This window comes from Corynebacterium sp. KPL3927, assembly GCF_040225835.1.
Lineage (GTDB): Bacteria > Actinomycetota > Actinomycetes > Mycobacteriales > Mycobacteriaceae > Corynebacterium.
The window spans coordinates 1-56,064 of sequence record NZ_JBEHGD010000003.1; the positions used below are offsets into that span (position 1 = coordinate 1).

Annotated in this window: 55 protein-coding genes and 2 pseudogenes (1 of these 57 only partly in view); 34 read left to right on the top strand and 23 right to left on the bottom strand. The window is 58.3% G+C overall.

Annotated elements, in window-relative coordinates; translation table 11 throughout:
• Positions 1-78 precede the first annotated feature (78 nt).
• The gene (locus ABRP86_RS02375; RefSeq protein WP_349862287.1) at positions 79-1,569 is read left to right on the top strand and encodes an HNH endonuclease family protein; all 1,491 of its coding nucleotides are present in this window, start codon (positions 79-81) and stop codon (positions 1,567-1,569) included.
• 93 nt (positions 1,570-1,662) lie between these two features.
• Here ABRP86_RS02375 and uriH read toward each other — a convergent pair whose 3' ends face one another.
• On the bottom strand, positions 1,663-2,604 hold the full coding sequence (uriH, locus tag ABRP86_RS02380) for a uridine-preferring nucleoside hydrolase UriH (protein ID WP_023025499.1): 942 nt from the start codon (positions 2,602-2,604) through the stop codon (positions 1,663-1,665).
• A gap of 152 nt (positions 2,605-2,756) precedes the next feature.
• Between uriH and ABRP86_RS02385 the strand changes: the two genes are divergently transcribed.
• Both ABRP86_RS02385 and ABRP86_RS02390 read left to right on the top strand, forming a co-directional pair.
• Entirely contained in the window at positions 2,757-3,959 is a 1,203-nt protein-coding gene (locus tag ABRP86_RS02385) for an amidase (protein ID WP_349862289.1), read from the top strand.
• Between the two features lie 250 nt (positions 3,960-4,209).
• On the top strand, positions 4,210-4,431 hold the full coding sequence (locus tag ABRP86_RS02390) for a hypothetical protein (RefSeq protein WP_349862291.1): 222 nt from the start codon (positions 4,210-4,212) through the stop codon (positions 4,429-4,431).
• A gap of 28 nt (positions 4,432-4,459) precedes the next feature.
• Here ABRP86_RS02390 and ABRP86_RS02395 read toward each other — a convergent pair whose 3' ends face one another.
• The gene (locus tag ABRP86_RS02395) at positions 4,460-4,969 is read right to left on the bottom strand and encodes a 2'-5' RNA ligase family protein (protein WP_349862293.1); all 510 of its coding nucleotides are present in this window, start codon (positions 4,967-4,969) and stop codon (positions 4,460-4,462) included.
• A gap of 359 nt (positions 4,970-5,328) precedes the next feature.
• Between ABRP86_RS02395 and ABRP86_RS02400 the strand changes: the two genes are divergently transcribed.
• The 4 genes from ABRP86_RS02400 to ABRP86_RS02415 all read left to right on the top strand — a co-directional run bounded on the left by ABRP86_RS02400 (position 5,329) and on the right by ABRP86_RS02415 (position 11,560).
• Positions 5,329-7,275 carry a fructose-specific PTS transporter subunit EIIC gene (locus ABRP86_RS02400; protein ID WP_349862295.1) on the top strand — a complete coding sequence of 649 codons (1,947 nt, stop codon included), beginning with the start codon at positions 5,329-5,331 and terminating at the stop codon, positions 7,273-7,275.
• A 145-nt stretch (positions 7,276-7,420) separates the two neighbouring features.
• Positions 7,421-8,182 (top strand): LamB/YcsF family protein, encoded by a 762-nt coding sequence (locus ABRP86_RS02405; protein ID WP_349862297.1) that lies wholly within the window; start codon positions 7,421-7,423, stop codon positions 8,180-8,182.
• On the top strand, positions 8,182-9,783 hold the full coding sequence (locus ABRP86_RS02410) for a 5-oxoprolinase subunit B/C family protein (RefSeq protein WP_349862299.1): 1,602 nt from the start codon (positions 8,182-8,184) through the stop codon (positions 9,781-9,783). Before ABRP86_RS02405 ends, ABRP86_RS02410 begins: the two co-directional genes overlap by 1 nt.
• Complete coding sequence (locus tag ABRP86_RS02415) at positions 9,773-11,560, top strand: acetyl/propionyl/methylcrotonyl-CoA carboxylase subunit alpha (protein WP_349862301.1); 1,788 nt, start codon at positions 9,773-9,775, stop codon at positions 11,558-11,560. The genes ABRP86_RS02410 and ABRP86_RS02415 overlap by 11 nt, the downstream gene beginning before the upstream one ends.
• A 10-nt stretch (positions 11,561-11,570) precedes the next feature.
• Here the strand turns inward: ABRP86_RS02415 and ABRP86_RS02420 are convergent, their stop codons facing one another.
• Together ABRP86_RS02420 and ABRP86_RS02425 are read right to left on the bottom strand one after the other, a co-directional pair.
• The gene (locus ABRP86_RS02420; protein ID WP_349862303.1) at positions 11,571-11,771 is read right to left on the bottom strand and encodes a DUF8462 domain-containing protein; all 201 of its coding nucleotides are present in this window, start codon (positions 11,769-11,771) and stop codon (positions 11,571-11,573) included.
• Complete coding sequence (locus ABRP86_RS02425) at positions 11,752-12,666, bottom strand: ATP-binding protein (protein ID WP_349862304.1); 915 nt, start codon at positions 12,664-12,666, stop codon at positions 11,752-11,754. The genes ABRP86_RS02420 and ABRP86_RS02425 overlap by 20 nt, the downstream gene beginning before the upstream one ends.
• Before the next feature lie 116 nt (positions 12,667-12,782).
• Here ABRP86_RS02425 and ABRP86_RS02430 point away from each other — a divergent pair, with 116 nt between their 5' ends.
• Positions 12,783-13,400, top strand: coding sequence for a GntR family transcriptional regulator (locus tag ABRP86_RS02430; protein WP_349862306.1), 618 nt, complete (start codon positions 12,783-12,785; stop codon positions 13,398-13,400).
• A gap of 20 nt (positions 13,401-13,420) precedes the next feature.
• On the opposite strand, the gene ABRP86_RS02435 is transcribed toward ABRP86_RS02430, so the two are convergent.
• From ABRP86_RS02435 to ABRP86_RS02445, 3 genes are all read right to left on the bottom strand, one after another.
• Entirely contained in the window at positions 13,421-14,200 is a 780-nt protein-coding gene (locus ABRP86_RS02435; RefSeq protein WP_349862307.1) for a putative hydro-lyase, read from the bottom strand.
• Positions 14,191-15,354: an NRAMP family divalent metal transporter gene (locus ABRP86_RS02440; protein WP_349862422.1), complete on the bottom strand. Its 1,164-nt coding sequence runs from the start codon at positions 15,352-15,354 to the stop codon at positions 14,191-14,193. Before ABRP86_RS02440 ends, ABRP86_RS02435 begins: the two co-directional genes overlap by 10 nt.
• Before the next feature lie 196 nt (positions 15,355-15,550).
• The gene (locus ABRP86_RS02445) at positions 15,551-16,501 is read right to left on the bottom strand and encodes a DUF559 domain-containing protein (protein ID WP_349852062.1); all 951 of its coding nucleotides are present in this window, start codon (positions 16,499-16,501) and stop codon (positions 15,551-15,553) included.
• A gap of 412 nt (positions 16,502-16,913) precedes the next feature.
• Here ABRP86_RS02445 and ABRP86_RS02450 point away from each other — a divergent pair, with 412 nt between their 5' ends.
• Positions 16,914-17,966, top strand: coding sequence for a ribonuclease HI (locus ABRP86_RS02450; RefSeq protein WP_349852064.1), 1,053 nt, complete (start codon positions 16,914-16,916; stop codon positions 17,964-17,966).
• Positions 17,967-17,986: 20 nt separating this feature from the next.
• Here ABRP86_RS02450 and galK read toward each other — a convergent pair whose 3' ends face one another.
• The 6 genes from galK to ABRP86_RS02480 all read right to left on the bottom strand — a co-directional run bounded on the left by galK (position 17,987) and on the right by ABRP86_RS02480 (position 23,857).
• Positions 17,987-19,213 carry a galactokinase gene (gene galK / locus ABRP86_RS02455; RefSeq protein WP_349862309.1) on the bottom strand — a complete coding sequence of 409 codons (1,227 nt, stop codon included), beginning with the start codon at positions 19,211-19,213 and terminating at the stop codon, positions 17,987-17,989.
• Positions 19,206-20,300: a galactose-1-phosphate uridylyltransferase gene (galT, locus tag ABRP86_RS02460; RefSeq protein ID WP_349852068.1), complete on the bottom strand. Its 1,095-nt coding sequence runs from the start codon at positions 20,298-20,300 to the stop codon at positions 19,206-19,208. The genes galK and galT overlap by 8 nt, the downstream gene beginning before the upstream one ends.
• Positions 20,300-20,542: a cell wall anchor protein gene (locus tag ABRP86_RS02465; RefSeq protein WP_349852070.1), complete on the bottom strand. Its 243-nt coding sequence runs from the start codon at positions 20,540-20,542 to the stop codon at positions 20,300-20,302. The genes galT and ABRP86_RS02465 overlap by 1 nt, the downstream gene beginning before the upstream one ends.
• Positions 20,543-20,552: 10 nt before the next feature.
• A complete protein-coding gene (locus ABRP86_RS02470) occupies positions 20,553-22,202 on the bottom strand; it encodes a sodium:solute symporter family protein (protein ID WP_349852072.1) in 1,650 nt (549 codons plus the stop codon).
• A 19-nt stretch (positions 22,203-22,221) separates the two neighbouring features.
• A complete protein-coding gene (locus tag ABRP86_RS02475; protein ID WP_349862310.1) occupies positions 22,222-23,121 on the bottom strand; it encodes an aldose 1-epimerase family protein in 900 nt (299 codons plus the stop codon).
• 280 nt (positions 23,122-23,401) lie between these two features.
• Positions 23,402-23,857, bottom strand: coding sequence for a YdcF family protein (locus ABRP86_RS02480; protein ID WP_349852076.1), 456 nt, complete (start codon positions 23,855-23,857; stop codon positions 23,402-23,404).
• 121 nt (positions 23,858-23,978) lie between these two features.
• Here ABRP86_RS02480 and ABRP86_RS02485 point away from each other — a divergent pair, with 121 nt between their 5' ends.
• Genes ABRP86_RS02485 through ABRP86_RS02505 form a run of 5 tightly spaced genes read left to right on the top strand, consistent with a single transcriptional unit; the run spans position 23,979 to position 29,287 of the window.
• A complete protein-coding gene (locus ABRP86_RS02485; RefSeq protein WP_349852078.1) occupies positions 23,979-24,968 on the top strand; it encodes a LacI family DNA-binding transcriptional regulator in 990 nt (329 codons plus the stop codon).
• Positions 24,965-26,515 carry a sugar ABC transporter ATP-binding protein gene (locus ABRP86_RS02490; protein ID WP_349862313.1) on the top strand — a complete coding sequence of 517 codons (1,551 nt, stop codon included), beginning with the start codon at positions 24,965-24,967 and terminating at the stop codon, positions 26,513-26,515. The genes ABRP86_RS02485 and ABRP86_RS02490 overlap by 4 nt, the downstream gene beginning before the upstream one ends.
• A 9-nt stretch (positions 26,516-26,524) precedes the next feature.
• On the top strand, positions 26,525-27,466 hold the full coding sequence (locus tag ABRP86_RS02495) for an ABC transporter permease (RefSeq protein ID WP_023016865.1): 942 nt from the start codon (positions 26,525-26,527) through the stop codon (positions 27,464-27,466).
• Between the two features lie 10 nt (positions 27,467-27,476).
• Positions 27,477-28,391, top strand: coding sequence for a substrate-binding domain-containing protein (locus tag ABRP86_RS02500; RefSeq protein WP_349862315.1), 915 nt, complete (start codon positions 27,477-27,479; stop codon positions 28,389-28,391).
• Complete coding sequence (locus tag ABRP86_RS02505; protein ID WP_349852084.1) at positions 28,388-29,287, top strand: ribokinase; 900 nt, start codon at positions 28,388-28,390, stop codon at positions 29,285-29,287. The genes ABRP86_RS02500 and ABRP86_RS02505 overlap by 4 nt, the downstream gene beginning before the upstream one ends.
• 15 nt (positions 29,288-29,302) lie before the next feature.
• On the opposite strand, the gene ABRP86_RS02510 is transcribed toward ABRP86_RS02505, so the two are convergent.
• The 3 genes from ABRP86_RS02510 to ABRP86_RS02520 form a co-directional block, all read right to left on the bottom strand.
• Positions 29,303-29,857, bottom strand: a complete 555-nt coding sequence (locus ABRP86_RS02510; RefSeq protein WP_349852086.1) for an endonuclease domain-containing protein — start codon at positions 29,855-29,857, stop codon at positions 29,303-29,305.
• 520 nt (positions 29,858-30,377) lie between these two features.
• Positions 30,378-30,878, bottom strand: a complete 501-nt coding sequence (gene purE / locus ABRP86_RS02515) for a 5-(carboxyamino)imidazole ribonucleotide mutase (protein WP_349852088.1) — start codon at positions 30,876-30,878, stop codon at positions 30,378-30,380.
• Between the two features lie 20 nt (positions 30,879-30,898).
• Entirely contained in the window at positions 30,899-32,107 is a 1,209-nt protein-coding gene (locus ABRP86_RS02520; RefSeq protein WP_349862317.1) for a 5-(carboxyamino)imidazole ribonucleotide synthase, read from the bottom strand.
• Between ABRP86_RS02520 and budA the strand changes: the two genes are divergently transcribed.
• On the top strand, positions 32,093-32,824 hold the full coding sequence (gene budA, locus ABRP86_RS02525; RefSeq protein ID WP_349852092.1) for an acetolactate decarboxylase: 732 nt from the start codon (positions 32,093-32,095) through the stop codon (positions 32,822-32,824). The two genes, ABRP86_RS02520 and budA, sit on opposite strands and share 15 nt — an antisense overlap.
• Here budA and ABRP86_RS02530 read toward each other — a convergent pair.
• A complete protein-coding gene (locus ABRP86_RS02530) occupies positions 32,802-33,242 on the bottom strand; it encodes a YdbT family protein (protein ID WP_349852094.1) in 441 nt (146 codons plus the stop codon). The genes budA and ABRP86_RS02530 overlap by 23 nt on opposite strands.
• Positions 33,243-33,306: 64 nt before the next feature.
• Positions 33,307-34,176, bottom strand: coding sequence for a biotin--[acetyl-CoA-carboxylase] ligase (locus tag ABRP86_RS02535; protein ID WP_349852096.1), 870 nt, complete (start codon positions 34,174-34,176; stop codon positions 33,307-33,309).
• Between the two features lie 43 nt (positions 34,177-34,219).
• Here ABRP86_RS02535 and ABRP86_RS02540 point away from each other — a divergent pair, with 43 nt between their 5' ends.
• From ABRP86_RS02540 to ABRP86_RS02565, 6 genes are all read left to right on the top strand, one after another.
• Positions 34,220-35,212: an ABC transporter ATP-binding protein gene (locus tag ABRP86_RS02540; protein ID WP_349852098.1), complete on the top strand. Its 993-nt coding sequence runs from the start codon at positions 34,220-34,222 to the stop codon at positions 35,210-35,212.
• 101 nt (positions 35,213-35,313) lie between these two features.
• Positions 35,314-36,576, top strand: a complete 1,263-nt coding sequence (locus tag ABRP86_RS02545) for an ABC transporter substrate-binding protein (RefSeq protein ID WP_349852100.1) — start codon at positions 35,314-35,316, stop codon at positions 36,574-36,576.
• A 195-nt stretch (positions 36,577-36,771) separates the two neighbouring features.
• A complete protein-coding gene (locus ABRP86_RS02550) occupies positions 36,772-37,779 on the top strand; it encodes a carbohydrate ABC transporter permease (RefSeq protein ID WP_502879759.1) in 1,008 nt (335 codons plus the stop codon).
• Positions 37,779-38,600, top strand: coding sequence for a carbohydrate ABC transporter permease (locus tag ABRP86_RS02555; protein ID WP_023016855.1), 822 nt, complete (start codon positions 37,779-37,781; stop codon positions 38,598-38,600). The genes ABRP86_RS02550 and ABRP86_RS02555 overlap by 1 nt, the downstream gene beginning before the upstream one ends.
• Positions 38,600-38,785: a hypothetical protein gene (locus tag ABRP86_RS02560; protein ID WP_349862318.1), complete on the top strand. Its 186-nt coding sequence runs from the start codon at positions 38,600-38,602 to the stop codon at positions 38,783-38,785. The genes ABRP86_RS02555 and ABRP86_RS02560 overlap by 1 nt, the downstream gene beginning before the upstream one ends.
• Complete coding sequence (locus ABRP86_RS02565) at positions 38,782-40,287, top strand: alpha-amylase family protein (protein ID WP_349862320.1); 1,506 nt, start codon at positions 38,782-38,784, stop codon at positions 40,285-40,287. The genes ABRP86_RS02560 and ABRP86_RS02565 overlap by 4 nt, the downstream gene beginning before the upstream one ends.
• A gap of 268 nt (positions 40,288-40,555) precedes the next feature.
• Here ABRP86_RS02565 and ABRP86_RS02570 read toward each other — a convergent pair whose 3' ends face one another.
• The 3 genes from ABRP86_RS02570 to ABRP86_RS02580 are packed head-to-tail and all read right to left on the bottom strand — an operon-like array spanning position 40,556 to position 43,001.
• On the bottom strand, positions 40,556-41,134 hold the full coding sequence (locus tag ABRP86_RS02570; RefSeq protein WP_349852104.1) for a hypothetical protein: 579 nt from the start codon (positions 41,132-41,134) through the stop codon (positions 40,556-40,558).
• 3 nt (positions 41,135-41,137) lie between these two features.
• Positions 41,138-41,710 (bottom strand): hypothetical protein, encoded by a 573-nt coding sequence (locus ABRP86_RS02575; protein ID WP_023025440.1) that lies wholly within the window; start codon positions 41,708-41,710, stop codon positions 41,138-41,140.
• Positions 41,711-41,732: 22 nt separating this feature from the next.
• Positions 41,733-43,001: a hypothetical protein gene (locus tag ABRP86_RS02580; protein ID WP_349862322.1), complete on the bottom strand. Its 1,269-nt coding sequence runs from the start codon at positions 42,999-43,001 to the stop codon at positions 41,733-41,735.
• 338 nt (positions 43,002-43,339) lie between these two features.
• Here ABRP86_RS02580 and ABRP86_RS02585 point away from each other — a divergent pair, with 338 nt between their 5' ends.
• From ABRP86_RS02585 to ABRP86_RS11595, 7 genes and pseudogenes are all read left to right on the top strand, one after another.
• Positions 43,340-44,800, top strand: a complete 1,461-nt coding sequence (locus tag ABRP86_RS02585) for an acyl-CoA carboxylase subunit beta (RefSeq protein WP_349852110.1) — start codon at positions 43,340-43,342, stop codon at positions 44,798-44,800.
• A gap of 6 nt (positions 44,801-44,806) precedes the next feature.
• Positions 44,807-45,016, top strand: a complete 210-nt coding sequence (locus ABRP86_RS02590; protein WP_284628984.1) for an acyl-CoA carboxylase subunit epsilon — start codon at positions 44,807-44,809, stop codon at positions 45,014-45,016.
• Positions 45,016-45,603 carry a Maf family protein gene (locus tag ABRP86_RS02595; RefSeq protein ID WP_349852114.1) on the top strand — a complete coding sequence of 196 codons (588 nt, stop codon included), beginning with the start codon at positions 45,016-45,018 and terminating at the stop codon, positions 45,601-45,603. The genes ABRP86_RS02590 and ABRP86_RS02595 overlap by 1 nt, the downstream gene beginning before the upstream one ends.
• 30 nt (positions 45,604-45,633) lie before the next feature.
• Positions 45,634-46,050 (top strand): DUF3151 domain-containing protein, encoded by a 417-nt coding sequence (locus tag ABRP86_RS02600; RefSeq protein ID WP_349852116.1) that lies wholly within the window; start codon positions 45,634-45,636, stop codon positions 46,048-46,050.
• Positions 46,051-46,052: 2 nt separating this feature from the next.
• Positions 46,053-46,781, top strand: a complete 729-nt coding sequence (locus ABRP86_RS02605; RefSeq protein WP_349852118.1) for an LppP/LprE family lipoprotein — start codon at positions 46,053-46,055, stop codon at positions 46,779-46,781.
• 283 nt (positions 46,782-47,064) lie between these two features.
• Positions 47,065-47,186: pseudogene (locus ABRP86_RS11590) on the top strand (transposase-like zinc-binding domain-containing protein); the annotation flags it as partial.
• Positions 47,187-47,223: 37 nt separating this feature from the next.
• A pseudogene (locus ABRP86_RS11595) lies at positions 47,224-47,359 on the top strand (IS1249 family transposase); the annotation flags it as partial.
• An 81-nt stretch (positions 47,360-47,440) separates the two neighbouring features.
• Here the strand turns inward: ABRP86_RS11595 and ABRP86_RS02610 are convergent.
• Positions 47,441-48,352, bottom strand: coding sequence for a DUF4282 domain-containing protein (locus tag ABRP86_RS02610; RefSeq protein ID WP_349852120.1), 912 nt, complete (start codon positions 48,350-48,352; stop codon positions 47,441-47,443).
• Positions 48,353-48,627: 275 nt separating this feature from the next.
• On the opposite strand from ABRP86_RS02610, the gene ABRP86_RS02615 reads away from it, so the two are divergent.
• The 6 genes from ABRP86_RS02615 to ABRP86_RS02640 all read left to right on the top strand — a co-directional run bounded on the left by ABRP86_RS02615 (position 48,628) and on the right by ABRP86_RS02640 (position 55,120).
• Positions 48,628-49,491 carry a sulfurtransferase gene (locus ABRP86_RS02615; RefSeq protein ID WP_349852122.1) on the top strand — a complete coding sequence of 288 codons (864 nt, stop codon included), beginning with the start codon at positions 48,628-48,630 and terminating at the stop codon, positions 49,489-49,491.
• Positions 49,492-49,641: 150 nt separating this feature from the next.
• Positions 49,642-51,402, top strand: coding sequence for an ATP-binding protein (locus tag ABRP86_RS02620; RefSeq protein ID WP_349862324.1), 1,761 nt, complete (start codon positions 49,642-49,644; stop codon positions 51,400-51,402).
• Positions 51,403-51,424: 22 nt separating this feature from the next.
• Positions 51,425-51,883: a hypothetical protein gene (locus ABRP86_RS02625; RefSeq protein WP_349862326.1), complete on the top strand. Its 459-nt coding sequence runs from the start codon at positions 51,425-51,427 to the stop codon at positions 51,881-51,883.
• 252 nt (positions 51,884-52,135) lie between these two features.
• Positions 52,136-53,548: an ATP-binding cassette domain-containing protein gene (locus ABRP86_RS02630; protein ID WP_502880296.1), complete on the top strand. Its 1,413-nt coding sequence runs from the start codon at positions 52,136-52,138 to the stop codon at positions 53,546-53,548.
• Between the two features lie 82 nt (positions 53,549-53,630).
• Positions 53,631-53,999 carry a GntR family transcriptional regulator gene (locus ABRP86_RS02635; RefSeq protein ID WP_349862328.1) on the top strand — a complete coding sequence of 123 codons (369 nt, stop codon included), beginning with the start codon at positions 53,631-53,633 and terminating at the stop codon, positions 53,997-53,999.
• Complete coding sequence (locus ABRP86_RS02640) at positions 53,996-55,120, top strand: DUF1648 domain-containing protein (RefSeq protein WP_349862330.1); 1,125 nt, start codon at positions 53,996-53,998, stop codon at positions 55,118-55,120. The genes ABRP86_RS02635 and ABRP86_RS02640 overlap by 4 nt, the downstream gene beginning before the upstream one ends.
• Here the strand turns inward: ABRP86_RS02640 and ABRP86_RS02645 are convergent.
• Positions 55,117-56,064, bottom strand: partial view of a thymidine phosphorylase gene (locus ABRP86_RS02645; RefSeq protein ID WP_349862332.1) — the 3' portion only. The gene runs 339 nt beyond the window's last position; 948 of the gene's 1,287 nt are visible here — the last part of the coding sequence; its start codon lies beyond the right edge, outside the window; its stop codon occupies positions 55,117-55,119. The two genes, ABRP86_RS02640 and ABRP86_RS02645, sit on opposite strands and share 4 nt — an antisense overlap.

The following is a 56,064-nucleotide window of genomic DNA, read 5'->3' on the forward strand; positions in this document are numbered from 1 at the left end:
GACTCACAATGAACATCCTCTCTTACGGACACAAGATCCGCACTAATCGGGTGTCCACTAAACGAGGGTAACCTCAGCATGAATGAATTTATGGGCGCTGTGGTTCTACCGTTTCTCATGCCGCTTCTTCGCGACGTCCATGAATCCAAGACGACGCCTGATGACTTCCTCGAAGTATTGGTCACCATCGAGTCATATATTGTCCGCCGGTTTGTTGCAGGCATTCCCACCAACTCACTCAATAAAATCTTCGCGACTATGTATGCGGAGGTCAGCAAGCTTCACTCTGATGGCACCGCATTTGCACCAATCGTCATCTACCAACTCAATAGGCGTTCAGGCAGCGGTCGTTTCCCCACCGATGCTGAGTTCAAGGAAGCCTTTGCCACCAAGGACTTCTACAATATTCGGGCATACTGGCGGCAGTACCTTTTCGATTGCCTCGAAAATGGTGATTCAAATGATATTCGTGACGTCTCCACTGCACTGGCTGAAAATAGGATTTCTATCGAGCACATCATGCCCCAGACCCTTACGGATGCTTGGCACCAGGAGCTCGGTGACAGGGCCGAAGAAATCCACGAGTCATGGTTAAACCGAATTGGCAATCTCACGGTCACCGGCTACAACTCTTCCTACTCAAACTCTCCGTTTACGGCCAAGAAAACCATGGAAAACGGTTTCGACAGCTCGCCGTATCGCCTCAATGAGCTCCTACGGGAATCCGATCGCTGGTCCTTACCTCAGATTGAAAAGAGAACCGAGGACCTTACCGATAAAGCATTAGCCTTCTGGAAAGCTAAGCCAACCAGCTTCGTCCCACCAGAAGCAGTGCTCCCAAAGGAACCGATGGGTGAAAGCGAAGAATTCAGTAGACGAAAAATTAGCGGGTTTGAATTCGGCGACTTTAGAAAGACCACTAAGTCATGGGCTGACATGGTCGAGGCGGTTTTGAAGTATTTACTTCACGAACACCGGACCGAAATTCTTTCTTTCGCAGAAACTTCAAAATTCCTTCGCTCTGAAAAGCCTGCGGCCGAACAAGCTCGGTCCTTTCGGAAGATTGATGAAGGCCTCTATGTTCAGGTTGGAAACAACACTTCTGCCAAAATCTGGTTCCTTCGCAGTCTTTTCGAATATCTCGACTTAGATCCTGAAGATCTTGTATTCACCTTCCCTGTATCTAAAACAGATCGGACAGACGAGGCAGGTGACCAAGATAGCAGCGACACTTCAGGCAAATATGCAGAGCTCACTAAGTTCTATGATCAACTGGTTGAAGCACAAGAGCTAAAGGGTACGCCCCAGAATACCGAGTCGCTTCGCAGTGAGTTCGTTAAGGACTTTGAATACTTTAGTGTCACGGACCCCCAAGCATTATTTGGCGGTAAAGAGATCACGGAATTCATTTCGTCCACCGCGATCTCTGAGATGAGCGACGACCAAGTCCTAGCTGTACTCACTCAGCACATCAAAGTGTCTCAAATGCTTGGTGGAAGTTATCTCCACCAGGAAATAATTAACGGCTCAATCGCAAAACTCGTTCACCGGTTGAGTGAGCTTTCATAGAGCCGCACGAGGATTTTTACAGAGCACCATACAGCCGCCTTATGCCCTGAAATTAGCAATACAAGGGATATAACGCGGCTAAGTGGCTCACTTTTAAGCTAAGTTCTTCAACGCGTCAGTAACCAACCGCCAGAATCCCGCATGGTCCAGCTTGGTAGCGACCTGGGTATGGCAGGTGTCATCGGCGTGTTCACGCAGGTCAGTCACGGTCATGCCGGTGGTAAGTGCGCCGGCGAGCTCGACGTGGACGGGCGCCTTGCGCGTTTGCACGACGCTCGGATCGATAAGGTAAGCCACCGTGCACGGATCGTGAACCGGGGGATCCGTAAAGCCTTGGTTTTGCTGATACGCCTCGCGGAAGAAACCGAAGAGGCCGACAACAAAGTCCGATATGGGTGTATTCAAGGCCTTAATTTCGGCTTCGACCTCAGCGGTGGCCAATGCCTGGTGGGTCAGATCTAATCCCACCATCGTGACTGGCCACGGCTCTTCGAAGACGATATGCGCTGCCTCGGGATCGATCTTGATATTGAATTCGGCGACTGGGGACCAATTGCCTTCGTGATAGCCACCGCCCATAAGCACTACCTCTTTGACGCGCTCTACGATGCGTGGTTCTTTGCGCGCGGCCATAGCGATATTGGTCAACGGACCCGTTGGGACCAAGGTAATGGTGCCGGGTTCGTGGGCCATGATGGTGTCGATGATGAAGTCGATGGCGTGGGCATCGGCAAGCGCGGTGCTAGGCTCCGGAAGCTCAACGCCTCTAACGTCCATGCCGGTGGAACCGTGGATCGACTCGGCAACTTCGATGGGACGCACGAGCGGGCGATCGCAGCCGGCGTGGACCGGAATCTCTGGGTGTCCGGCGATCTCCTTGACCACCAGGGCATTGCGGGCGACCTTGTCCAAGGTCTGGTTGCCGCCGACGGTGGTAATGCCCAGCAGATCGATGTTGGGGTTGCCCATGGCCAGGAGCAAAGCCACCGCGTCATCGTGGCCGGGATCGCAGTCCAGAATAATTTTTCGCGTCATGTCTCGAGCCTACTTTTGGTCACTGAAGACCGCCACGGTTTCATGGTGTAGCGCAGCTTCAATTCCTCCGAGCTCACCAGCTGTACCCTTGGAAAGCAGCAACGCACCCCTGCAAACCGTATAACCGCCATGGAAAGGAACTCGCCCCCGCCATGCCTTCAATTTCTGACCGCTTGACCCAGGCACAGCAAGAATTTAACGCGGTGATTTCCACGATCCCATTTGATGAAGACGCCGTGGATACCGCGCCTACGCTGCGCGGATTACCCATTGCCTTTAAAGACGTCGTGGATATCGCCGGGGCACCTACGACCTGTGGCACCAACGTCGATATGGGGCCGGTCCCGACGCAGAATGCCACGGTGGCACAGCGGCTAATAGATGCTGGCGCGATTCCCGTTGCCAAGGCCAATCTCCAGGAGTTTTCCTATGGCATCTTGGGCGATGCCTCCGCATATGGCCGCGTGATCAATCCGCGCGATCCGCAGGTCTGCGGCGGTGGTTCTAGTTCTGGGTCGGCGGCCCTGGTTGCGTGCGGAGCACTCGATCTCACGGTGGGTTCTGATAGCGCCGGTTCCGTACGGGTCCCGGCCGCCAGTCAGGGTGTTCTTGGATTCAAGCCCACCACCGGCGCGATCCCGCTCGATGGCGTCTTCCCCTTCGCGCCGAGCTTCGATTGCATCGGATTCTTCGCCAGCTCCATCGAGCTCATCGAGCAAGCCCTGCTAGCCACGGTGGATAAGGTACCGGCTCCGGCCGAGAACGTGGCCACCATCGATGTCTCTGCAGTGAAGACCAAAGGTGAGCGCTTTGCTGGTCTGCTGTCTGCGCTGCAGGATTCCACCTTCGCAGCCGTGGAGGACCTCGATTACTCCCAGCTCGAATCCACCATCGCTACCACCGCGAAGCTCTACGCGCCGATGCGCCTCAAGGAGGCCTATGACGTCCACCAGCCCTACCTTGACCAGCGGGAAAAGTACCAGGATGTCATCTTGGAGCGCGTCCTCGGCGGGCAGGATATTACTCAGGCAGACCACGACGCTGCAGCACAGCAGGTAGAAGAACTGCGCACGGAAGCACTCACGCTTTTCGATGCCTCCCCCATCATCCTCACCCCCACCCTCGACGCCGGCCCCATCAAGTGGGACGACATCGCTGCAGAGAAAACTGCGGATTCCGCTGCCAGCCTGCGCCGCTGGACCGAGCCTTTCAATGTATTGGGTTGGCCGGCGATCACTATCCCCCTGCGAGCGAGGGACACCACGGGAGTGGGTGATGCGGTGCAGGTCATCGGCAAGCCGGGCCAGGATCTCACCGTCTTGCGCGTCGCTCGCGAAATTCAGGCACTGCTTTAAGCACACCGCAATTCTGCGCGTCTCTGCCTGCTGACGGCGTTGGTAAGGTGAAGGCTATGAATACTCCAGCACAGCTTGTCGCGCGGTTGCGCGCTGAGGCCGATGACGGCTCCTTGGAGTCATTCTGCTTGGATACCGGCATTGACCTGCTGGTTCTTTTGGCAGCGCGCACGTAGATGCCGCCAATGCAAATGATGTTGACCTTGCCTATTCGGTCGATTTCTCGCGCGCGAAAGCTGAGCGTCCCAACGTGCTCGACGTTGCCACGGCGTTTTACGCCCGCTATGGCGACGGCATTGATCTCATGTGCCTGGATACCGCAGACACGGTGTCGCAGCATGAAGCTCTGCAAAAGTGCGAGCTCTTGGTCGATCCGTCCAATTCCAAGTATGGAACGCTGCAAATGATGGCGGCACGGGAGTACATCAATACGGCGTATCGCCGCGAGTTCGAGCTCAGGAGCTTAATGTGACGGTCTTGCAAGCTTTATTTCACGCTGGCTAGCCTCCCGCTAGCACCGTCTTTTCTTGCGTGCGCGGGCGCCAATACGCCGCTTCTACTGCGTTAAGTTCCTTGAAGTGCGAGGACGTCAGCTCATCCATCGCGGTTAAATAACCGCCCACGTCCTCGCGCGGTAAGCGCAGGCCCATCGTCAGATGCGGCGTCCAGCGCGGACCGCGGCCTTCGGAATTGGCGGCGCTAATCTTCCGCGCTGCCATTTCGAGTTCATCGCTAGTCTCTAATAACCAGGCCACGGTTCGTTTCCGCTTCGTGCCGAAGATGACGTTTCCCACGCGCCGAAACGTCGCCGGAATAACCGCCGGTAAAAGCTCCGCGGCAAGGTCAACAACGTGGGGCTCCATCTCCGGTGCGAAGGTCACCGTAATATGCGGGCGCTGGTTTTGCACGGGGAATCCGCGCTCGGCCAGACCGGCAAAAATCTCCCGAATCTGCTCTTCCTGCTTTTCCGGCAGGTAGAGCAGGATATTATCCGGCGATGCTGTACTCACAATGCGGCTTTCTTCGTTTCAAGTGAGCACGATTCATTCGTGCTCCCCAAGTGCGGGCGGTTTCGGGTCTGGTTCTGTTTCTAGTTCTAGCTCTGGTTCTAGGGTACCGCCGGTCAACGCTTGTGCGATCTCCGCGATGCTATAGGTCCTTTGCACAGTTTGAGCAAACTCGCCCCTCAAAAATCGCATCGGGCCTTCAATTGACGCAGAGGAGGTTGCGCATAGGACCCTGCACAGAAGAGATTGCACATCGGGCACCGGGGCTTTAGACCCCGCGCATAGACTCCGGACAGCGGATTCTGCGCAAAGAACCTTCCAATTTCCTTGTGCTCGTTTACACGGGTGCCTTTAATAAGAGTATGAGCACATCAGATTCTTCGCCTTTTATTCTCGCCATCACGGCGTGCCCAACGGGTATCGCCCATACTTATATGGCCGCCGAGAACTTAGAGGCAGCCGCCGAAAAGCTGGGCTACCGCATCAAGATTGAAACGCACGGTTCCATCGGCGTGGAGGGCAGCTTTAGCGCACAAGACATCGAGGAAGCCGATGCCATTGTTATCGGTGCCGATACCGTCATTGCAAAGGACCGATTCCACGGCAAGCGCTTGGTGGCCACCGGCGTAGACGAGGCCATCAAACACCCCGAGCAGCTGTTGACCAAGTCCTTGGAGGCGGCAGAGTGGAAGGGGGAGGATAAGGGAGCATCGGAAAGCGAGGCGGAGGACGCCGCGGAAGATGCGGGGCTGCGCGGTATTGGGCAGACCATGTACAAGGCGCTGATGAATGGTGTTTCCCACATGATTCCCTTCGTGGTTACCGGCGGATTGCTCATCGCCGTGGCGCTGTCCTTGGGCGGCACGCCCACGCCGGAGGGGCTGTCGATTCCTGAAGATAGCTTCTGGAATACGCTCAATGAGCTCGGCGGCCTGGCATTTTCGCTGATGGTGCCGGTCTTGTCTGGTTACATTGCCGTTGGCATCGCGGATAGGCCAGGGTTGGCACCGGGCCTTATTACCGGGCTCATCGCCACAACCGGCTCGCTGTACGGGTCCGAGGCCGGAGCCGGATTCTTGGGCGGTATCGTCACCGGTATTCTCTCCGGCTACGTGGCACTTGCGATCAAGAAGATTCCGGTGCACAAATTCATCGCGCCGATTTGGCCGATTATCGTCATCCCGATTTTCACCACGCTGATAGTGGGCCTAGCCTTCATCTATTTCATCGGCGCGCCGATTGCCAGCGCTTTCGAGGCCATGACCGAATACCTCGGCGGGCTGCAGGGATCGTCGGCGATTGTGCTGGGACTTATCATCGGTGCGATGATCGCCTTCGATATGGGCGGGCCCTTCAATAAGACTGCCTTCCTGTTTGGCGGCGGCATGATCGCCGCGGGAAATGCAGCCCCGATGGGTATGGCCGCCGCCGCGATTGCGGTTCCGCCGCTCGCCGTGGGCGTGGTTACCCTCCTGCGCCGCGGTTGGTTCAATAAGGCGGAAAAGGACTCCGGAATCGCCGCTCTATTTATGGGTTTTTTCGGCATCACCGAAGGCGCCATTCCCCTGGCGGCGGCGCGTCCGCTGCAGGTCATCCCGGCCAACGTCGTCGGTGGTGCTGTGGCCGGTGCGATGGCGGGCGCGTTCGGCGTCCAAGATCATGTCATGCACGGCGGCCCTATCGTCGCCGTCCTCGGCGCGGTGGATCAGGTGGCGTGGTTCTTCGTGTCCATGCTCTGCGGAGTTGCCGTGTGTGCCGCGCTCATGCTCCTGCTCATTCGCCTGACGCAACGCTCCCCGGAATCGGACGAGGCCACGGCGGAGTCCACCGCGCTCCCGCTTCTCGATGCCTCCACCATCAGCCTCGATAAACCGCTCGGTTCCGATCCAAAGGACGTCATCAAGTCGCTCATTTCCCTCGCCGCCGCCGATGGCCGCATTAACGACGCCGCCGCGGTTGCCGATGCCGCCCTTGCCCGCGAGGCCCAACACTCCACCGGCGTGGGCCACGGCGTGGCCATCCCGCACGCTCGCTCCGCTGGCGTTTCCGCACCAACTCTGGCCTTCGCCCGGCTTCCCGAGGGCGGTGTCACCTGGGGAAGCCGCGAAGAGCCCACGACCTTAGCGTTTCTCATCGCCGTTCCCGATGACGCCGGAAAGCAGCACTTAAAGCTACTGTCCACCCTCGCCCGCGCCATCATGAGGGAAGATTTTCGCACCCAGCTGCACGCGGCCAGCTCCCGCGAAGAGGCAAAAGGGATCATCTCCTCTGTCCTCCAGGTCGAACCGCAAGCCGCCGTGGAGTCTTAGTCCTCTGCCCTGCCCTCGGCCGCCCCTGAGAAGAGCTGTTCCACCGACACCACTCCGCCCAAAAAGTAACCGCCTTCACAAATGGCAGTGGCCCGGGTTACACTTGGAACCACACTCATTGTTCAACAATTAAGGATGGTGTTGAATGGCTTCGCTCCACATTGATCTCAACGCGGACTTGGGTGAAACCACCGCCGGCAACCCGGTAGCCGATGATGCCGCGATGCTGGAGATGGTCTCCTCCGCCAATGTCGCCACCGGCTTCCACGCCGGTGATCCGCACTCCATTGCGCAGACCCTTAAATCCGCGGCGTGTGCGGGAGTAACGGTCGGAGCACACGTGGGTTATAACGATCCGGCCGGTTTTGGCCGCCGCTTCATCGACTACAACGCAGCGGAGCTCGCGGACGAGGTCACCTACCAAATCGGTGCGCTCGATGCGCTGGCGCGCGCCAATGGCACGCGGGTGTCTTATGTGAAGCCGCACGGCGCGATGTACAACACCATCGTCAAGGACGAGGCACAGGCCAAGGGTGTCATCGCGGGCATTAAGGCCTTCGGTGACCTACCCGTAATGCTGCTGCCGGGCGGCCGCGCGGTCAATATTGCAGAATCGCAAGGCCTCACCGTCATCCGCGAGGCCTTCGCGGATCGCAACTACAACCCCGATGGCACGCTGGTCTCCCGCAAGCAGGACAATGCGGTATTGGGGGATGAAGGGGATGTCGTCAAGCGCGTGCTCGAAGTCGCCCAAACCGGCTCCATTACCGCCATCGACGGCACCACGCTCGATGTCGATGCCCAATCCGTGTGCACCCACGGTGATTCACCGGGCTCCGTGAAATTGCTGCGCGGTGTGGTCGAGCGCCTCAGCGCGGAAGGAATCGATATTCGGAGCTTTATCTAATGCCGCATATTCACTTCGTTGGCACCCGCGCCCTGCTCATTGATTTAGACGGGCTCGAGCAGGTCATGGCGTGGCACGCGGCGCTGTCCGCTAAACCGCTCAAGAACCAGGTGGATTGCATTGCCGCCGCCACCACGTTGCTCATTACCTTTGAGGCGCCGAATTCCGCGCGCGCGGCCGCAGAGTTTCTGACGGACTTCTCCCCTGCCGCCGCTACCGCGAAAGAGGCGCGCACGGTAGACATCGACGTGCTTTACGATGGCGAAGACGTCGACGCCGCCGCCGAGCTCCTCGGCATGTCGCGCGAGGCCTTGATTGACTGGCATACCTCTACCGAATGGACCGCCGCCTTTGGTGGCTTTGCCCCCGGCTTTACTTACTGCGCGCCTTCCGATCCGGCCCAAGCCAAGGCCGTGCCACGCCGCTCCGATCCGCGCACGGCCGTTCCGGCTGGTGCCGTAGGCATCGCGGGTGAGTTCTCCGCGGTCTACCCGCGCGTTTCGCCAGGTGGCTGGCAGCTGCTCGGCACCACCAATACCCCGATGTGGGATTCGCACGCGAACCCACCCGCGTTGGTGCAGCCCGGTGACCGGGTGCGCTACCGCGCCGTGGACGAGCTGCCGGACTTAGTGGATCGCAGCGCGGAATCCAAGCGTTCGCCGGCCCGCCTGCCCCGTATGGAGGTCCTCGATGCCGGCCTGCTCACGCTTTTTCAAGACCTTGGCCGCCCCGGCGTAGGTGACTTGGGCGTAACACCCTCCGGTGCCGCCGACCACGCCGCCGCGGCAACCGCGAATGTTGCCGTTGGCAACCCGCGGGGAGCTACGGTGCTAGAAAATATCGGTGGCATTAAGCTGCGCGCGCTGACCGATACCGTCATCTGCGTGACCGGTGCCATCGCCCGCGTCCGCCTGGGTGAGATGCCCGTGCACCTCGCCCGCCCGGTCCTCGTTACCGCCGGCCAGACAGTGACGGTCGGTGCCGCAACGGTGGGCATGCGCAATTACGTGGCCATTCGCGGCGGCATTATTGCCGAGTCCGAGCTCGGCTCCTCTGCCACCGACGTCCTTTCTGGCCTCGGCCCCGATCCCGTCACCACCGGCGATGTCATCGGTGTGCTGCCGCGCTCCACCGGCATGACGGATGCACAATTGGTCAACCCCCTGCGCGTATCCGCTGACTCCGCCGGAAAAACGCGCGCGACGCTGCGCTGCGTGCTGGGCCCGCGCGATGACTGGTTTGGCGATAATATCTCCACCTTCCTGGATACCGAATGGGTCGTTTCCTCTGATTCCAACCGCGTTGGCCTGCGGCTTTCCGGGGCTAAAGGCAGCGCAGAGACTTCCGATATCACCGTGCAGCGCGTGAAAGACGGCGAGCTCCCCTCTGAGGGAATGGTGGCCGGCTCCATCCAGATCCCGCCGAATGGCAAGCCGGTGGTCTTCCTGCGCGACCACGCGGTCACCGGCGGCTACCCCGTCATCGCCACCGTGCTGGAGGAAGATATCGACATCGCCGCGCAGCTCCCGCCCGGCGCGCGCGTGACCTTCCGCCTCGTGACACCCCAAGCTTTAAATACTGGAGAAGAAAATGCAGATTAAAACCGTCCTCATTGCTAACCGCGGCGAAATCGCCGTGCGCATCGCCCGCGTGGCCCGCGACTTGGGCATTAAGTCCATCGCCATTTATTCCGAGGCCGACGCCGGCGCCCTGCACACCCAGGTTGCCGATGAAGCCTATGCGCTGCCCGGCAATATCGCCGCCGATACCTATATGAATATCCCGGCGCTGCTGGATATCGCCGTGCGCGCCGGTGCGGATGCCATCCACCCGGGCTACGGTTTCCTTTCCGAAAACGCCGACTTTGCCCGCACCGTCACCGATGCCGGCATGATCTGGATCGGCCCCTCGCCGGAATCCATCGAGCTTTTGGGCGATAAGATTGCCGCCCGCCGCGTGGCCGAAGAGGTCGGCGCGCCCCTGGCTCCGGGCACCTCCGATCCCATTGATGATTGGCAGGAGGCCCGCGCCTTCGCCGAGGAGCACGGCCTGCCGATTGCCATCAAGGCCGCTTATGGCGGCGGCGGGCGCGGACTCAAGGTCGTGGACTCCATGGAGGAAATCGAGGGCGCTTTCAACTCCGCCGGGCGCGAGGCCATGGAGGCCTTCGGCCGCGCCGAGTGCTACGTGGAGAAGTTCCTGACCCACCCGCGCCACGTGGAGGCGCAGGTCCTGGCGGATACCCACGGCAACGTCCGCGTGCTGGGCACCCGCGATTGCTCCACCCAGCGCCGCTTCCAAAAGCTCATCGAGGAGGCCCCTGCGCCCGCGCTTTCCGATGCCCAGCGCACCGGCATCATCGAAGGCGCCCGCTCCATTTGTTCCCACGTGGGCTATACCGGCGCCGGCACCGTGGAATACATCGTTTCCGAGGACGGCACCATCTCCTTCTTGGAGGTCAATACCCGCGTCCAGGTCGAACACCCCGTGACCGAGGTAGTGACCGGCACCGATATCATCGCCGAGCAATTCCGCATCGCCGCGGGCGAGCCTCTGTCTATCTCTGAGGATCCAGCCTCCACCGGCCACGCCTTCGAGTTCCGCATCAATGCCGAGGACATCCTCAACGGCTTTGCTCCCTGCCCCGGCACCATCGTCTCCTTCGAGCCGCCCACCGGCCCCGGCATCCGCGTCGATTCTGCTGTCCGCTCGGGATCCATTATCCCGCCGTACTATGACTCGCTCATTGCCAAGCTCATCGTCTGGGGCCCCACGCGCGAGGTGGCCCTCGCCCGTTCGCGCCAGGCGCTGCGCGAGTTCGATGTCTCCGGCGTGCGCACCGTTCTGCCCTTCCACCGCGACATGATGGACGAGCCAGCACTTATTGGCACCCTGTCTTCCGCCGAGGCCGATGCGGGTGCCAGCGACATCGGCGTGTTCACCGACTGGCTCGACCACAACTACCGGCCCTCTGCCGCCAACCAGGTAGACAAGGTCGAGGCCATCTACACCAAGCGCCGGACGGTCGCGGTGGAAATCGATGGCAAGCTCGTCAATATCGGCGTGCCCATGGACTTCCTCGCAGGCGCCGGTGCCGGCGCTGGTGCGGGCGCCGCGGATGGTTCTGGTGCCACCGCTCCCTCGACGGCCGGGGCGCAGTCCACCGACGATAACGCGGTCACCTCCCCCTTCGAGGCCAACCTCGTGGCCTGGAATGTATCCGATGGCGATAGCGTCTCCGAGGGCGATTCCATCGCCACGGTCGAGGCCATGAAGATGGAATCTGCCATCAAGGCCCCGCGCGGCGGCACCATCAAGATCCTCGCCAAGGAGGGCGACCGCCTGGATTCCGCGACGGTGATTGCGACCATCGACTAGCGCGTGCTGCCTACCTGGGTACTTGGCCACGCAGATACTCACCCAGGTAGGGCAAGAGAAAGCGCACGGTTCCATAGCGGTGGCTGGCGATGAGATCGCGTTCTAAAAGCAGCTTGCCGGCCATGGAAATGGCATTGGGACTCTTGCCCAGGTGCGCCGCGATGGCACCGGTGGGAATATCAGGTCCGTGTTCAGCTTCCAGCTCCGCCATGGCGTTGAGTAAAGCGCGCTGGGCGTCCGGAACATTCTTCAACGCAATCTTGTGCACCTGGTTGCCCATATGCGCTGGAATCTCGCGCGCCATCGAGTACCGCATGGGTCCACGCCAAAGCGCCGACCAACTGCAATAGGTACGGATACCCCTGCACCAATGCGGTGGCCTCTTCCAAAACGCACTCGCTGAAACCGCGCCCAGCCGCGGTGGCGGTGCTATGCAGGGTCTCAGCTACGGTGGCATCATCAAGCAGCCCCAAATCCAGCCTTTCAGCGCGGCGCAAAGAGGTGGTGCCCTCGTGGTCCAATAGTTCTTCTACCCCGAAGGTCAATCCCGCGGCGGCGAAGGCGATATCGTACTCGTCCCGAATGAGATCCTGGATGGCGGTGGCCAGCTGCGCAAGCTCGTCCACGGAAGCCGCTTGCACCTCATCGACCGTCAACAAGACGCCCGCATCATGCGCACGCGCGGCCTTCAGAAGGCTGCGCAGCCGCGAGACCAAGCTGGGCTGGGCCTGGTTATGGGGCAATTGCGTCGTTACAGATCCCACGCCCGCCACAGAGAATCCCGTGATCTTGCGGCCCGTCTTCTCCGTATAGTCCAGCTCCTCTATGGCTTCCGGAATCGTGGAATCGCGTAGCTGCGCTACCATCTGGGCATCCGCATAGGCGCGGATGACAACCCACCCCAGGCGGCGCGCGGATTCTTCAAACTCATTGAGCAGCACGGTTTTGCCCACCCCGCGCGTACCGCTGACCAGAAAGGCGCGCTGCATGGCGCCCACGCCGCCTACGAGCCCATAGTTAAACGAGCTGATTTCAAATTCGCGCCCGGCCAGTTGCACCGGCGACGCGCCAAAACTGGGGCGAAATGGATTCTTATCCGGAATCACTATGCCAGACCTTCCATTTAGATCCTTTAGAACTTCGCCGCCTCTTTAGAACTTTTAGATCTTTAAGTCATACGGAATGGCCGTTGACGCCTCACCCATTCAGTAAGGTGAGGGTCATGCTTTCCCAGTCCGTCGCCACCGCTTTGCGCCAAGAGATATCGGCCGGCAATTTTCAGCCCGGCGAGCAGCTCAGCGAGGTAAAGGTGGCCGAGCAATTCGGTTGCTCTCGCAATACCCTCCGCGAGGCCTTCACCACGCTTACCGCCGAACGCCTGGTCGAGCGCATCCCCCACCGCGGCGTCTTCATCGCCACCCCGGATGCCGCCTATATCCGCGATTTATTCACCGCCCGCGCCGCCATCGAACCTGCCGCCGCACGGTGGGGCGCGTTTGCCGATGCCCCCTCGCTTATCTCCCTCGCTTCCTCCGCCTTCGAGTGTGCGAGGCGGAATAAGCACCAGGAGGTCTCATCCATTAATCAGCGCTTCCACCAAGCACTGGTAGCGGGGCTGAATTCCCCCACCTTGGATGAGCAAATGAGCAACCTGCTCGCGCGCATGCGGCTTACCTTTTTATTGGTCATCCCGCGCTACCCGCAGCTGCACGCCGAGCACATTCAAGACAACGTGGATGTGGCCACGCTCATCGCGGACGGAAAACGCGAAGAGGCCACCACACACTTGCGCGATAGCCTCTTAGAAACCTGCGATACCATCTTGTCCTTCACGGACTAAGTAAGCGGCGGGGTAAATGCCTAAGGGATGAGGTACTCCGCATCGCGGGCATTGGTCACCAGCATCTTGCCCGGCGCATGGGAAATGGCCAGCTCCGGCTTTGATTCCATCACGATGGCCTGCGGGGTGACCCCACACGCCCAAAAGACGGGCAGGCAGCCTTCTGGAATGTTCACCGCATCGCCAAAGTCTGGGTGCGCTAAATCCGCGATACCGATAGCCGCCGGATCCCCCACGTGCACCGGCGCACCATGCACGGACGGATAGCGGGAGGTAATGCGCACCGCATCGGAGACTTGCGATGCCGGAATCGGGCGCATCGATACCACCATTGGCCCGGAGAACACGCCCGCAGGAGTTGTAGGGATATTCGTCCGGTACATCGGCACATTGCGCTGCTGTTTGATATGCGCGATCTCGATGCCCGCATCCACCAACGCCGTTTCAAAGGTAAACGAGCAGCCGATAAGGAAGCTGACCATGTCGGGGGTGTAGTAGGAGGTGGCATCGGCAAGCGTGGCCGTGTGCTCACCATGCTCAAAGATGCGATAGGCCGGAATATCGGTGCGGATATCGCCTCCAGGCAGCAAATCCGAGGTGTACTGGCCCGCCTCAAGCACGCCGACGATGGGGCACGGCTTGGGGTTGCGCTGGGCAAAGAGCAGGAAGTCGAAGGCGTATGCGCTGGGCAGCGAGAGCAGGTTGGCCTGCATGTATCCCCGCGCGTGCCCGGCGGTGGTGGTCATCTCGTGGGTACGCGCGAACTCGCGTACCTCTTCTGGCGTGTGCATTATGCCCATATCGCTGTAATTCCTGAGACTGCTCGAAGGCCGATGAAAATGGTAAGCAACCAGGCCAGGCCGCCAAGGATAAGCAGCCACTTTGGATACTTATAACCCTGCAGCAGATCCTTGCGGCGCCAGGCCACCCACATCACCAACGCGAAGCCGATGGGAAGGATAAGCCCGTTAATCGCGCCCGCGAAGATCAAGAGCTTTTGCGGTGCAGAGTTGATCACCACAAAAACGACCGTGCAGACCGCAATGAAGATGACGGTGAAAATATTGCGCGTACGGGCCGAGGTTTCCTGGGTGGTCACAAAGGATACCGAGGTATAGGCGGCACCGATGACGGAAGACAGGCCCGCGGCAAAAAGCACCATGCCAAATGCACGGAGGCCGAATTCACCGGCCGCGTGATAGAAGGCATCGGCGGCAGTATTATCTTCTGCAAGCGTGACGCCGGTAGCCACCACGCCCAGTACCGCCAAGAAGAGCAGCATCCGCATAATACCGGTGACGATGATGCCGCTGACGGAGGTTCGCGTAATGTTCTTGACGTTTTCAACGCCAGATAGGCCCGCATCGATCAACCGGTGCGCGCCGGCAAAAGTGATATAGCCACCGACGGTGCCACCGATGATGGTGGTAATGACGAAGAAATCGATTTCGCCCGGCGCGACGGTATTCTTGAGTGCCTCCCCTACCGGCGGCTGGCTCACGATGGCCACATAAAGCATCAGCAGGATCATCACCGCGCCTAGGGCCGCCACGAGGCGGTCCAATGCCATTCCGGCACGGCGGGAGAGGAAGATGAACACCGCAATCGCCGCCGCAATAACGCCACCGATGCGCGCATCGATGCCTAGCATCGCGTTCAATCCCAAGCCTGCACCGGCAATATTGCCGATATTAAAAATCGCTCCGCCAAAGAAGACGAAGCAGGCAAGTACCCAGCCTAAGCCGGGAAGGACCGTATTGCCCAGGGTATTGGCGCGCATTCCCGTCACGCAGAGCACGCGCCACACATTGAGCTGGATGGCGATGTCTACCAAGATGGACAGCGCAATTGCGAAGGCAAAAGAAGCACCCATCTGCACGGTAAAGACCGAGGTCTGGGTCAAAAAGCCCGGGCCGATGGCCGAGGTGGCCATGAGGAACATGGCGCCGGCCATGGCCCCGATGCCCTTGGGCGGGGTCTTCGCATCCGCCTGCGCCTCCGCCTGTGCCGGGGCGGAAGCCTGTTTTTCAGCACTCACTAGTTTCACCTTTCGTGATGCAGGTCTCTCTTAAATGTGATTCGCATCATCATAATTGTTATTACGGAGGTTGTTCAACAACATCCATAGCTAGGGGTGGCTCGGGGGTGATTTACGCTACTTTTCCCGCCTTTCGCCCCAAGTATTCAACTATTGTCTCCACTACCCTATTTGGGTCATTGACCAGCTCTTTTGGCCCAAACCTCAATACCGTAAATTGCTGGTTTTCGATTTCGCGTTGCCGACGCATTTGTTCTTTGACCACCGCTTCCGGCGGTTTTCCATAGGTGCCGTCATACTTGGTATCCCCGTCGACCTCGATAATGAGCCATCCATCGATACATAAGTCGGCTCGGTACTTTCCCAATACGCGAAATTGTGGGTACACAGTGGCAGCGGGAATCCTTTCAATAATTAACGCCCGCAAAAGCGACTCGTACGGTGATTCGGATCCTGCATACGCATGCTTAACTGCCATTTTCATGGGGATAGGCCCCTTCATCCGAGCCATTGCTGCCTGAGTTTCTTTCAGTTCTTCTACCGAGACCAGGCCCGCACGCAAGGCAGAATCGACTGCAACAAGCCCTTCCGCAAACCCACGTAGCCTGGCGATATCCAAGCACGTCCGCGCAGGATTCGTTACCCGAACCCCAGACCTTTCCACCGAGGTCTCCTCTATACGTGACATTCGGTAATACTTTCGCGGCCACTGCGTTTTCGGTGGGATACTTCCTGAAGGTGAAGCGAGTTCAACAACTTCGTTTCTCCGCGGAATCACCCATATCCCCCAAATACGCGCAGCTGACTTAGCCACCAATGACGCTCGGTGCGCACTTAGGCCGGCTCCTAAAGTAAGGGCAAGCTGTTGCTTATGCCATGGCCAGCTTTCCCACGTCGTCGTTTTTACTGCAATCCATGGAGCGACTCGCTTTAATTCGCCCTTGTACAACGCGGGATAGTAAGGACTAGTTGAACCTGCATAACGTAGATTAATTAACTCATGATTTAACATGCTTTTTATCTTCGTGGCTTCCTCGAGAAACTGCCCGGCGTATTGCTCCAAATGGTCAGATTCTGAGGTTTCCGCAAGGGATTCGCATTGAACGGGTGACGGTGCACGGAGCAGACGGCAGTATCTATTTCGGAAGGTCAAATTGTTAGTCACTTTGGTCAGGGTTGGAAGGTCAGGCTCCTATGTTCAACCTCCACTGCAATAACTGAGCAAAATGGTGCCTCAAATATCGCAAATTCTCTTCAAATGTTGCATAGGACCCTGCACTTTTTAGGAGCAACCTGAAGAGGCCTTTAAGCAGCCGGTTGCGGAACATCCTGAGGAGGCTTTTGCACAGGTATTTGCGGCGCTTTTGCGGGACGGACCGCAACGAGTCCTAGAACTATCGCGAACAGTCACGAATCGAGTCCACATCAGGCGCGTGCAGCTCACCGCTGGAATGGGGCGTGATTTACTAGAACCAATGGAACCCCTCGAGCTCTCAGCACTTACCGGCACGCAATCGCGCACCTACGGCACCCGCAAAATCACCAAGGACATGATGTCTGCGCCGGTCCATGTGGCGATCGCCCTGTGGGATGAGCGCTGGGATTCAGCGGAGGATGGAACCATCGAGGGGTGGGTCATCGCGGTCAACACCAAGCAGGCGCGCTTCGTGCGCAAAGGCCAGATCAAAAAGGGCGATATCGTCAAAGTTGCAGTACGCGAACTACAGCGCGCCCTGCGCGGAATCGACGGGCGCACCTGGATTGTCACCGGGCGCAGGCAAAATGCGCTACGAGCGGCACTCGAAAAGCGCGGCTATACGGTGACGGGGAGCTTTGCGGGGGAGAATCGGGCATCGGCAAGCGCGAGCTCCGTACGCCGCAAACAAGCTGGCTTGACCGCGCGTAAGGCCCGCAAGCTGGGCGAGGCACCGAAAAAGAAGGAAGTCAACCAAGTCGAAACGCCAGAGGCGAAATGGTGGCCAAACTTCTCGCACACGACGTCGTGGCCGGCAGGCGCGGTGGTACGCATCGCTACCGACGCCTCCTCCGATACCGTATTCAAGGGCTCGATGTGTTTCGTGGCGGGCAACGGTGACTACCGCCTGCGCACCCGCGAAACGAAAGCCAGCACGGATGAACTGGAATTGGAAGCGCTCACGCTCGCATTAAAGTACCTGCGCAAAGTAGGTGCGACGAAGGCCGTGATCGAATCCGACTCTGTTGCGGCTTTAGATGCGGTCAACCACATCCTGTACAAGAAAGGCTCGAAGGCCGCCCGCCCGGGACGCACGTGGCGAGGGGTATCGTCTGGCGCGCGCTCCCGATTCCAACAGGCCTGGGGCGACATAGAAGGCAATTGCGAGGTGGATATCCGCCGGGTGCTCGGCCATGCCGGGGATCCGCTCAATCGCGCCGCCGATCAGATTGCGTATATGGGGCTGCGCGCCATTGCCCACCCCATGAAGCAATCACGGCCTACTTTGCAAAGCGGGATCAGCAAGGCGCTCAAGGCGGTAAAATCCCGGTAACGGTTACCGCCGCAGCACGCTTATTGTAATCGGCGCGCGCCCTCACCAGGCTGGGCCACCACGAAGGTCGGAGTAGGAAAACCCTGCTTTGCTGCTGCTTTTTCAATTGCATGCGCGGTCGCATCCACATCGTCCTTCGCCACTAAGGCAATAACCGCGCCGCCAAAGCCACCGCCAGTCATGCGCGCACCGAACTCGCCCGCCGCGGTAAAAGCAGAATCGAGTTCGGGCGTGGTGACCTCGTAAAGATCCCGCAGCGAGACATGGCTATCGCGCATCAGTTGGCGAAATGTGTCCATATCGGAGGCGCATAAGGCGGAAGCAGCACTCAAGGTGCGCTCGGTTTCCTCCACCACATGGCGCACGCGCCTGCGGTAAAGCTCGGCCGAGTGCGAGGACCTTTCGGCGAAGGTCGCAGCGAAGTCTATCGCATCCGGAATATCGCGGATAACGCACCCAGCCGCAGATTGCACGTCATCGATAACACCTCGGCGAGAGGCATATTGGCCATCAGACAGCGTGTGGGGCGCATTAGTATCTGCGATAAGCAGCACCAAATCTTGAGAGGCGATATCGAAGGGGATGCGTTCGACGGCTCCGGTAGCGAAATCGAGGAATAGTGCCTTTCCGCGCTGCCCAAAGAGGCTGGCATTTTGATCCAGTCCCCCGGTGGAAGCGCCCACCACCTCATTTTCAGCACGGATGCAGGCTTGGACGAGCTGCGCTCTAGCAGCATCATCGGGTAAACACCCATGGTCGAGTTCATAAGCTGCTACGGCAATAGAGCACTCCAACGCTGCAGAACTGGATAGACCAGAACCAACAGGAACGTCCGATACAATCGCGATATCGAGCCCAGTGCACTGCAATAAATCGGCCTCGACCGCCGCCCAGATGGTGCCAGCGACGTAGCCTGACCAATCAGCAGGATGCCCCGGTTGCACGCTAGAAAGCGGAACACAGGCCTGAGCGACGGAACCATCGAATTCCGAAGCGATGCGTATTGCGCCATCTGTACGCGGGCGCACAGCTACGGCCGTATTTTGTTCCAAGGCAAAAGGAATGGATGCGCCACCGGCATAGTCAATATGCTCGCCGATGAGGTTTACCCGCCCTGGAGCCGCCCACACCCCCACCGGCTCAGGGGCAGCAGCACCTGCCTCATCTTCAGCGAAAGTCTCCACGAAAAGCCGATGGGCAGCGGTTGCGAGTTCCTCGTCCGTGCGCGCAGTAAACCATTTAGGCATCCCAAACCTCCTTGAATCGCGCGGCAATACGTTCCGGCGTGGTGTCATTAATCCACACTCCCTGTGCAGATTCAGAACCGGCAAGGTACTTCATGCGATGCGGCGAGCGCATGAGCGAAAATAGTTGCAGGTGCATGCGGATCCCCTCGCGGATAGACGGATCCACCGGAGCTTGGGTCCATCCAGCAATATATGGGGTCTTTTCCACACCTTCAAAGAAGCGGTCAACTGCGGAATAGAGCTTTTTCAACAGGGGTGCTAAATCGGCGCGTTGCTCCTCATTCAGCGCAGAAAAGTCTGGGACGCCCTCATTCGGTAGCACCATCGCCTCCAGCGGCCACTTAGCAGCCGCTGGAACAAGGACAGTGAAATGCTCAGTCTCCGCAATAATGCGATTGCCTGCTTCCCGTTCCCTATCGAGGAGATCCTGAAAAAGATCGCCATCATAGGCATGAACCGAATCCACAATCGAGCGCAACCGTGGGGAAAGGAATGGGTAAGAATAAATCTGGCCATGCGGGTGCTGGAGGGTAACCCCGATTTCTTCCCCGCGGTTTTCAAAGGGAAAGACCTGCTGGACCCCATCGATGGCAGAAAGTGCCGCGGTGCGGTGCGCCCAGGCCTCGATCACCGTGCGAATGCGGGACTCAGCCAGATCCCGAAATGAAAGGGCTGGATCTTCGGTAAAACACACCACCTCGCAACGGGCATGGGCGGGCAAACGCGGGACCATACCGATAAGCTCATCTTTATCTGGCTCCTCAATCGTGGCGGCCGTGGAAAAAGAGGGGAAGCGGTTTTCAAAAACCACTACGTCATAGCTTGGGCTGGGAATCTCAGTTGGCAGTTGGTCCGGCCGCGTCGGGGCTAGAGGGTTTTCATTTGCCGGCGGCATGAAGGTTCTGTTCATGCGGTGTGCGGCAAAAGCCACCCAATCGCCGGTCAACGGGTCGCGGCGCATTTCAGAGGCGGGGGCGACGGCGGGGATATCGCGGGCATCGTCAAGCACGCGATCGGGGTGAGGTTTATCGTCGAAGTAGATGATCTCACGGCCATCGGCAAGCGTGGCATGGGTGATATCAACCATTACTCTTCTCCTGGAATCCGGATGGGCTTAAGGCGGGCCCAAAGGGCGAATAGTACCGCTACGGCAAGCATTCCGAGGCCTGCCCACAAGTTATCCGCTGCTTCTTTTGGCATGGCTGTTTCTGGGTTAATGCCTGGGTCGAGGAAGAAATAACAGGCGATGAGGATGAGGCCGTACAAGCCTAATAAGGCCCCAATCACGTTGCGTAGGTCGAATGCGCCTGCGTGCTGTTTTTCAGACATAAGCTACTCCTTAGGCGAAAATGATATTGAGGCCGACGGCCATGGCGAGGCAGATAATGCCCAATGGGATAGTTTGCTGGTACCACGGCAAAGACTTTTCGGTGTAGTCCTCAAAGTGGCCCTTCGGCGTCACGGAAGAAACAAAGCCCACGAGCTCGCTGTCCGGTTTGGGCTGGGTACACATGCTGACGATGATGGAAACGAGGATGTCCACTACGAAAGCGACACCGGCAGCCACGAACGCGGTGCCCTGGCCTGGCAGATTGATGGCATCGGTGAAAGTAGCGATATACCAGAACACGATGGCCGATGCCGTACCAGCAACCAGCCCAGACCAACCGGCATGCGGGGTCATTCGCTTCCAGAACATGCCCAAGATGAACGTGGCGAAGAGCGGCGCATTAAAGAATCCAAAGAGCGTTTGCAGGTAATCCATGATATTGCCAAAGTTTTGCGCCAACAATGCGGTGAAAATCGCAATCGCCGTCGCCGCCACCGTAGCCCATCGTCCAAACTTGAGGTAATAATCGTCCTCACGATCCTTAACCACATACGTTTGCCAGATGTCATAAGACATAACTGTGTTAAAGGCAGAGATATTGGCGGCCATACCGGCCATAAAGGATGCCAACAAGCCCGCAATGGCCACGCCCAGGAGGCCATTAGGCAGCAAATCACGCATCAGCAACAAGATGGCATCATTCGGTTCAGCCCGTTGTTCCATCAGGTCCGCAACCGATACTGAAGCCACCATGCCCGGAATTACCACCAAGAATGGAATAAACATCTTCGGGAAGGCACCGATGATCGGGGTCTTGCGCGCAGCGGAAATGGAATCTGAGGCCATTGCTCGCTGCACTTCTACGAAGTTCGTGGTCCAGTAACCAAAAGACAGCACAAAGCCCAAACCCAAGACGATTCCGATGACCGACCAAACGGGGTTTTCGAAACCGGAAATTTCCGTGCCCGGCCACGTGTGAAAGTGCGATTCATCAGCAACGGCATCTTTCAAGCCGCTCCATCCGCCGACTCGGTTGAGGCCGATAATCGTCAAAGGTGCGAGCGCAGCCACGATGACGAAGAATTGCAATACCTCGTTATAAATGGCTGCAGACAGGCCACCCAATGTAATGTAGGACAGCACGATAATTCCGGCTACCAGCAGAGATACCCACATCTGCCACCCCAGCAAGGCTTCTACGATGGTGGCTAGAAGGTAGAGGTTCACGCCGGCAATGAGCAACTGAGCGATGGCAAAGGAAATCGCATTCACCAAGTGTGCCGCATTACCAAACCGCTTGCGCATGAACTCCGGAACCGAACGCACCTTGGAGCCGTAGTAAAACGGCATCATCACGATGCCGAGGAAAACCATGGCCGGTACGGCGCCAATCCAGAAGTAGTGCATGGTCTGGAAGCCGTATTCCACACCGTTGGCGGACATACCGATAATTTCCACCGCACCCAAGTTGGCAGAGACAAAGGCCAGCCCAGTTACCCAGGCCGGAAGTCCCCTACCAGATAAAAAGAAGTCAATGGAGTTTGAGACCCGGGCCTTTGCCGCCCAGCCGATGCCCAAAACGAATAGGAAGTAAATGGCTACCAACAGGTAGTCCACCCATGAGGCATCCAGCCTCAATACGGATTCAGCTGTTTCCATCGCTGACCTTTCTCGATTTTTATTTTTCTACGGCAGACAAGAGCAGGCTAAAAGTTTGGGAATGCCCCTGAGCAAGAGATACGAGACCATTCCCGCTTCGCAGGGCATTAGGCGGCGCACTCATCGGCTCGACTGCGAGGGCCCTTCCCGCAGGAGTTGTATCCCGGGGGAAATTTTCTGGCGTATACAGTTGCACCCACTCCAAACCAGGATCCATTTCCAGACGAACCCCACGGCCCTGAGCGGTGTAATCCGCTACGAGAGGTCCGTTACCATGGAAGCAATCATCCCAATCCACACTGTCTAGCGGCTGTTCCAGCAACTCCACTGGCTCCACCTGCCCGGTGGGCAGGTTTCTTTCACCCAGAAGGTGGTGCTCATCCACATTCAGGTTGAGCACGCACTCGTGCGTGGGTGCACCCTGCGCAGACAAGTAAAGGTGAAGCCCATAAGCAAATGGAATCTCCTCGGCGTGCTCGGTCACGGCCTTCACATGAGAATGCAAGCCGCTGTCATCCACGGCGTAGGTGGCCACTAGCTCTACAGTCCAAGGCCAGCCATTGTAGGGCCCAATGCTAAAAGTTAGCGTGACCTCGTCTTTATGCTGTTTAACTAGCTTCCACCAGTTCACTGCAAGCCCATGAATAGCGTTATTGCGCTCTGGTTCTGTAATGCCCAGCTGGTAGTGCTCACCCTGCCAGGTGAATTGACCGTCTTCGGTGCGGTTAGGCCACGGCGCCATTACCACCCCGGCCATCATCGGGGGCTTGTCCTTATAGGTTTCTAACAGCGGCCGTCCCTGAAAGGTCAGGGACTTCACGCCGCCGCCCCATAGGGCAATTTCGGCTAAGTAATCGCCATGAGAGATGCTGACGCACTCAATGTCGGCGCGCTCTTCATTCGATGTATAACCGGTCATATTAACGACCTTTCTGGCTATAACGTGTGATTGAAATCAGCTTAAGATCTCGCGCAAAATCAAGTCAATCGTTTGCACAACCATCTCCTTAAAAGGAGCATTTGGCCAGCTCGGCCACTGCAAGATTGACCCATTTCAGGGCTACTGCGGTGTACATACCCACACCATTGCGTACCCACATGCCTGAGATTGATTTTTACCTCTCCCCCAGAATGCGAGGAATACTGGCCTCCCAGCAGTCCAAGCCAGACGAGATCACCCCCTGCACAATCGCTTCCCACTACTTGCACAGTCGCCGCCACAGGATGCGCGCCGCGGAATGCGGGGTCGCCACAACCTCGCGCAGGTAATTGCTCGGCATCGAAAGCCACGGCGTGCGCGCGGGATGAACGTTAATCGCGATCCCCAAGTGCCAAGCCCACAATGTGGTGCGCAGTGCATGGAAATCGTTGGTAACCACCTGCAACACAGCATCTGGTGCGAGGCTGTGCGCGTTTTCTAGGTTCTCATTTGTACTGGTAGCGGCCGGTTCCACAAGTACATCCGCAGGATCCACACCCCGCTGGAACAAGTACTCAGCCATCGCGCCCGCTTCCCCTCGGCCAGAGACGATGACCGTCTGCCCAGAATAGAGCTCGAGTGCCTTATCCAAGCGAGACCGCAGCATGGCGCCCGGATGGCCGTGGGTGACACGGGAGCCCAATACAAGGAGCGGATCGCGCTGGGAATTATCCATGATTATTAGCTTAGACCGGCGGGAACCCTTGACACTGATAAGAGCCAAACCGTAGAGTTAAAATAATCGTGCAAACGATTGCACACTTAGTCGTTTATTCCCCATCTATGAGGAGCTCGGCATGGCTACAACCACGCTGAAAGACGTCGCCGCGGCTGCTGGGGTGTCCATTTCCACCGCCTCACGCTCGTTGGCGGGAAATACCTCCATTTCAAAGGCCACGCGGACCCGGGTTCAAGACGTCGCTGAAAAGCTTAATTACAGGCCCAATGCCCAGGCGAGGGCTCTGCGCAGCGCGCGCTCACACGCCATCGGGCTCATCATTCCCAATCTAGATAACCCCTACTTCGCTGCCATGGCAGCGGCGGTGGAAAAAGAAGCAAACACCCAAGGTATCGCCACCATCATTACCAGTTGCGGGGAAGATCCGGAACGCCTAGTGACAGCATTGGAAGCATTGGGACAACGACGAGTCGACGGCATCATCGCCGTACCGCTCGCTGGAACAAAGGATGCCCTGGCGAAATCGCAGGAACAACGCCCCCTCGTTCTCATTGACCGCGAACTCTACTCGCTGCCATCCGTGGTTTCAGACCCCTCCCCTGGAATCAACGACGCCGTGGCCCAACTCAAGGACAAGGGCCATACCAAGATTGGTTATCTCTCGGGGCCGCAAGAAACTTCTACTGGCCGCCAGCGCCTCGAGGTGTTTAAGCAGGCCGCTCAGGGAATGGATATACACATCCATCAAGGCAACTTTCGGCACAAGGAAGGCTATAAGGGCGCCATCGAACTGCTGCAAGCAGAAGTCACCGCAATTGTTGCCGGGGATTTCATGATGACTGCCGGCGCATTAGAGGCCTGTCATAACGCTGGTAAAGCCATCGGCCAAGAAGTAGCGCTCGTTGGTTTCGATGATTTTATCTATCTGCGGTTTCAAGCGGCCCCAATTTCCGTGGTGGACCAAGATGTCGCCTGCATGGGCCGAACCGCCGCTGCTGAACTCATCGCATCCATCGAAGATAAACGGCAACCCCAAGGAAAAATCCTTCCCACCCGCTATATTCCGCGGATGTCCACAGCCCACGAGGTGCAGGGAGAACACACATGAGCGATATCGTCCTCAAACTCGACAACGTTACTAAGTCCTTCGGACCAGTCGAGGTCATCAAAGGCGTAGATTTAGACGTACGCTATGGGCAGATTCAAGCCCTCCTCGGTGAAAATGGTGCCGGGAAATCCACACTCATCAAGATGATCGCAGGCGTACACGAGCCGGATGCAGGACGAATCCTCATTGATGGATCCGAGGTAAAAATCCCCGATACCAAAGCCTCCGAAGCGCTTGGCATCGCCACAATCCATCAAGAGCTCAACCTCGTTCCCACGATGTCTGTGGCAGAAAACATCATGCTCGGGCGGACGCCGAATAAGTTTGGCCTAGTCAACAGAAAACACCTCAAAGCACAAGCTAAAGCAGCATTAGACCTCATCGGCTTGGACGTTGATTTAAATCAACCGGTAAGCGAGCTGGGCATCGCCAAGCAGCAATTGGTAGAAATAGCCAAAGCCCTATCGATGAATGCGCGCATCCTCATTCTTGATGAGCCAACCGCGGCATTGACGGGCAAGGAGGTCGATGCCCTTTTCACGGTATTAGAGGACCTGAAAGCCAAGGGCGTCGCGATGGTTTTTATCAGCCATCACCTCGATGAACTGGCGCGAATCGCAGAGACCATCAGTGTGCTGCGAGACGGAGCCTTCATCGCTGAAGTCCCCGCTGATACCGATAAGGACGAGCTGGTGCGGCTTATGGTTGGCCGTGAGATTGAAAACCAGTATCCGCGAGAAGCTTCGGCTCAGCCTGGTAAGGCACTGCTTGAAGTTAAAGACCTGTCCTCCGAAGGCGCATTTCACGATGTCTCGTTTGAAGTGCGCGCCGGCGAGGTGGTCGGGCTGGCCGGCCTTGTGGGAGCGGGCCGTACAGAGATTATCCGCGCTATCGCCGGGGCGGATTCGTATGATTCGGGCACGATACATGTCGAAGGAAACGCTCTACCCAACGGCGATATCAGTTCCTCCATCGCCGCAGGGGTAGGCCATATTCCGGAAAACCGTAAATCACAGGCCTTGATCCTCGATGCCTCAGTATCCGACAACCTTGGTCTTGCCACCTTGTATCCCACGGCGAAGGCAGGGCTCGCAGACCGCAAGGGGCAACACCGACGAGCCGGTGAGGTTGCCGAAACCCTTCGGATCCGGATGGCCGGGCTGGACCAACCCATCCGTGATCTCTCGGGTGGTAACCAGCAAAAGGCTGTGTTCGGTCGGTGGGTACTGGCCGGCTCCAGAGTCTTATTGCTTGATGAACCAACTCGCGGCGTCGATGTTGGTGCAAAGGTAGAAATCTACAACATCATCAACGAAGTAACTGCAGAAGGCGGAGCAGTACTCATGGTTTCCTCGGATCTGCCTGAGATTCTCGGTATGTCTGACCGCATCCTCGTAATGTCCGGGGGCCAGCTGGTGGGACAGCTACCCAAGGATTCCACTCAAGACGAGGTCATGGCACTTGCCGTTTCCAACGTAGCTGCCGCTACGGAAGTCTCCGCAGTCAACACCGAATCCGCCACACCACCTTCCGCCTCTACAAAATAAGGAATACTCATGACCAAGAATCGCATTGCCAACTGGGCCATGAATAATGGCGCGCTCGTGGGGCTCATCGCCTTGTGTATCGCGCTCTTTATCGCCACTCCCTATTTCCTTACGGTGGCTAACCTCCTCAACGTAGGTATTCAAGCTGCCACGGTGGCCATCTTGGCCTTTGGCATGACTTTCGTCATCGTCACTGCAGGCATTGACCTTTCTGTTGGCTCGGTGGCGGCCTTGGGAGCAATGGTTTCGGCCTACATGTTCTCCAACGCTGGGCTTCCCGGCTGGCTTACTCTGCTTATCGGTTTGTTCGTCGGTGCGCTCGCCGGTGCTATCTGCGGTATGGCCACTGCTTGGGGAAAAATTCCCTCTTTCATTGCAACTCTGGCCATGATGTCCATCGCCCGCGGCATCACGCTCGTAATTTCACAGGGTTCGCCCATCGAAACTGCACCCACAGTTAACGCCTTCGGCGGCGACGTATTCGGCTTCCCGGTTCCCATCATCATGATGGTCATCGCTGGCGTTATCTGCTGGTTCATCTTAGAGCGCACCGTCCTCGGCCGTTCCATGTATGCCATCGGCGGAAACCTTGAAGCCGCGCGCCTGTCTGGTCTGCCAGTAAGGCGTATCCAAATCGCAGTATTCGCGCTTTCCGGATTTTTCGCCGCCTGGGCAGGAATGGTTATGGCGGGCCGCCTTGAATCCGCACAGCCACAAGCCGGAACCGGTTATGAGCTAGATGCTATTGCAGCCGTTGTCATCGGTGGTGCCTCCCTTTCCGGCGGACAAGGCAAAGCCACGGGCACACTCGTTGGCGCCATCCTTTTGGCCGTGATTCGCAATGGATTGAATCTGCTCAATGTTTCTTCTTTCTGGCAGCAGATTGTCATCGGCTTGGTCATCGCCCTAGCCGTGGGCTTCGACGTATTCCGTAATAAGACCGCGAATTAGGCAGGAGACCATGAAGAAACTTTTAGTCTCACTTATCGTCCCAGCACTAGCGTTGGGTCTAGCCTCGTGCAACCGCTCCGAGGAGGATCGAAGCCGCATCACCCTGTCCGTATCGACGCAAACTAATCCATTCTTCGTAGAATTACTCCACGGCGCACAAGATAAAGCCAAAGAGTTAGACGTTCCCCTCGATATCCAAGATGCCTCCGATGACCCGGCTCAACAGGTCAATCAGTTGGGAAATGCGACATCCATGGGCGCAAAAGTGGTGGTCATTAATCCCACCGACTCTGATGCCGTCGCCCCCGCTGTACGCAGCATCAAAAATGATGGTGTGCCAGTCATCGGAGTCGACCGAGACGTCAACGGCGTGGAACTAGATTCCATGGTTGCTTCTGATAACGAGGCCGGTGGCGCCCAAGCGGCGGATAAACTCGCAGAATCGATCGGAGAAGAGGGCGAAATTCTGATCCTGCAGGGAACCGCTGGTACCTCTGCCTCGCGCGAACGCGGCAAGGGGTTTGAGGAAAGGATCGCGCAGTACCCCGGCATCAAGGTCGCCGGCAAACAGTCCGCGAATTTCGACCGCACTGAAGGCCTCAACGTAACTACCAATCTGCTGCAGGCGAACCCGAATATCAGCGCCATTTTTGCAGAAAACGATGAGATGGCTTTAGGCGCTGTTGAGGCTCTCGGTTCCAGAGCCGGCAAGGAAGTCAAAATTGTTGCCTTCGATGGCACCTTTGACGGACTCAAAGCCGTAAAAGATGGCAAGCTGGAGGCAACGATCGCCCAGCAGCCTGCCGAGCTTGGTGCCCGAGCAATTGAACAAGCAGCAGCGCTTCTGCACGGCGAGAGCGCAGAAAAGAATGTCCCTGTTGAGGTTATTACCGTCACCAAAGACACCGTGGAGGATTTCCAATGAGCAAACTCACCGTCGTCGGCTCGATTAATGCTGACCTTATTGTCCACGCCGAACGCCACCCGCATCCCGGCGAAACCCTGCTGGGCTCCGGCGGCGAGATCCTCGCTGGCGGCAAGGGCGCAAACCAAGCGGTAGCCGCCGCGCAATTGGGCGCCAATGTAGCATTCGTCGGCGCGGTCGGCTCCGATCCCTACACCGAGCCCGCCATGCACTACATGCGGCGGTCGGGCATCGATCTCAGTGCGGTGGAGCAAACCGACGCCAACACCGGCCTCGCAGTCATTACGGTATCTGCCGACGGGGAAAACACCATTGTCATCTCCCCCGGCGCCAACGCGCTTGTCGATGCCCCCTTCGTCACCGCCCGCCAATCCACCATCGCTGATGCGGACGTGGTCCTGCTCCAGGGCGAAATCCCCGCTTCCGGTTTCAAAGCCGCAGTCGACGCTGCCCAAGGACGCGTAGTGGTAAACCTTGCCCCTGTCATCGAGGTGGATCGCGATGCCCTCCTCCACGCAGATCCCCTCATGGCCAACGAGCACGAAGCAGGGCTTATCCTCGAACAATTAGGCCTTTCTTCCACCGGCACCCCGCGCGAGCTCGCCCACCGCCTCGTTTCCGCCGGCTTTAAATCGGTGGTCCTTACCCTTGGGGCCGAAGGTGCCTATGTGGCCACTCCCGAGTCGAACACAGACATCCCCACCCCAAAAATCACCGCGGTCGACACCACCGGTTCCGGTGATGCTTTTGCCGGCGCTTTCTGCACCAAGCTCCTCGAGGGCGCCACACTCGTCGATGCCGCTTCCTTCGCCGCACGCGTCGGTGCCTTCGCAGCCACCAGCACTGGGGCCCAGCCGTCCTACCCCACGACCACTTCTGAGCTGCCGGAGGTCTGACAAGCATAGAAATATCTAGCCATATATCGGCTCGGACTCATATCCGGCGAGGATCCAATGCCACTGCCACACGGGCTTGTGAACGTGCGAAGTGAAGTTGGTACGGTCCTCGTCTGCCTCGATTATTTGCTGCACCACATCAACTAAATGGTGCTTCACGCAGCTCCCCGAGTAACGCAGCACCGTATAGCCTTTCAGCGCAGCGTTATTTCCCTTCCACCGGTCCTTGATGAAGGTGCCTAAGTCTTCCGCCTTGTGGTAATCATAACCGTCAATCTCTACCGCCACCTTGTCCAGGACGATGTCCCACAGGTACGGACCAATCTGGTAGTTAACCTGCACCTTTTTACCGCGCTTCTGCAAAGCGCGGGCTACCTTCCTCTCCGCTTCGCTATCGGCCCCAATGGCGGACTTCGTCACCAACTCCTTTACCCGCGCCGGTACCCGAGAGATCGTTGCCCAATCCTTTTCCAATTCCTGTTTTCCCCGGCGCTTCTGATAGCGCTTTTCCAGCATCGCCACCGCCGCGGCCTCGTCCACTTCTCCTGCGGCTAATAGGGGATTCTGCACAGGAACACCTTCATGGCTAAAGGTTGTCTTCTGGCGAGTGCGTTGCATTTTTACCCACTCGGAATCCTTCAATGGATGCTCATGGGCACAGTGCAGCGGAAAGGTCAGCTTTCTATCGGAGTAGAGCTCAACTGCGGATTTCCCGGCAATCATAATCCCGGGCATTTTGTCATGCAGGATGCGAGCAAGCTCGAGTGGCGTGGGTTTCCGCCACGTATACAGTCCGTGGCGGATCTTTATTATTTTCCCTTTTACTAACGCAGACCTAAGTTCGTCTGGGTTCAGCCCCGATACTACAAGTTCCTTCATCTATTCCCCCTCGGAACAAATACGGCCCCAGGGGAAGTTTAAGTGAAACAGGATCACCTCGCACGGCTGCGCCCTGCTAGACATTGTCTGGCCATTGTCTAGAAAGCTGCTTGCATCGGAGCATAACGTCCAAAAGCAACCGCGTTTCTGAAAAAAATCAGGCCCAAAATCGGACGAACGCGGTCGCAATTGGCAGAATCGGTGGAAAGTGCTACTCCCCTAGCAGCTTCGAGCGCAGGTTCTTATCCTTTTGCTCGACCTCGTCCGCCATCTGCTCTTGGTAAGCAACCATCTTGTCTTGCAGCGCTGGGTCTCCGGCACCCAAGATGCGGGCGGCCAGCAGGCCGGCGTTCTTTGCGCCGCCAATGGAGACGGTGGCCACGGGAACGCCGCTAGGCATCTGCACGATAGAAAGCAGGGAATCTAGGCCATCGAGGTCCTTGAGTGCGCGCGGAATACCGATGACGGGCAGCGGTGTGGCAGCCGCGACCATACCGGGCAGATGTGCAGCACCGCCGGCGCAAGCGATGATGGTCTTCAGGCCGCGGGAGTGCGCGCCCTTGGCATAGGCCAGCATCTTTTCTGGGGTACGGTGAGCGCTGACCACGCCAACCTCAAAGGGGATGCCGAAGTCCGCGAGGACCTGCGCAGCCGGTTCGACGGTGGGCCAATCCGAGTCTGAGCCCATGATGATTCCTACCTGCGGTTCCATAATGTCCTTTCTAGAATTGGTTAAGCCCAGGTCGCGTGCATGAGAAAGTGCGCAGCTTGGCCAGCAGCATCGCGGGTCTCCTCAAGAGAAGTACCAGCGACATTGACGTGGCCGATCTTACGGCCAGCGCGGTGGTCCTTGCCGTACAGGTGAATCTTGGCGTGTGGGTAGCGTTCCATGACCTCGCGAACACGCTGCGGCATAGGCATCTTGGGATCTGCATCCGCGCCGAGCACATTTGCCATAATGGTCACCGGGGCTAGGGCGTCCACCGCGCCCAAGGGCAGGTCGAGTACGGCGCGCAGGTGCTGTTCGAACTGCGAGGTCACGCAGCCATCCTGGGTCCAGTGGCCGGTATTGTGCGGGCGCATGGCCAATTCATTGACGGAGATGTCCTCGCCACCCTCACCGTTGAAGGCGAAAAGCTCCACGGCCAGCACGCCGGTCACACCGAGGGATTCGGCAATGCTCAGCCCCAGCGCAGAGGCGCGTTCGGCCAGCTCAGGCGAGAGATCGGGCGCAGGCGCGATGGCCTCGGCACAGATGCCGTTGGCCTGGCGGGACTGGGTAATGGGCCAGACCTTGGCCTCACCGGATGGGCGGCGCGCTACCAAGATGGATAGCTCGCGGGTCAGATCCACTTTTTCTTCGGCCATCAGCGGGGTGTCGGCCTCGAGCAGCTCGGCAACGAGGTCATCGAGATCGGCATCCGAAGGAAACCATACGCCCTTGCCGTCGTAGCCACCCCGGCGGGCCTTGAGGCAGACGCGACCCTCCACGGCATCGAAAAACGCGCGGGCATCGGCAACGGATTCGATGGCGCTAAACCGCGGAACGGGCGCACCCAGAGCGGAGAGCTTTTCGCGCATGTCCAGCTTGTCCTGGGCATAGCGCAGGGCGCTGGGCTGGGGCTGGACGTTAAAGGAGGCATCGATAAGCGCAGCGGAATGCTCATTGGGCACATGCTCATGCTCGAAGGTGATGGCGTCCGCGCCGCGGGCTGCTGCTAGCAGATCCTCGTAGTTGTGATAATCGCCCACCACGATATCCGGGGTGACCTGCGCGGTAGAAGAATCCGGGCTGCCAGCAAGAATCTGCAGATGAATATCGAGTTCCGCAGCGGCAGGCTGCATCATGCGCGCCAACTGACCATCGCCACAGACAGTTACAATAGGTTTTGAGACACTCACGCACACAATACTAGCTTGGATACCATGTTTACCCGTCATTCGATCTTCCAGAACTCTCTCATGAGCGCCCTCCTTGATGGCATCTATGACGGCGAGATGACCATTTCTGAACTGCTAGGAAAGGGAAATTTTGGCATCGGCACTTTTAACGGCCTCGATGGTGAAATGATCATCCTGGACGGGACCTGCTACCAGCTGCGCAGCGATGGCTCCGCTCGGGTTGCGGACCTGGACCAGCAAACCCCCTATGCCGTGGCCACTAACTTTGTGCCTCGCATTCTTGTCGATGCCCCACGGGGCCTGCGTCGCGACGAGCTTTCCGCCTTCATCGATGAGGTGGAACCTTCTGCAAACTACATGTATGCGGTCCGCATCACGGGCAGGTTTTCTGAGGTCACCACGCGCACGGTGGTAAAACAATCCAAGCCCTATCCCCCAATGACCCAGGCGGTAGGCAGCGATAAGGAATTGCACTTTAGCGATGTCGAAGGTGTCATCGGCGGCTTCCGCACGCCCGTGTATGAGCGGGGAATTTCGGTGCCGGGCTGCCACGTGCACTTTATCGACGCCGCGCGTAAGTCCGGCGGACACGTGCTGGATTACACCGTGGACGAGGCGAAAATCGAGTTATGCCCCGGCTCCGATTTAGAGCTGCGCCTGCCGCTGACTCAGGAATTCGGCCGCGCTAACCTCGCGCCGGAGGACCTAGATAAGCAATTGCATACCACCGAGGTTAAAACCACGGGCGATCATTAATAATTTCCGCAACCTGCTTTGACTTGGCCACGGTAGGAAAATACATGGCCCTGTCCCAGCCGTTGAGCGCGATGGAGATACCGCCGCGGCGCTTACGAGCGCCACGGATATCTTCCAGCGGAATCGAATCGATGTGGCGGCCCTCCCGCACAATCACGCGGCGGTTGGTCACGATGAACCGCTTACGGCGGGCCCTATATAAAGGAAGCAAAAAGCGCCACGTGCTCAGCCCGGCCCACAAGACTACGAGCCCATTGCGCAGCATCGGTTCTACTCCCTGTGCGTCGCACCACCCGATGGCAATCCACAGCACACCGGTGATGAGGATGAGCTCCAGAAATGGGAAAACGAGCGCACGAAATGGTGCGGATACATCCGCGCGCTTGACCTCGCCTTGGCCCATCTTCATCAATCCCATAGCCATGGATAATACCAGTGCGTGCCAGTACGACTCGGGCTACTCGGCGCCTACCGCGCGGTGTTTATCGTGCCGGGCGCAAATGCGTCACGTCGCCGGCGGAGTAGTACTCGCCCGCGACGTTGATGCGCCCGTCATCGCCAATGCCCTCGACGCGGCCGATGACATCGCCAGACGGAGTCTCCAGCCGCACCTCCTGGTCAATGGATGAGCACACCTTGCGGTAATCCTGCATAAGCTGCGGATCCTGGTTCTCCCACTGCGTAATGCGGCGGCGCAGGTTTTTCAGCACGGTAATGGCCAGCTCGGTGCGGTCGGTATCGCGGCCTTCAAGCGCCAACGAAGTGGCCTTTTCAATCGGCAGCTCCTCGCGAGTGAGCGAGACGTTAATGCCCATGCCCACCACGACGCGCGCGGAGGGCGCCTGCCCGTCGACGGCCTTATTTACCTCGGCTTTATTGACTTCAGCTTTATTCATCTCGGCCTTGTTCAACTCAGTCTTATTGAGTTCTGCCTTGTTGACCTCGGTCTTCGGTGCGGACTTGAAGGCTTGGCCCACGGGACCGGCCTCGGCAAGGATGCCGCAGAGTTTATTGCCATCGATATGCACATCATTCGGCCACTTGAGCACGGAGCCCTCGATGGAATCGGTCACGGCCAGGCCCGCAGCCAGCGGAAGCGTGCCCAAGTAATCAAGGGAATCGGGCAAGAGCAGCACGGAAAAGATCACTTGGGAGCCGGCCGGCGCCGTCCACGCCCGGCCGAGGCGGCCCTTGCCGGATAGCTGCTCATCGGCAAGCAGCACGGTGCCATCGGCGACATTGGTGGCCTGCATCAGATCGGTATTGGTGGAACCGGTCTGATCCACAAAATCGATGGTGGTGAAGTCCTCCGCCAGGGCGGTGCGAATGCGGTGCTTATCAAGTGCAGTCATAGATTCCAAGATACCGTCCGCCGGTGGTGCTAGTGTGTTGCGCATGGCAAAGGTCACTTTTGAAAAGGTAAATATCACCTACCCCGGCGCGGCGGCGCCCACCGTGAAGGAATTGGACCTAGAAATCGCGGACGGCGAGTTCCTCGTTTTGGTGGGCCCTTCTGGCTGCGGCAAGTCCACGACGCTGCGCGCGCTTGCGGGCCTCGAACCAATTTCTAGTGGCCGGATCTCCATCGATGATGCGGATGTCACGGGCCTCGAGCCGGGCGATCGCGATATCGCGATGGTCTTTCAAAATTATGCGCTTTACCCGCACCTCTCGGTGGAAGAAAATATGGGCTTTTCGCTCAAACTGGCCAAGCTCCCGAAGGCTGAAATCAAGCAAAAGGTCCAGGATGCCGCGGAAATGCTGGGCCTAAGCGAGTTCCTTAAGCGCAAGCCTAAGGATCTATCGGGCGGCCAACGCCAGCGCGTAGCCATGGGCCGCGCCATTGTGCGCAACCCTAAGGCGTTCCTCATGGATGAGCCACTATCTAACCTGGATGCGAAACTGCGCGTGCAAACCCGTACGGAGCTTGCGAGCCTGCAGCAACGGCTGGGTACCACCACGGTCTATGTCACCCATGACCAGGTCGAGGCGATGACGCTTGGGCACCGAGTAGCGGTGCTTAAAGATGGCGAATTGCAGCAGGTGGCCCCGCCGCGCGAGCTTTATGCGGAACCGGCAAACGAGTTCGTGGCCGGCTTCATTGGTTCGCCTGCAATGAATATCTTTGACCATAACGGCGAGCGTTTGGGCGTGCGCCCGGAAAACATGCACCTCAATGAGGAGGCGGAGGGCCTCCGGGGAGTGGTCGACCTCGTTGAAGAATTGGGTTCCGAATCTTTTGTCTACGCCACTGTGGACGGTGCGCGGTTCGTCGCACGTTGCGAAGGCACTCCTCCGCAGCGGGGTGATGAGGTTGTATTGACCTTTGATGAAAGCACTGCACACCGCTTCGATCCAGAGACCGGAGAGCGCATCACCACCTCTTAAATCACCCCCTTTTAGAGGTGAATAATCAAAATCTATCCTGTGTACGATGTTTGTAAATTATTTTTAAGAAACACCCAAGCTTTCTGAAAGGTGAATCCCCCATGAAGAAGTACTTCATTCGCACCACAGTCGCCACCACGGCAGTATTGGCGCTGGCCGGCTGCTCCACGTCTGACGACGGTGCAGATAACGCGGATGGCTCCGCATCCGGTTCCGGTTCCGGCGCTGACTCCCACGGCCCCATCACCTTTGCCATGGGCAAGAACGACACGGATAAGGTCACTCCCATCATCGATAAGTGGAATGAAGAAAATCCGGATGAAAAGGTCACGCTCAAGGAGCTCGCGGGCGAGGCAGATGCCCAGCGCGAGACTCTGGTGCAGTCCCTCCAGGCCGGCAATGATGACTACGATGTCATGGCCCTCGATGTGGTCTGGACCGCGGAATTCGCCGCCAACCAGTGGCTCCAGCCGCTCAATGGTGACTTTGAGACCGATACCTCGGAGCTCTTGCCAGCCACCGTGGAATCGGCTACCTACAATGACGTGCTTTATGCGCTGCCGCAAAACACCAATGGCCAGCTCCTCTTCCGCAATACTGAGCTTGCGGATGCTACCCCGGAGAAATTCGCTGACCTCGAATCCGCTTGCAAGGCACTGGAAGACGGCAAGAACTGCCTGACCACCCAGCTCAAGCAGTACGAGGGCTTGGCGCTGAATACCGCCGGCTTCATGGAGGGCTGGGGCGGCTCGGTGCTTGACGATGACGGCAATGCCGCCGTCGACTCCGAAGAAGCCAAGGCAGGCCTGCAGGCCATGGTGGATGCATATGAAGATGAAATCATCTCCAAGGACTCCACCGCCGCCACCGAGGAAGAAACCAACATGGCCTTCACCGAAGGCAAGACCGCCTTCGCCGTGAACTGGCCCTACATGTACACCAACGCCGTAGATGCCGGCATCGACGTTGAGGTCCAGGCACCGCTGGGTAAGGACGGCGTTGGCGTATCCACCTTGGGTGGCTACAACAACGGCATCAATATCAATTCCAAGAACAAGGGCACCGCCCTGGACTTCATGAACTTCATCATCAATGAGGAAAACCAGAAGTCCTTTGCTGAGCAGTCCTTCCCGCCGGTTCTTTCCTCCATCTACGATGACCCGCAGCTGCAGGAGGAATTCCCCTACCTGCCAGCGCTAAAGGAATCCCTGGAAAACGCCGCACCGCGCCCGGTATCGCCGTTCTACTCCGCCATCTCTAAGGCCATTCAGGACAACGCTTATGCCGCGCTGACCGATGGCAAGTCCGTCGAGGATGCCACCTCCGATATGAAGGCGGCCATCGACTCTGCTTCGCAGGGTTAAAAATACGCTCCCTGCCCCTCGTATCCCACGAGCAGGGAGCATGCTGAAAAACGAGAAATACATAGCGAACCGCTAGTGCACAAATGGGTGAGGAAGGCGCATACGCCATAGCCTCACCCTTTGTGGTTTTCCCACCCTAGTTGGGGATAGAATCTAGCGCACCAGAAATTATCTGAACCAGAAAGGCGAATAACCGTGGTCACCACTTCGCCGACGCAACAGACGCACCCATCATCGAAGAAACCCAAGCGCACCCCTAGCTCCAGCAAGTTTGCCAATTTCGGGCGGCCCGCCGCGCTGATCGCCCCGGCGCTCATCGTGCTGGGCATCATCATCGGCTATCCCATCGTGCGCGCGGTCATCCTGTCCTTCCAGGGAAACCGGCAGCTGAACCCCAAAACGGGCCTCTTTGAAGAAGGCGGTTTCGCCGGCCTAGACAATTACCTGTACTGGATCAATAACCGCTGTGTTTCCGGTGCGGGTGAAATCACGACGTGCCCGCCCGGTGTTATCGCCACCGACTTTTGGCCCGCCGTTAAAATCACGCTGTTTTTCACCGTGGTCACCGTCGCCTTGGAGACCATCCTCGGCATGTTCATGGCCATCATCATGAACGGCGAGTACCGCGGCCGCGGCTTGGTGCGCGCCGCCGTGCTTATCCCTTGGGCCATTCCTACCGCCGTGACGGCCAAGCTGTGGCAGTTCATGTTCGCCCCAGAGGGCATAGTCAATTCCTTGCTTGGTACGAATATCGCCTGGACCACGGACCCGTTTTATGCGCGCTTTGCCGTCATCATCGCAGACGTGTGGAAGACCGCACCGTTTATGGCGCTGCTCATCCTGGCTGGCCTGCAGATGATCCCCAAGGACGTCTACGATGCCGCCCGCGTCGATGGCGCCAATCGCATCCAAACCTTCTTCCGCATCACCCTGCCGCTGGTGCGCCCAGCCCTTATGGTGGCCGTGCTCTTCCGCACCTTGGATGCGCTGCGCATGTATGACCTTCCCGTCATCATGATTTCGAGTTCTTCCAACTCCCCAACCGCCACCATTTCACAGCTGGTGGTGGAAGATATGCGCCAAGGTAACTTCAATTCCGCCTCGGCGCTGTCCACCCTTATCTTCTTGCTCATCTTCTTCGTCGCCTTCATCCTCATCCGCTTCCTCGGCGCGGATGTCTCCGGCAGAAAGGGTGCAAAATAATGCGTAAATTCGGACACTACGCGGGCATTATCTTCATCATGTTCTGGGGCCTTGCCCCCTTTTATTGGATGGTGGTCACTGCCCTGCGCAGCCAGGAATTCACCTTCGATACCACGCCTTGGCCAACGCACATCACGCTCGATAATTTCCGCGATGCCCTCGCGACGGACAAGGGCAACGACTTCCTCGGCGCGCTGGGCAATTCGCTGTTCATCTCGCTCGCAACCACCGCGGTAGCCGTCTTAGTCGGCGTATTTACCGCCTATGCGCTCTCCCGTTATGACTTCCCCGGCAAGGGCATTGTCACCGGCATCATTTTGGCGGCCTCCATGTTCCCCGCCATCGCGCTGGTTACCCCGCTCTTCCAGCTCTTTGGCCGCTTGGAGTGGATCGGCACCTACCGCGCGATGATCATCCCGAATATTTCCTTCGCCCTGCCACTGACGGTTTATACCCTGCTCAGCTTCTTCCGGCAGCTGCCGTGGGAGCTCGAGGAGGCCGCCCGCGTGGATGGCGCTTCACGTGCCCAGGCCTTCCGGCTCATCCTTTTGCCGCTGGCCGCCCCGGCGCTCTTTACCACCGCGATCATCGCCTTTATCACCACGTGGAATGAATTCATGTTGGCCAAGCAGCTATCCACGACGGGCACCGAGCCGGTCACGGTGGCCATCGCTCGTTTCTCTGGCCCCTCGGCCTTCGAGTACCCTTATGCCGCAACCATGGCGGCTGGTGCATTGGTGACCATTCCGCTTATCATCATGGTGCTCATTTTCCAGCACCGCATCGTCGCCGGGCTTACCGCAGGAGGTGTCAAGGCCTAATGCGCCGGTCCCTGCTGTGGGATTCGATCCTCGGATTCCTCGGCTTCTTCGCGTGCCTTGCGGTCATCCAAGCCGTAGTGAACTTATTTGAAGACTCCCCCGCCGTATGGCCCGGCCTGGTGGCCGGTGTGCTGTGCGCACTGACGTACCTTGCGTGGCGGGCAAAAAGAAAGGATCTGCAATGAGCTGGTACCACAATGCCGTCTTTTATCAAGCCCTCGTGGGCTCGTTTAAGGACTCTGGCAATAACGAGGCCGAGAATAAGGGCATCGGTACGCTGCGCGGGGTCATCGACAAGCTGGATTACCTCCAGTGGCTGGGCGTGGACTGCCTCTGGCTCTCGCCGTTTTATGCCTCACCGCTGCGCGATGACGGCTACGATATCGCCGATTATTACTCCATCCACCCCGATTACGGCACGATGGCAGATTTCGAGGAACTGGTGGAGGAATTGCACCGCCGCGATATGCGCATCATGACGGACTTGGCGCTCAACCACACCAGCTCCGATCACCCGTGGTTCCAGGCCTCGCGCTCCGATCCGGATGGCCCGTTTGGGGATTTCTACGTCTGGGGCGATGATCCCGAGCGCTACCCCGAAATCCGCGTCATCTTCACGGACGTTGAGACCTCTAACTGGACCTGGGATGAGGAGCGCCAGCAATACTATTTCCACCGCTTCTACTCACACCAGCCGGATCTCAATTACGATAACCCGGACGTGCAGGATGAGGTCTTTAATATCTTGTCCTTCTGGATGGACAAAGGCCTTGATGGCCTGCGCCTCGATGCCATTGCGTACCTCTTCGAGCGCGATGAGCTCGGCGGCGAATCCCTGCCGGAGACGGTGGAGTTCGTGGAAAAGATTCGCGCCTTTATGGATACCCACTATCCCGAGGCCGTCCTCATTGCGGAGGCCAACCAGCCGCCCAAGGAGACCATGGAGTTCTACGGCTCCGGCAACCGCTTCCACATGGTCTTTAACTTCCCGGTCATGCCCCGGCTGTACCAGGCGCTCGCGCTTGGCGATGCCACCCCCGTCTACGACATCCTCAACCAACTACCGCCGCTGCCCGAGGGGTGCCAGTGGGGTACCTTCCTGCGCAACCACGACGAGTTGACCTTGGAAATGGTCGACGAGGACGTCCGCGAGCTGATGTATCAGACCTACCTGCCAGAAGAAGGGATGCGGGCGCATGTGGGCATCGCTAGGCGGCTCATGCCGCTCATGGGCGGGGACCGCCGGAAGGTGGAGCTGATGTTTTCGCTACTGATGACCCTGCCGGGCGCGCCATTTATTTATTACGGCGATGAAATTGGCATGCTCGATGACACCTCTTTGCCGGACCGCTATGCCGTTCGCACCCCTATGCAGTGGGACGATAGCGAAACCGCGGGCTTTAGCGCCCGCACCCCGGCGCGGCTGCCCATCGTCGGCGGCACGTCCGTGGAATCTCAGCTCAACGATGCCACTTCCCTGCTGCACAGCGTGCGCACCATGATCACGGAGCGCCACGCGCACCCCGAGCTGGGCACGGCACCCTGCGAGCCGGTGGAAACCGGTAAGGAAAACGTGCTCGGTTACCAGCGCGGCGACCTGTTGTGCCTGCACAACTTCAGCGACCGCTCCGTTGACCTAGGCCCGGTCGAGCTCGGGCCTTACGGGTATGCGTGGTTGCCGGCTTAAAGCGGCCGCCTTCGGCCCTGCATAGCCACTGCACAGCCAGCCATGCCGGTGGATGGGCCCGGCTTTGCCATTTGTGCATCCTCCACTGCGATAACTGAGCAAACCCGGCCCTCAGATATCGCAAATCTTCCTCAAATGTTGCAGAGGACCCTGCACTTTGGAGGATGCACTTCAGAGGATGCACTTCTAATAAGGCACCGTAGCTGCCAAAAAGAGCCCAGCTCCACACCCCATTCACAGGGCGCGGCTGGGCTCATTTTCTAATGAATTAGCTCCAGTCCGGAGCGTCTTCTAGGCGCAGCTCGGAATAGCGAGCCTCAGGGACAGTGGCAGAATATGGTTTTCCTACCGTTTCCCATACTTGATCTCGGTTACAGTGCACATCCTGGCCATCGGTATCCAGCATGGTAAAGCCCCACACCAACTTGCCTTGGGAATTTGCAGGCAAGGTGTATGGCCCAACTACCTGGTTAATCTTCCAGTGTTGTTCGCTTACATAGTTGAATCCGTAGGTCTTAGTCAGGATCTTGGCCAAATCTCCCTCTCCTTGCACGGAGCCGGAAACCTCAACGGTTTCCGTCCGCGCTTTGGATACGGTGTGTTTGACCGGCACCGGCTCAGCATTGTGGTTTGCCACGCTGGCGGCATCGGTTTGCTTGAACCAGCGGCGCTTCGCGGTGACGTAGGTGGAATTCTCCCCCGGCGTTGCGCAATGCGTGCCGGGCTTATAGTCATCGTTCCAGCGCTGGGGCAGTTCAAAGTCTCCGCCGAAGTCAGAGGCATGGGCCACTGGAACGGCCACCAAGCTCAGCGCTGCGATCGCACTAGCGATGGACTTCACCTTCAAGGTTTAACCCCAATCGTTGTTATCGCGGGTGGAGACCGCGACGTGGCGTTCCTTGGGCAGAGTTGCGGTAAATTTACCGCCATTGGCCTGCCAGGTGTGGTCGGAACCGCACACGGTCTTTTGTCCTTCGAAGTCAGAGACAACCCAGCCAGCCTTCAGCACGGCAGTCTTACCCGGAGCGATATCGTATGGGCCGACCTGCTCGCCTACCTCGTAGGTCTGGCTGGAGGTGTAGCTGGAGGAGAAGGTGAAGTGAATCAGATCCAACAGCTTGAAGTCCACACCAGCAGAAACGTCCCAAGACTTGGTCTTGGTTTCCTTGATGGAACGGGTCACTGGAAGCGGCTCATCGTTGTAGTTGGAAACGGTCCAGGTGCCGGCGGAACCGTCGAAATAGGTGCGCTTAATATCAACGGTCTGGCCGGTATCGCCAGGATTGGCGCAGCGCTCACCAATCGTGGTGGGGTTTGCAGGACCCAGGTCGCGCTGCGGCAATGCGTTGGCGGCTGGGGCAGCGAATACGCCGGTGGCAACGGCCAAAGCCGCGGTGGTGGACGCAATCTTGGAAATGCGCATGAGATGTACTCCTAGCAGGTAGTTAGTAGATGGTTTGGGTGGGTACGGGCAGATCGCGGTATTCGTCAGGGGTGACGTCTACGGTGCGGGTACTGCCGTCTTTGGAAGTGATTTTGGCTTCGGCCCAGAAACCGCTCGGGGCGGTGGTCTGTTTATAGTCCGAGGTGAGGTCGTACTTGCCGGATTTTCCGCAGTGCACCTCGCGATAGTTGATACGGGTCATGGTGGTGCCGTACTCCACGCGAACGCGCTCTCCGGGTGCAAGGTTGACGTGTTTGAGTTCAGTACCGACCGGCATGTAGGCACGTTTGATGGCGCCGACGGACTCGAGCCAGCCCTGCGGGATATCGCCCCTATTGCCTCGCCAATTGGTATAGGGATCGTGCTGGGCACCGACTACGAAGTCCGTTACCGGTGCGAATTCATAGTCACCCTGAGACCAGTTGAGGAAGTCGGTAGAATAACCGGGCTTGCGGAAGGTTGGTTTTACCGCCGTGATATCCAGCGGGTACCAGGAGTTATCGTTGGCCTCGCACTTTTCGCCTTCCTTGGGCCACGCAGGATCGCGTTGGGGTTCGGCGGCTGGTTGCATGATCTCGTCTTTGTCAGGATCAGCAATCTTTTCCAAGCTGGGTCCGGAAACCGCGGTGTAGTTACCTTCGATTGGCTTAGAGTTAGTGCTGCCGGAACGAGACGGAATTTCCATTGCCAAGTCCGATACGGATCCATCGGCTTTGATGATATAGGCAAAGGCATAGCGCTCTGCTGGGGCTTTACCGCGGACGACGTTGGCGCCGGGAATGTTTTCGAGGCGGTCATCATTGCAGCCGACGAACATGGAAATAAAGTCCTTTTCCACCACGCCGTATTCCACGCGGAAGGATTCACCCGGCTTGAGTTTGACGGGCCCGAAGGTTTCTTTATCTCGCCAGCCATTGGCCATTTTTAGGCCAATATCGGATTTGGCGGTGGTGTCCCAACCAGAGGGCAACTTGGCCTTGGAGTTGGCATCAATTTCGTGGTTGGTGCCGGTTTCTACCTCGGCGGTGTACGGCACTTCTTGGTCGGTGGTGTTTTTGAATTGCAAGGTTCCGTCGCTCATGTAGCGACGGCCTGTTTCAGCAAACCGCCATTCGCGTTCGGTGTTATCTCCGGCGGCGCTGCAGCTTTTATAGAGGTTGGTAATGGGATATGCCTGTGGCATCGGGGGAATATCGCGCGCATGTGCCGCGGGCGCGAGAAGTGTCGCGATGGCAAGCGGCGCGACAAGTCGCAGTCCCTTTGAAATCACCAGAAGACCGTCCTTGTGGTTGTTTAAGGATACGAGAAAAAATTCATGAAGACACAGCTGATATTAAGTTCTTCGTTATAGCTCCTCAACAGTTACGGCTATCTTTCCTTTTGACATTTATCGTCGATACGGTGGGAAAACGTCCCTTACCGGTAAAGAAAGCCGCACATCACATTTCACCCTCACCCCTATAAAGGGGAGCTAATATTTCCTAATACCTGGCAGATACTCCGGTTGCGCTAATGCCTCACCGATAGCGCGCCGCCACCGACTCTGTGACGATGCCCAAAGTGAGCAATTTCCGCATCTTTGGCCTTCCACTAGTAAACTCAGCGCCTATGACTGACCTGAAGACCACCGCTGGCAAGATTGAGGACCTGGACAACAAGCTCGCCGAGTCCCGCGTGCCGTTGGGGGAAGGCGAGCCAGCCGCCCGCACTCGCGTGAATCAGCTGCTCGATGAGGGTTCCTTTGTAGAAACCGATGCACTGGCCCGCCACCGCTCCACCGACTTTGGCCGCGAGCACGATCGCCCGTACACCGATGGCATCGTCACCGGTTACGGCACCATCGACGGGCGCCGCGTGTGCATTTTCAGCCAGGATGCCACCGTCTTTGACGGCACGATGGGTGAGGTTTATGCGGAAAAGCTCACCAAGGTCTATGACCTTGCGCTGAAAACCGGCGTGCCCATCGTCGGCATCTATGATTCCACCGGCCCGCGCGCGCAAGAGGGCGTCGTCACGCTTGCTGGCTACGCCCGCATCCTCGCCCGCGCGACGGAGGCCTCCGGTCTTATCCCGCAGATCTCCGTGGTGGCCGGGGATACCAGCGGCATTGCGGCATTTGCGCCCACGCTTGCCGATGTCCTCATTGTCACCCACGGCACCAGCCTGCACCAAGCAGGCAGCGATGTCGCCGAAGCGGAACCGGAAACCTTTGGTGGTGCCGCAGTCCACGCGAAGTCGGGCACCGCGCAGCTCAGCGCCCCGAGCGAGCAAGCAGCCCTCGACTTGGTCCGCGACGTACTGGCTTACCTGCCGGCCAATAACCGCGCCGAGGCAACGCGCATCGATACGCGCGAGGTCGCCGAGTTTGATCTGGATTCCGTCATCCCGGATTCGGCAGCGGATGCCTATGACATGCGTGAGGTGGTCAACGCGGTCGTCGATAAGGGCTCCTTCTTTGAGCTTTCGGCCGAGGCCGCGCCCAATATCATCACGGGCTTTGCCTTCGTAGATGGCCGCGCCGTGGGTATCGTCGCCAACCAGCCGCTAGCGCTGGACGGCGCGCTGGATTCGGCCGCGGCGGAAAAGGCGGCACGCTTTGTGCGTCTGTGCGATGCCTTTAATACCCCAATCATTGAGTTCGTGGACTCGCCTGGTTTCGTTGCCACCCCGGCGGAAGAAAAGGCCGGTCTCCTGCGCCGGGCGGCGGGGTTTGCGTATGCGCAGGCGGAGGCGAGCGTCGGCAAGCTTACGGTGGTCACCCGCAAGGCCATTGGCCCGGCCTACGCGTTTATGGGGTCCAAGGACCTGGGCGCGGATTTGGTCTATGCCTGGCCGACCGCGGAAATCGCCGTCGCCGAAGCGGCCCAGACCGCGCTGGCCATCTACGGCGATGAGGATAAGCAGGAAGAAATGGACGAGCTTTTCTTGCACCCCTACGCCGCCGCTGAGCGCGGCCTGGCCGATAATGTCATCGAGCCTTCCGCTACCCGCCACTACCTGGTTGAAGGCCTGCGCCTGCTAGAGCGCAAGGTTGTGGCCCAGGTACCCAAGAAGCACGGAACTGTTTAGGAAAAGATGTCTGAACCCGAAATCAAAGTCCTGAAGGGAAACCCCACCGAAGAAGAGCGCGCCGCGCTCTCGACGGTGCTCAAGCAGATGCAAAAGGACCACTCCGGTGCCTTTGGGGATCGCAACCACTGGGGCAGGCCCGGCGAGCGCTTCGACCACTACGGCGCGCAGCGCGTCTTTAATCCCTCTGCCTTCCACACCGTGCGGTATTACTAATGCGCCTCATTTTGGCCTCGCAGTCCCCCTCGCGCGCCGCCATCCTGCGCGCGGCCGGGGTGGAACCGGTGCTCGAGCCCGCCGATATTGACGAGCGCTCCCTAGAAGCCCAGTTGGCAGGGCACTCGCCTGCCGATACCGTGGCAAAGCTTGCCACCGCCAAGGCCGAAAAGGTCGCCTCCCAGTACCCCGACGAGCCGGTTATTGGCGGCGATTCCATGCTGCTATTGGATGGCCAACTGCAGGGCAAGCCGCACACTGTCGAAGCCACCATCGGGCGTTGGCACCAACAGGCTGGGCGCACCGCGCAGCTGCTTACCGGCCATTGCCTGATTTTTGGCACGCAACGCCACGTGGAAACCTCTACCACGACCATCCGGTTCGCAGAGGCTTCTGCCACCGATATCGAGGCCTACGCTCGCAGCGGCGAGCCCTTGGAGTGCGCGGGCGCGTTTACCTTGGAGGCCATGGGCGGCTGGTTTATCGATAGCATCGACGGCGATCCCTCTTCTGTTATCGGGCTGTCCCTGCCGGTGGTGCGCCGCGCGCTTTACTCTTTTGGGCTTAACGTTTCTGATTTCTGGTAGGCCCGCACGAGCATCGCTAGAGTGTGTCTTATGGAAATGAAAGACATGCTTGCTCCAGAACCTATTAAGTTACCCGCCGATCCCGGCACCAAGGACGCGGCCGCACCTGCGGCCGGCATCGTAGACCACCCGGATTCCCCGTTGCTGTGGGCCATGCTCGCGGAGCAGGAGCTCGACAAGCTAGAGGGCGCGGATCCCAACGAATACATCACCGCTTATGCCTACGCCCGCACCGGCTACCACCGCAGCTTAGACCGCCTGCGCGGCAATGGCTGGAAGGGATGGGGCCCGGTCCCCTTCTCCCACGAGCCCAACCAGGGTGTCCTGCGCGCCATTGCAGCCCTTGGACGTGCCGCCAAGGCCATCGGCGAGGACGATGAATACGACCGCATTCGCCAGATGCTTTCCGATGCCGACCCCGATAGCGTCTCTCAGCTGCTCGATTAAGTATGTTTGCTAGAAATATATCCCGCTGCTTAAGTTCCAAGGCCGCAATAACGCTCCTCGCTGCGGCGCTGCCGCTTAGCTTGGCGGCGTGCGGCTCGGATGACCAGGAATCTAATTCAGCTTCGTCCCAATCCGAATTTTCTACCCACAGCCCAGAAGCCTCGGGGCAGACCCACACGGTAACCGAAACGCCCACTAAAGAAGCCCCGGAACAACCCAACGATAATAAGGGCAAGGATTCTTCCACCGATTCCGAATGCGCGGATCTACCAAACGATCCACGCGACGCTTATGCATCTGGCACCGCGCCCGGGCGCATGCCCTCTGATAGAGGTGATGACTTCAACTTTTGGATCGCGGATATCGACAACTCCTACGATCCCTGTGCGCCCATCAGTTGGATTACTTTCAACGGTGAGGTGGGGGACAAAAATGGCCCCAACAATAACGCAGCATCGGTCGGCCATGCACTGGCCCTATACGTCCATGGAGAGCCCGTGAATGAAGTCACCATGTTTGACTCGGTTGATAAGGTCAGCCGCGTCTCAGACGATGCAGTCGACTTCACGTGGGGAGAGCGCTCAATTACTACGTCCGCGGGGATCACCGCGCATCACACAGTGCGCCTCCAGGTTGATGGTGACTCGGTGGAACCAGTCTCTGGCGATATTGACCTTTTCAATAAGGCTTTGAATGAGCACATGACGTTCATGCTCGGTTCTTATGGCTAGGCCATAGGAGTTGCCGTCTTCCATTCGTCTTCGCACACCACATAAAAATGACCCCGCGGATTGCCGCGGGGTCATTATCTATAGGAGTTTCAGGCACAATTCATAGTGCCCAGTCTTTATCCGGCCTAAACGACAGGATGTGTTGGTGAAGTTATATGTTTAGCCCGTCTGGCCTGCTGGTATTAGGATTATTTCACTTATCCGGAGACATAACGCAGCCTCGGACCTGAAATACCGCCGGGGGCGTGCTGATGTGCTAAGCGCTGAGGTTCACGATGAATGGATGAGTAAGAATCATCCTCGATGCCCCGTCTGTAGCGAGGTGTGCACCAAAATACGGGACTACAAGCACCTATGCACCAGCGATGGCGATGGAACGCCTGTAAAGCCACTGTCACTCGCGCTAGAGGCCGACCCAGGAAAGTGGGCGAATCAGGGCGCAGACCCACGAGCCAAAGCACACACCCTAGCCAACCAAGAAACACAAGCCACCATCGGCCGTGAATACGGCCGACCAGCAACTTTCGACAGTTGCCTACAACCACTCTATGGGAATACGCAAAGGCCACATGCCCTAAACCACGCAGTCCACCAACACAAAATGTCGTTTACCCCGACACGCCAGAAAACAACACATTTTGTCGTTTAACCCCTTTATCCTAAGACTCCTTGTCCAATAGGTCTCCGGTGTTTTGCGCTGTGCGCACGTTTGCCACTAACGCTTCCAAGGCGAGCCTTGTGATCACCATCCCAGCATAAAAAACCACAGTAGCTAGCAGGACGAGGACGATGAATCCGATAAAGCTGAGGAGAACGTATCCAAACTCGCCCTCCGAAATTCCATCTATACCGACGATGGTCCCTAGAATAAATGCCACTAGAACGTGGAGAGCCCACCAAACTCCGCCCAGCACCATAGCGTCGACATAGATCGCCTTCACATGGGTCAGAGTCATGAAATCTTTAAATTCAAATTCCCAAAGCCCACCTAAGAGGCCTTTTTTATTCCCCAGGCCCTTCATAGCTGCACCGAATCCACGCTTGTTCTGTCCAGCTGCTCGCCCATAGCTTTGAGGGGCCTCAGTGCCCTGAGGGGGTTGACCAAAATTTGGGTGAGAACCTGCCTCCGGGTTGTACCCGCCTGCAGCCGATGCCTCCTGTGATTGTTGTCCCGTGCCCCACCCGGCGTCTGGCCCAGCATCATTAGCAGGCCGGCGGTTGTTTTCTGCCGAGTTTGCGGACGAGGGCTCCGAATCAGTAGCAGATTTATGGTCCTGCGATGCGGATTCTGCATCTGCTGCGGACGATTGGGAAGCCTGGGGGCTGGACTTATCCGAACCAGCATCTACAGGCTGATCGCCGCCTGGAGTTGAAGCTGCATTCTCAGCAGACGTACTAGGTTCTTTGGCCTCCTGCGCACGAGGCTCCTGTCCACCATTTTTCTGCGCCTGATCGTTCTGTGGTTTAGGAACGGCGGACTCAGGAGTTTCAGTGTTCTGACGGGGTTGTTCCGAAAAATCACGGGGTGTAAAGCTTTGAGGGGCGTCAGAGTTGCGGTCGTTTTCAGCCATTATCTGGTCCTTTTAGTTGTAGTCAGGGTAGGTAGGAAAGTGTCCCACGACACTAATTCGCGGGGCCACTAAGCAGGTTACAGCGTCAACCCAAAATTTATCCATCTCTGACGCGGCTCACCCCTTCGCAACGTCGCGGCCCCTACCGAGTCAATTCATTCCACGCACGTTATGTATGGAAAACCACTTTCACTATTCCAATGTGATAAATCGAGAAAATTCGAGTTAAAGTAGTGGGAGCGAAAAAATAGGTTTATTAGAAAGGTAGGCGGGCAGTGGCAGACGTAGACCCCTATCCCCCATTCCAGCAATATGCGCACCCAGAGCGGCTTGTTTCCGCTCCGTGGCTGTCCGCGCGCCTAGGCATTAAAGGGTTACGCGTTATCGAGGTCGATGAAGACTCTCTTTTGTACGATATCGGGCACATTCCCACGGCGACGCGGATCAATTTCCGCACCGAGCTAATAAGCTCGCTCACGCGCGACTTTATCAACGGTGAGGAATTTACCCGCTTGATGCGGGAAAAGGGCATCCACGAAGACGATACCGTTGTCCTGTACGGCGATAAGTCCAATTGGTGGGCGGCCTACGCACTATGGGTATTTACCCTCTTTGGCCACAAAGACGTCCGCCTCCTCGATGGCGGACGCGATGCGTGGATGTCAGAAGAGCGCGATACCTCCTTCATGGTCCCAGAATTCCTCGAATCCAACTATCCAGAGGTAACCCGGGACGACTCCCTCCTGCGTGCCTTTGTCGCAGACGTACGCGAGGCAACCGGTTCCCTAGTTGATACCCGCCCGCCGGAAGAATTCGCAGGTGAAGCGACGGAGTTCGACCCGAATGGAAACTCGCCTTATGGCACCACCATGTGCCACGGGCACATTCCGGGTGCGATCAACTTGGAATGGGATCGCGCAACCTACCCCAACTCCTGTTTCCGCAACGTTGATGACCTGAAGGTCAACTACGGCATGCTGGAGCCTGATACCCACACCATTTTGTATTCCCACCTAGGAGCGCAGGCCGCGTTCACTTGGTTCGTGCTCACTTACCTTTTGGGCTTTAAAAAGGCACAGGTCTACGATGGGTCATGGTCTGAGTGGGGCAACATGGTCAATATGCCGATTGAAAAGTAGATTTTCGTTCGGCCAATAATTACCCACATCGCAGCGATGTGGGTTTATTTTTGTTTAAACGTAACAATCATTGCCAAACGGACGACTTTATACTTTGGTGTGCAACAATAGATCCCGTAGTAAACGAAGTGTATTCAGGAGGTTACTGCCGTGGCAGTAGAAACCAAGAAGATCTCCAAGGTTCTCGTAGCGAACCGAGGTGAGATCGCCGTACGCGTTATTCGTGCTGCTCGCGATGCCGGGATCTCCTCCGTCGCCGTTTATGCCGAGCCGGACGCGCAGGCACCCTTCGTCACGCTGGCCGATGAAGCTTTTGCCCTTGGTGGTTCTACCTCTGCTGATTCTTATCTTGTCTTTGACAAGATTCTGGACGCTGCCGCAAAGTCCGGCGCGGATGCCATCCACCCCGGCTACGGTTTCTTGTCCGAAAATGCAGATTTTGCTCAGGCCGTTATCGATGCCGGCCTGACCTGGATTGGCCCGCCTCCCCAATCCATCCGCGCTTTGGGCGATAAGGTCACCGCCCGCCACATCGCCGAGCGTGCCGAAGCCCCCATGGCCCCTGGTACCAAGGATCCGGTGGCCAACGCGGATGAGGTCAAGGCCTTCGCGGATGAGCACGGCTTGCCTGTGGCCATCAAGGCGGCGTTTGGTGGCGGCGGCCGCGGCATGAAGGTGGCGCACACCGCCGAAGAGATTCCGGAGCTTTTTGAATCCGCGACCCGCGAGGCCACCACCGCCTTTGGCCGCGGCGAATGCTTTGTCGAGCGCTACCTCGATAAGGCCCGCCACGTTGAGGCCCAGGTCTTGGCGGATAAGCACGGCAATGTGGTGGTCGTCGGCACGCGCGATTGCTCCCTGCAGCGCCGCTTCCAAAAGCTCGTAGAGGAAGCTCCGGCGCCTTTCCTGAGCGACGAACAGCGCACCTCCATCCACGAGTCCGCCAAACGCATTTGCCGCGAAGCTGACTACTGCGGTGCCGGCACCGTCGAGTATTTGGTCGGCGCCGATGGCCTGATTTCCTTCCTCGAGGTCAATACCCGCCTGCAGGTAGAGCACCCCGTTTCGGAGGAAACCACCGGGCTGGACCTCGTGCGCGAGCAGTTCCGGATTGCCCAGGGCGAAAAGCTTTCGCTCGGCGAGGACCCGGCACCGCGCGGGCATGCCTTTGAGTTCCGCATCAACGGCGAAGATGCTGCGGCCGGCTTCATGCCCGCCCCGGGGACCATCGTCAAGTACTCCGAGCCTGCTGGGCCGGGCGTGCGCGTGGATTCGGGCGTCGTCGAGGGCTCCGTCATCGGCGGGCAATTCGATTCCATGCTGGCCAAGCTGATTGTTTGGGGTCCGGACCGCGAAACCGCCCTGCGTCGCTCCGCCCGAGCCCTGGCTGAATACCAGGTCGAAGGCCTGCCCACCGTGCTGCCCTTTGACAGGGCCATCGTTGCCGATCCCGCCTTTACCGCGGAAAACGGTTCCTTCGATGTCTACACCAAGTGGATCGAGGAGGCCTGGGATAACCAGCTGCCGCCGCATGAAGATTCCACCGATGCGGAAGCCGGCTCGCCGGAGGCCTCCCAGGTCCACACCGTGGAAATCGACGGCCGCCGCATCGAGGTGGCATTGCCCGCCACCTTTGGCATTACCGGCGCACGCAAGCGGAAAAAGCGCAAGGGTGCCGGCGCCAAGGCTGCGGTGTCCGGCGATGCCGTCACCGCACCGATGCAGGGCACGGTCATCAAGGTCAATGTGGAAGAGGGCCAAGAGGTAGAAGAAGGCGATATCGTCATGGTCCTTGAGGCCATGAAGATGGAAAATCCGGTCAAGGCCCACAAATCCGGCATCGTGACCGGCCTGGCGGTCGAGGCTGGCGCGTCCACCACCAAGGGCGCGCAGCTGCTGGAAATTAAGTAACCGTGCCAGCTAACCTGGAAGAATGACTGATTCTTCTCTTGGTGTTCGCTTGGCCAAGGAAGAGGACCGCGACTACCTTGCGGGCCTCTTCCCCTCCCATATCGCGGACTGGTCCCCCATCGTCGATGGCGGCGTCATCGCCTTGCCCCTTGCCGCCAACGAGGACCCAACCATAGAACCCGTGGGGGCCGCGCTCCTGCGCTACTACCCCGCCGCCACCAAGGGCCCAGCCTTCCTTGGGGACCTGGGCGCTGACCCGCTTGACGATGCCACCTGGCTCACCCCCTTCGATCCCGAGGACATCCCAGAACTCATCGTCGCCACCGACAGCACCGGCGACGAGGCTTCCCGCGCCCACGACCTGCTGGTTGCCAACGCTACAGACCTCGCGGCCGAACAAACCGCCCCCGGCATCGCGTCCGCCACGCCACTACCGGGCTTCGAGGAGCTCACCCAGGGTAAATTCTTCCGTCGCTTCTAATCTGGCACCTATCTCCTGCAGGCGTCCAAAACCTGCAGGAGATAGATTTCGACGAAGGTCTTGTGTTCTGCACCACAGTTGCTACTGTTGAGGGCTATGAAGATTTCCGCCTAGTACGACGTCCCTTGCACACTCATTCTTTAAAGGTGGACTCTTCATGCCGATTTCTTTTCCCAACTCAGCCTGTCGTGGCCAGACGGCACACCCTGCTTTTCTCAACTCTCGGGAACAATCCCTGACTCGATTACTGGGATGATTGGCGATAATGGCTCCGGAAAATCGACCCTTGCTAAGGTCCTTTCCCACCAAATCGCACCGTCCTCGGGCACATTCACGGCGCCAGAGGTCACCTACGTGGACCAAGATCTTGGCTTGCGTGATTCCTTAACCATCGCCGAAGTATTCGGCGCGGCGGAAAAGATTGCCGCGCTCCACGCACTAGGAGCGGGAAACTACTCCGAGGAACTGCTGAAAACTATTGGCAACGACTGGGATATCGAAGACAGGATTCACGCCTGCCTTCATAACGCAGGCGTTGCCTACCCGCTAGATCGCACCATCGGTACGCTGTCTGGGGGGGGCGAAGCGGGCACCATCGCGTTAAACGCCGCCTTTTTTGATCACCCAGACTTTGTCATCCTCGATGAGCCGACCAATAACCTGGACGCGGAAGGACAATCAAAGGTCACCGAGCTTATTTCCAGCTCTTCTACACCGATTCTTGTTATCTCCCATGACCTAGACCTGCTCTCCCATGTCGAGCACATCGCAGAACTCTACGCGAGAAGTTTGCGGTTATTTTCCGGAAATTATCACGCCTACCGGGAGTCCATAGAAACCGAACAGCGCGCTGCCGAAGCAGAAACGCGCGAGGCTAAGGCCGAACACCGCAAGCAAGTGCGCGAGCGCGAGGCGATGCAGATGCGCATATCCAGGGACAATCGCCGCGCCAAATCCTTCTCGCACAACCACCGAAAGCCTGGAATGGCGATGGGAAATGACAAGAACCGCGCCCAAAATACCGCAGCTAAGCGGTCGGCTCAGGCATCGGGTTCGGTGAGGGAAGCATTTGCTGCCTATCAAGCTGCGCAAAACAAGATCCGCCCGGACGAACACGTCCACCTCGACCTTCCAGAAACGCAGCTACCCAATGGCACCCGGGTGCTCACCAGCAGCATCGTGGATATAACCGGCCCTGAGCATGTACGCCTTACAGGACCAAACGGCAGCGGGAAAACCACGTTCCTTAATGAGGTTGCGCGCGGTGATGTTGAGTACAGCGTGGACTGCGGATATCTGCGGCAGAAAATCACCTTGCCGGAAGATCGCACAATCTTAGAGATGGTCACAGAGGCCAACCCCACTGCTCCCCCACAACTCATCCGCGACCAATTGGCGCAGCTGTTATTTCGCGATGACCAGGTGCACCGCCGCACCGGCCAGCTATCCGGCGGCGAACGCTTCCGCGCGGAATTTGCCCGGGTGCTTTTGGCCGAGCCCAGCCCTCAATTCCTCCTACTCGATGAACCCACCAATAATTTGGATATCACCACCATGAAGTGGCTCGTGCAGATCCTCGAGTCCTACGAGGGTGCGTACTTGCTGGTCAGCCACGATGAGGGCTTCTGCGAAGAGCTCAGCCTCACTTCGCAGGTGCATATCTAGGCCCAGCTTCCGCTTTGTATTACTTCAACTAATACAGACTGTGCTACTGTTAGTGGTACAAAAAAGTGGAAGGAGGTAGCTCATGCTCATCACGCTCAACCCTGACGCGGATGCGCCGGTCTTCCAGCAGATTCACGACGAAATCGTGCTGGCCATCGCCCGCAGGCAGCTTTTCGACGGCGACAAGCTCGATCCCGTGCGCCAGGTCGCCGCGGATATTGGCATTAACCCGGCCACCGTAAAACACGCCTATGACCTGCTCGTTGCTGATGGCCTCGTCGAAACCGCGGGTCGCTCCGGATCGATCGTCCGGCCCGGCGCGCACACCGCGGCGCAAGAACAGCAGGTTCGGCAACGCCTGCGCCGCGTGGCAACCCTCGCCCGCGCTCAGGGCTTTTCCACTGAGGAGCTCCACGGCTATCTCGATTCCACACTGAAGGAGCTCGCATGATTCTTACCGTCCTCATGGCCGCGACCACGCTGGTCATAACGTGGATAATGACCACAATCCCGGCGCTTGCGTCGCCAGGCGCCCCGCTCGGCGTTCGCGTTCCCCAAAGCCACCTTTCGGATCCCGTTGTGGTCGGTGCTATTTCTGGATTTAAGACCCGGACGTGGGTTGTGGGCATCGCAGCGACGGTTATCTCACTGTTCTACGTCAACCACTCGTGGGTGGCGGCCCTGTCTTCCCTGCTGGTCATTATCGGCAGTACGTGGGCTTACCTCTCCCAGCGCCGCTATATCATCGCGGCCAAGAAGGACGGCGACTGGTTCGACGGGGTAGAAACCGCGGTCACCGGCCAGGTAGCGGAGCGGGACGCCGACGCCATACAGGATATTGATGTGCCAACGCCGTCTTTTCCCTGGCTGACCATGTTGGGTTCCTTGCTGGTCATCATCGCCGGTGCACTCATCGTCGCCGCCCATTGGTCCGAAATCCCCGATCCCGTGCCAGTGCACTGGGATGGATCTTTGGAGCCGGATAGCTGGAGCGACAAGTCCATCGGCAGCGTCTTTTTCGTCACGTTTATCGCGCTGGGAATGTGGTTGCTTTTCGCCGGCATCTGCTGGCTTATCCAACGCACCGCGGTTCGGCCACGCTCGGAGCGCTCCATCAAGGCGCGATTGCGGAATCAGGCAAACCTTGCGGCCTCCAATGAAGCGATGGGCATCCTGCTTCTTCTCATGTCCCTCGGGCTATCGTTGATACAGGTCACCGGCCCGGTACCGGGCTATCAGGACCTGGCTGGCCTCTCCTTTATCACCATGGTGGTGATGACCGTTAGCGGCACCATAGCCATCGTGGCAATGATACTGCGCGCCCAATCGCAGCTCGAGGATCAGCTGCGCGGGGTGAAACTTCCGGATGGAGACAAAGAATCCCCCAATAATGATGAGCATTATAAGTGGGGGATCCTGTATTACAACCCCGATGACCCAGCGGTCCTGGTGGACAAGCGCCTAGGCGTCGGAGTGTCCTTCAACTACGCCACGTGGCAGGCAAAGGTCTTCCTCGCCGTCATTGCGATCATCGTCATCGGGTCGATTGCGCTTCCGTTAATCCTGATTTAGCTAATGCGGTCCAGGATGATCTGGCGCTCCTTATCCAGCGGGGCGTCCGTAATCTTAAAGCCCTGCTGCAAGGTCTCAAGGGAGCGCTCGAAGCGCTCTGGGGTTTCCGTGTGCAGGGTGAAAAGCTTCTGGCCTTTGGATACCTTCTCACCCTTGATTGTGTGCAATTCGATGCCCGCGGTTGCCTGTACCGGGTCTTCCTTCCGGGCGCGGCCTGCACCTAGGCGCCAGGAGCTCACGCCGACGGACAGGGCATCAAGCTCGGTGAGGTAGCCATCGGATTCAGCGATGACATCGTGGGTATGCGTAGCCACGGGAAGCTTGGCGTCTGGGTCCCCTCCCTGCGCCTTAATCATTTGTTTCCACTTATCCATGGCGCGGCCATCCTTGAGCGCCTTTTCCACGTCGGCATTGTGCACGCCGGCCGCTTCCAGCATCTCGCGCGCAAGGGCTAGGGTCAGCTCGACGACATCGCCTGGCCCACCGCCAGCTAGGACCTCGACGGATTCCTCAACCTCGAGCGCATTGCCCACCTTTCGGCCCAATGGGGTGGACATATCCGTGAGCAGTGCCGTGGTGGCCGTGCCGGCGTCATTGCCCAAATCCACCATGGTCTGCGCCAGGTCGCGAGCCAAGGTCTCGTCCTTCATAAAGGCGCCGGAGCCCACCTTGACGTCGAGGACCAGCGACGAGGTACCTTCCGCGATCTTCTTCGACATGATGGAGGAAGCAATTAGCGGAATGGCCTCAACGGTGGAGGTGATATCGCGCAGGGCATAGATCTTCTTATCCGCGGGCGCCAGTCCAGAGCCTGCCGCGCAGATGATGCAGCCCGGATCCTCCAGGATTTCCATCAATCGCTCATTGGAAATATCCGCCTGCCAGCCTGGGATGGCTTCCAGCTTGTCCAGGGTGCCACCGGTGTGGCCCAAGCCGCGGCCAGA

Excerpts from the sequence above, each read along its gene's own strand:
- ABRP86_RS02375 (WP_349862287.1), top strand. The coding sequence starts at position 79 with ATGAATGAATTTATGGGCGCTGTGGTTCTACCGTTTCTCATGCCGCTT.
- uriH (WP_023025499.1), bottom strand. The coding sequence starts at position 2,604 with ATGACGCGAAAAATTATTCTGGACTGCGATCCCGGCCACGATGACGCG.
- ABRP86_RS02385 (WP_349862289.1), top strand. The coding sequence starts at position 2,757 with ATGCCTTCAATTTCTGACCGCTTGACCCAGGCACAGCAAGAATTTAAC.
- ABRP86_RS02400 (WP_349862295.1), top strand. The coding sequence starts at position 5,329 with ATGAGCACATCAGATTCTTCGCCTTTTATTCTCGCCATCACGGCGTGC.
- ABRP86_RS02405 (WP_349862297.1), top strand. The coding sequence starts at position 7,421 with ATGGCTTCGCTCCACATTGATCTCAACGCGGACTTGGGTGAAACCACC.
- ABRP86_RS02410 (WP_349862299.1), top strand. The coding sequence starts at position 8,182 with ATGCCGCATATTCACTTCGTTGGCACCCGCGCCCTGCTCATTGATTTA.
- ABRP86_RS02415 (WP_349862301.1), top strand. The coding sequence starts at position 9,773 with ATGCAGATTAAAACCGTCCTCATTGCTAACCGCGGCGAAATCGCCGTG.
- ABRP86_RS02420 (WP_349862303.1), bottom strand. The coding sequence starts at position 11,771 with ATGGCGGAGCTGGAAGCTGAACACGGACCTGATATTCCCACCGGTGCC.
- ABRP86_RS02430 (WP_349862306.1), top strand. The coding sequence starts at position 12,783 with ATGCTTTCCCAGTCCGTCGCCACCGCTTTGCGCCAAGAGATATCGGCC.
- ABRP86_RS02435 (WP_349862307.1), bottom strand. The coding sequence starts at position 14,200 with ATGGGCATAATGCACACGCCAGAAGAGGTACGCGAGTTCGCGCGTACC.
- ABRP86_RS02440 (WP_349862422.1), bottom strand. The coding sequence starts at position 15,354 with ATGGCCGGCGCCATGTTCCTCATGGCCACCTCGGCCATCGGCCCGGGC.
- ABRP86_RS02450 (WP_349852064.1), top strand. The coding sequence starts at position 16,914 with ATGGAACCCCTCGAGCTCTCAGCACTTACCGGCACGCAATCGCGCACC.
- galK (WP_349862309.1), bottom strand. The coding sequence starts at position 19,213 with ATGCCTAAATGGTTTACTGCGCGCACGGACGAGGAACTCGCAACCGCT.
- galT (WP_349852068.1), bottom strand. The coding sequence starts at position 20,300 with ATGGTTGATATCACCCATGCCACGCTTGCCGATGGCCGTGAGATCATC.
- ABRP86_RS02465 (WP_349852070.1), bottom strand. The coding sequence starts at position 20,542 with ATGTCTGAAAAACAGCACGCAGGCGCATTCGACCTACGCAACGTGATT.
- ABRP86_RS02470 (WP_349852072.1), bottom strand. The coding sequence starts at position 22,202 with ATGGAAACAGCTGAATCCGTATTGAGGCTGGATGCCTCATGGGTGGAC.
- ABRP86_RS02475 (WP_349862310.1), bottom strand. The coding sequence starts at position 23,121 with ATGACCGGTTATACATCGAATGAAGAGCGCGCCGACATTGAGTGCGTC.
- ABRP86_RS02480 (WP_349852076.1), bottom strand. The coding sequence starts at position 23,857 with ATGGATAATTCCCAGCGCGATCCGCTCCTTGTATTGGGCTCCCGTGTC.
- ABRP86_RS02485 (WP_349852078.1), top strand. The coding sequence starts at position 23,979 with ATGGCTACAACCACGCTGAAAGACGTCGCCGCGGCTGCTGGGGTGTCC.
- ABRP86_RS02490 (WP_349862313.1), top strand. The coding sequence starts at position 24,965 with ATGAGCGATATCGTCCTCAAACTCGACAACGTTACTAAGTCCTTCGGA.
- ABRP86_RS02495 (WP_023016865.1), top strand. The coding sequence starts at position 26,525 with ATGACCAAGAATCGCATTGCCAACTGGGCCATGAATAATGGCGCGCTC.
- ABRP86_RS02500 (WP_349862315.1), top strand. The coding sequence starts at position 27,477 with ATGAAGAAACTTTTAGTCTCACTTATCGTCCCAGCACTAGCGTTGGGT.
- ABRP86_RS02505 (WP_349852084.1), top strand. The coding sequence starts at position 28,388 with ATGAGCAAACTCACCGTCGTCGGCTCGATTAATGCTGACCTTATTGTC.
- purE (WP_349852088.1), bottom strand. The coding sequence starts at position 30,878 with ATGGAACCGCAGGTAGGAATCATCATGGGCTCAGACTCGGATTGGCCC.
- budA (WP_349852092.1), top strand. The coding sequence starts at position 32,093 with ATGTTTACCCGTCATTCGATCTTCCAGAACTCTCTCATGAGCGCCCTC.
- ABRP86_RS02520 (WP_349862317.1), bottom strand. The coding sequence starts at position 32,107 with ATGACGGGTAAACATGGTATCCAAGCTAGTATTGTGTGCGTGAGTGTC.
- ABRP86_RS02530 (WP_349852094.1), bottom strand. The coding sequence starts at position 33,242 with ATGGGATTGATGAAGATGGGCCAAGGCGAGGTCAAGCGCGCGGATGTA.
- ABRP86_RS02535 (WP_349852096.1), bottom strand. The coding sequence starts at position 34,176 with ATGACTGCACTTGATAAGCACCGCATTCGCACCGCCCTGGCGGAGGAC.
- ABRP86_RS02540 (WP_349852098.1), top strand. The coding sequence starts at position 34,220 with ATGGCAAAGGTCACTTTTGAAAAGGTAAATATCACCTACCCCGGCGCG.
- ABRP86_RS02545 (WP_349852100.1), top strand. The coding sequence starts at position 35,314 with ATGAAGAAGTACTTCATTCGCACCACAGTCGCCACCACGGCAGTATTG.
- ABRP86_RS02555 (WP_023016855.1), top strand. The coding sequence starts at position 37,779 with ATGCGTAAATTCGGACACTACGCGGGCATTATCTTCATCATGTTCTGG.
- ABRP86_RS02560 (WP_349862318.1), top strand. The coding sequence starts at position 38,600 with ATGCGCCGGTCCCTGCTGTGGGATTCGATCCTCGGATTCCTCGGCTTC.
- ABRP86_RS02565 (WP_349862320.1), top strand. The coding sequence starts at position 38,782 with ATGAGCTGGTACCACAATGCCGTCTTTTATCAAGCCCTCGTGGGCTCG.
- ABRP86_RS02575 (WP_023025440.1), bottom strand. The coding sequence starts at position 41,710 with ATGCGCATTTCCAAGATTGCGTCCACCACCGCGGCTTTGGCCGTTGCC.
- ABRP86_RS02585 (WP_349852110.1), top strand. The coding sequence starts at position 43,340 with ATGACTGACCTGAAGACCACCGCTGGCAAGATTGAGGACCTGGACAAC.
- ABRP86_RS02590 (WP_284628984.1), top strand. The coding sequence starts at position 44,807 with ATGTCTGAACCCGAAATCAAAGTCCTGAAGGGAAACCCCACCGAAGAA.
- ABRP86_RS02595 (WP_349852114.1), top strand. The coding sequence starts at position 45,016 with ATGCGCCTCATTTTGGCCTCGCAGTCCCCCTCGCGCGCCGCCATCCTG.
- ABRP86_RS02600 (WP_349852116.1), top strand. The coding sequence starts at position 45,634 with ATGGAAATGAAAGACATGCTTGCTCCAGAACCTATTAAGTTACCCGCC.
- ABRP86_RS02605 (WP_349852118.1), top strand. The coding sequence starts at position 46,053 with ATGTTTGCTAGAAATATATCCCGCTGCTTAAGTTCCAAGGCCGCAATA.
- ABRP86_RS02610 (WP_349852120.1), bottom strand. The coding sequence starts at position 48,352 with ATGGCTGAAAACGACCGCAACTCTGACGCCCCTCAAAGCTTTACACCC.
- ABRP86_RS02625 (WP_349862326.1), top strand. The coding sequence starts at position 51,425 with ATGACTGATTCTTCTCTTGGTGTTCGCTTGGCCAAGGAAGAGGACCGC.
- ABRP86_RS02630 (WP_502880296.1), top strand. The coding sequence starts at position 52,136 with ATGATTGGCGATAATGGCTCCGGAAAATCGACCCTTGCTAAGGTCCTT.
- ABRP86_RS02635 (WP_349862328.1), top strand. The coding sequence starts at position 53,631 with ATGCTCATCACGCTCAACCCTGACGCGGATGCGCCGGTCTTCCAGCAG.
- ABRP86_RS02640 (WP_349862330.1), top strand. The coding sequence starts at position 53,996 with ATGATTCTTACCGTCCTCATGGCCGCGACCACGCTGGTCATAACGTGG.